Genomic DNA, 53,337 nt, shown 5'->3' with positions numbered 1-53,337 from the left:
ACGTATCTGAGTATTAAGCGCAATAAGCTTGCCATCCGCGTAAACAAAGTGCTTATGTTGTGTTTCGCCATCATTGGTTTGAATGCGCTCGTACGTTTTACCAAAATAGAAGGTTTCGCTGCCATCGCTGCTTTGCTTCAAATAACGGTTGTGGTTCGCGTCGTAAGAAAACGCCACCGTATTGCCGTTACGGGTAATCGACGCGGGTTTGTTGAACTCTGTCCAAGTCAAAGAGCGCTCGCTAACACTACTGCCCTCTTTGTAGGTGCGCAGCAGATTACCCACTTTATCGTATTGGTAATTAAGCCCATTAGCCTGAGTCACCGCGTGTGGGCCAGCGTTTATTTTGCTGTAGGTATACGCCCCCACTCCTGTCTTTGAGGTGATGTTACCCAACTTGTCATAGCGAAAAGCAAACGGGCGGCTAAGGTCGGGGTTATTCACACCATGTCGAGCGGTATCCGCTACCGCTATAGTGTTACTATACACCCTGTCTTGCGCGTCATAGGTCCAGTTGTCTGTAATACCTAAGTTAAGGTCATGACGATAGGTCACATTATTGTGTTCATCATAACGGTAATGCAACTCTCGGATATTGGTGCTGCCATTGCGGGTTACAATCTGCTCTGGGCGACCTGTTGCTATATTATGTTGGTAACTATTGACTAAGCCATTCCCCAACACTTCTGCTAACGTGTGATCGTAGGCGTCGGTATCCTGACGTTGCCAATAGTATAGGTAAGCGCCACTTAACGCCGACGCTTCTAGCTGCGACTGATCAAGTACCAACTGCAAATAGTCTGCTTGACCAAACTCATTTGGTTTACCACAGCCCCCCCAATAGCTCGCCATCCGGCTATGTTTACCGCCTAGTTTTTTTGCATCATCACAGTACAGACCACTAAGCACCGCAACTTGTTCTGCCATAGTGATGAGGCTATCTGCAAGATCGGTATAGTGCTTCTGTTTGCTCGCGGCTAGTTTGGCGGCTTCATCCAAATCGTGCTTAGTGTAAGCCAACTCTTGCTCAGTGGCGCTGTCGAGCGACGCGACATACACATCTTCACTACTTAATAAAGATTGCTGACCATTGCCTCTATCTTTGACAACAAAGTCATGGGTTTTGATCAGTGTCTGTGCGTCTAATTCAGCAGGATTAATTGGCGTCAGTGTCGCATTATGTAAACGTGTCCCCGACGTTGTCTGGTAATAAGCGGTGTCAAAGCGATAGGCCCTTCCTTCAATCACGGCCTCTACCGGGATAATAGGACTTGGACCTATTAGCACCCACCCCATTGGGCGCAGATAGCACTCACCAGTATCGGTGCACCACTGGGCGAATTTGTGAGCGCCAGCGAGGCTTGCGATAGACGCTTTATCAAGTTGGTGTTCATTCAAAATACCACTGCGCAGTGTTTGGGCCTTGTCCTCATAAAATGTTTTTTGTTGGCTATACTTTTCTGCGCGACCTAAATAGCTATTCGCCAACGCGATCGCTTCGTCGAGTAGTTGTTTAATCTCGCCACGAAACTTAGCGGCACTAAACTCACTATCTGCTGCGCTGCGTGGGCTGCGTACCGCAGACAGGTAACCATAAGGGTTGTACACATACTGTACAGCTAAGCGTTCACTTGTCGCCCCCGCACCACCGTTTGGGCGTTCCTCCTGAGTCACTCGTTCATAACCATCATAGGAGTACTGAGTTGCAAAGCGCTCATCACCGACAGTCACCACTACCTCCAGCGGCAGACCTTGGGAAGTATAGGTATAATCTGTACTCTGCCCACGGCCACTAAAACGAGTCAGCGATCCTAGAGCGCTATTGCCATCATACTGCCATATAGAGGTAACTGAACCTTCTTTCTGGCTGACTTTACGACCTAGGCTATCGTAGACGATCGTCGTTGCTATATTGTTGGCATCGCGTTTATACGTTAATTCACCAAGGGCGTTATAACGGTATACCCAAGTCCCCATATCCGGATCAATAAGCTTACTGCGATGGCCAAGACTATCGTAATTGATGGTTGTGATATTACCCGCTGAATCCGTGCTGGTGTGCAATTTACCATCTGGATAGTAGGTATAGGTTTGGCTGGCGCTTAATGATTCACTTTTCTGGGTGATATAACCCATCACATTGGCGATCGTGGTGTGTTTGTTTCCTTTTGCGTCTAGCGCATCTGTACTCAGGCCCCGGTATGACGTAATAAACACGGCTTGCTTGCCACTACTGGCAGGCTCTGACTTTTCAATTTCTCGATTAAGCAAATCATAGCGAAAGGTCACTGTCGGTGCGTTATGTTGGCGTACAAAGTGTGGTCGAGTCATTGCGACTTTGCGCCCATTGAGATCCCAAGTGGTACGAATGCTAACCCATTGTCCATTAAAACCCTGATGCAAACGACGAACTTCTCGTCCAGCATAATCATACAGAGTCACTTGCTTGCCGCCCGTCGCCGACTCTGCGATAGCACAACTCACAGTTTCTGCTGTGGTATAAGGACACTTGGCACCAAGTTGGTAGTCGGTTGAGTTGGTATTTCCTTCTCCTGGTAACGTTTCGCTTACGGTACGCCCAAACGCATCATATCGATAGGTGGTCATGCGGCCCTTTAATGCCGCGGTTGTACGAGTTAAGCGCCCATTAGCATCATATACTGTTTGGCTTACATGCCCTTTGGAGTTTGTTGTGGTCGCGGGATACAGATTATCGGTATAGGTAAAGGATGTGGTTCGAGAACCAAAACCTGTCCCGGATGCCGTAGAAGCCGTCAGATTTCCGTAGCGATCGTACTGGTAACTCTCCGTTTTTGAATTATCTTCCAACCTAGTACTGGTGGATCCGTACGTGTTTCCTTTCGTAGTACGAGATGCGAGCAAGCCGTTTTCATGATATTGCAGATTACTTTCAATGGTACGCGAAGACACACCGTCATGTAGCGTGCTTGTTTCCTTCACTACTGCCGCCAACTTCCAAAACTGGTTTGGGCTTTCGGTGACAATTTCAGCTCCCGATGTCTCATTGGCGACCAGCATGGCGCTTTGATTACCGTGAGGATGGGTAACGCTCACTTGTCCACATTGGTAGACATTAGCAGCATCAAATTGGGCTTTTGATACGCTGACTAAATCACCAGAAAATTCGCTCGCACCATCCGTATTGTCACTTAGGCTTACCGAACGGTATTTAAAATACTCATCATAACGTTTTGCTAAAATAGGCGTGGACGGGCTACCTATCAATACAAATACATCATTAGGTTTAAAGTAAGTCTCGCCGCTGTCTGCGCAATACCGTGTTAATCCCGCAGAATACTGGCTCAACGTAGATGGCACCACGCTGCCAGCTTGCTGATTTAAGGTATAGACAAAGCGAGTCTGGTTAGATCCTGTCGATAGATAGGCCAGGTTAGTCGTACGTGTATACGAACCGGCTCCACTATGGCCACTGGTAAAGGTAGTGACTTCGCTTGTGGGGTTACCAAAACGATCTAAAGTACGGGTTGTTAGCTCTTGCTTATCCAGCACTTCTTGGCCGGGGCTGTACCAATTCTTGGTGACCTTGTTAGCATAAGTTTGATAGTACTTCGCCTGATAGCCTAAGTACGATTCGAGTTGGTATTCATAGCGAACATCTGATATTCGCTGTTTAGTGCTCGGCGAGCTCAGCGCCACTTTAAAAACCTGTGTACGAACCGGGTTGCCAGCCAGCTTGGGGTCATCTTGCTTGTACTCGGTCACGGTTTCTGTGATAACCGACGCCATTTCTGTTTCGGTAATGGAGGCAAAGCCGAGGAAGCCGCCGCCTTGTAGATGCGATCTGGCCCCTTGGTAGTGGTAGATATAACGGGTGGTATCGTAGCCTTGCGGTTGCTTTTGCACCTGAGCGACTAAATATCGGGCGGGGGTCAACTGCTTATAGGGAAAAGCATCAAGCGTGTTATTAGCAATATCATCCTTTTGATGCACCAAACTGTCGCTTGCGGGTCGATAAGTCACTTGGTAGACCAAGCCAAACTCATTGAAACGAGTGATTTTATCCTGCACTTTTGATACCGAGTAACGAATACTCACCTTAGCATCATCGTTTTCACGAGTCAGAATGTCAGCCCATCCGTCGCCGTTAATATCGCGCACAGCATACACGTCATTGCCGACATCTAAAATTGGCGGTGCTAGCTCTTGAACCGACGTTATGTCGGTTGATGCATTAGGGTCTAGGCCCTCATCAAAACGCTGCAAGCTTTGTACAGTGGCAATGGCACCGTACAGGTTGCGGTAAAACTTGCCTTTATGGACCAGTTCTGGGTAGCCGTCCCCTGTGATATCCGCCAAACGAACATCGTCATCGCTGTTTATTTGCAATTCTAGTTTGATTGGAGGGGCAAAGCCCGTACCCGTAAACTGATGCAGATATAAATGACCCGATCCAGTTGCCGGCCCAGTAAACACGTCTAGATAACCGTCGCGGTTAATATCAGCAAGACTCTTAAGTACCCTTCCGCCAGGCGATGATAAACTCCCTGAGAGTCCATTAGAAAGTTCATAGCGATAGTCGCCATTAGGAATATCAAAACGGTGTTTGTCATCACGGCCATCACCGTTAAAGTCTGCGACCAAGAAACCGTTTATAAGCTCGCCACTTCCATCACCATTAAAGTCCCCTGCATTCACACCTTTAGAGGGATATTTACATGAATCTCCGCCACAGCTACTAAAACGGCAATAGGTCACTAAATTGCCTTCGCCATCACTGTAAGAGGACGCGGCGTTCACGCTACAATTGTTCAACCCCAATGAGGGCGATAGCACACTGCCCTTTAACGTTAACGCACTAATATTACCGTGCGTATTTCCAGCTAAATCTCGGATAACCATCTTGCCGGTACTGCGGTTTTGGCTGATAACGCCGTAAAGATTATCTTTCCCGTTTCCGTCTACATCATAAAAGCGAGGGGCGTTATAATCCGTTGTCTCAGCATGACTAAACCCAACTTTGTCATGATTTTGCCAGTCAAAAGTAATGGGAGTGGCACAGTGATTAGAAACACAATACTGGATTTTTTCTAGCAGTGAGCGGCCACTCATTGGGATGGCTTTATAGCTAAGTTGATAACTTCCCACTCTCGCATTAACGCTGTTATAGACCGTTAGCTCCGTCAAGCGTTGGTTTTTAATGATCGCCTTGCCGCCTAAATAAACACGTTGCGTATCTTGACGCGCCGCATAGGTGAAAGTCAGCTTCCCACCCACATAGTCAATCTCTTCGATAAGCGGTACAGTTGAGCCATTAGGCTGAGTGTAGCGATAATCCAGAACGTTATTACGGGTAACATCGCTCTGCTTATTCATTAACCATTGGTAAGTCACATCACTGCTTGGAAGTTTGGCTTTCGCACCGCTGTGTTTACCATATTCGAACACGCTGCCATCTTTTTTCCACACCATAAAGTAGTCGGGAGCGCCCTCAACCGAACCATATGAGACAACCTTAGCGTAGCCATTTTTTTTAACTCGATATTCTGTGTGATGTCCGCCATCATTTCCGGTCACCGCAATCAAGCGCTGGCCATCAAGGCAGTAGCGGTCGTCGTTGTTGAAGTTAACACCGCCCCACTGATCATCCGATAACAGGTTTTGACCACAACGAGAGATAGCCGACAGTCCCCTTATCTGCCAGCCCACCCCAAGCGTTCCGTTCCCTCTATCGCTGCGATAACTGAAGGCAAGTTCTGGCTGAACCCCTGCCCGTCCGGGTAATGCTTCTATCGGAAGTGTATACCCTGCCTGCCCCCCGCTGGTGCGATATTGACCGGCTAAACTAATGGTGGCGTTATCTAAGCTCTGCGCGCTAGCATGACTGACTAAAAGAGCTAGCACGACTCCGATAGCCACCTTAGCAAACTGACCTAAAACGCCCTGACGCAGCATATTATTCTTCGCATCCATTATTTAGTTGACTCGTTATTTGTTATTATTAGCGTATTCAACCGCTGACGTAGTGCTATTATTCTATGACTGTCGCTCATCGTTTCTGGCATTACTTTAATATTGTCGATATTCGTAGCACGTAATAATTCAGGGTGTTTTTTCAAACGGTCCATCACGAGTTGTTGTAATTGAATGACGGGGGGTGGATATTCAGCATGCTCACTGAGTGTTATATTCTTTACTTTCACTTCTTCGCTAAGCACTTCGGATGCATCAACACTGTCATTTATCAATCCAACCCCATTGATAACCACCACCAATAGGAATGCTGCCAGCAAACCTGACATTATGAAAAATTTGGTATGAGTAATCATAGTTAAATATACATTCGTGACCGGATGAAATAGCAACACTACTAAAAATTGCAGAGTCGCACATGGAAATATTTATTAAACTATTCAATTTGTCGCAAAATAGAACCTACGAAATCATAAATAGTAAAATATCCATTGCAATGGTGAATATATATGATATCGTCACGCTTCTTTTATACACCACACCTTACATAAGTAGGCACTCGGTATTATTACCTTAGCAGTGTGGGTGTTTTTATTGCCTCTGGATAATTGACAAATAACTAAATAGGTTAACCAATGAAATACACGTTACTATTATTACTGGCTAGCTTGGTATCACTCAACTTACATGCCACCACCAATGCAGGGTCCGGTCAAAAATGGTATGGTCCCTATACGGTCGATAAAGTTGCTAGGTATTGGGATGGTAATCACCGTATGTCAGTTCACGTTACCGAAACGCCAAATACAACATGTGATGTCACCAATACACAACAGTTAGCCACTTATTATTATGGTACCAGCATAACTTTCATGCAACAGTTCGTTTCTGTACTTATGGCAGCTCAAGCCCAAAATAAGAAAGTCATGCTACTACTCGACTATACTTGTCATACTACTTACGGCTTGAACTTACATGGTATTGAAATACTATCTAACTAAGCTATACCGCGCTACCTAAATAACATTGCTGGTGCAGCATTTTCTTATCTACCAAGTATATCAGTATAAAATGGTGGTTAATGACGTAGAAGAGTATACATTACCCATTATTATAGGGTTTCAACTGCTGTCATTGATATTTCTTCCCGTATCAGCACTATTATTTATATTATCTCACATGGGGTATAGGCTTCTTCGACATCATAGGGGTTACCACTTCAATGTTAATCTCCCTTTCCTTCAAATCCATATTGTAAAAACAAATTCCATACTGTTTACAGGTGAGTGTTATTCACTATTTGTAGTATTAAGCAGTTATTACTGATATTAAGACCAAGAGTTTAATAGGTTGGAAACGGACACCTTCTATCAAACTTCAATGACCACGCCCCTGACTGATATGCCTCACAAACGCATACCTATTGCCCACTGCCACTTTTGTTTCGACAGGCAAAACCTCCCTACATACCCCTTGCCATCCGTTGATTGCCATTTTTATTGGCAAAAATGGCAATCAAACAGCGCTAACCCTTTACTATCTGTAAGATCCCCCTAAAATGGGCAAAAAATTTAACACTGAGGTTTTCATTCATGTCCATTCAATGGTTTCCGGGCCACATGCACAAGGCACTTAAAGAAATTGAGGAAGTGATTCCGCAAGTCGATGTCATCATCGAAGTCCTTGATGCTCGAATCCCTTTTAGTAGTGAGAACCCAACGATCGCGAGCCTACGTGGCGATAAGCCCGTCGTTAAAGTGTTGAACAAACGTGACTTAGCCGATCCAGAAAAAACTGAGTTGTGGATTGCACACTTAGAAAAAGAGCAAGGTGTGAAAGCCATTGCGATTACCACCAGTAATCAGCACGAAGTGCAGCAGATTCTTGAGCTCTGTCGAAAGCTGGCTCCAAATCGCGAAGCGATTGGTAAAAACATTCGCACCATGATCATGGGTATCCCTAACGTGGGTAAATCCACCATCATCAATAGCCTGGCGGGTCGCACTATCGCCGTAACTGGTAACCAGCCTGCGGTTACTCGCCGCCAGCAACGAATCAACCTGCAAAATGGGGTCGTGCTGTCTGATACCCCAGGAGTACTGTGGCCAAAAGTGGAAAACCCGCACAGTGGATTCCGCCTTGCGGCTACCGGTGCAGTAAAAGATACCGCGATTGAATACGATGAAGTGGCCTTTTATACGGTTGAATACCTTGCGCAGTACTATGCAGAGCGACTTAAAGAGCGCTACCAGATTGATGAAGAGCTACCAGAATCTGACCTAGAACTCATGGAGTTGATTGGTAAGAAGCGTGGTGCGCTGCAATCCGGTGGTCGTGTCAATCTTCACAAAGCTTCTGAGATTTTGTTGCATGAGCTACGCAGTGGCACACTTGGACAAATTACGCTTGAGCTGCCTGAAATGATCACCAAAGAGTTGATTGAAGTCGAGATTGAAGAAGCTCGTAAGACAGAAGCGAAAATTAAGAAAAAAGAAGAACGCCGTAAGCGCTATTTGAAGAATAAGCGCTAGTTATTACCGCTATCCGCTCAAAAGTCACTCAATAAAACGCTCTCTTTCATGAGAGCGTTTTTGTATTCGCCAACCCTGTCTCTCGAGACAGACCCGCGCCTTTAGGTAACGCACTACCTCAAAATCATACCACTAGAATATCGGTGACATTGTCACCTTTGCATTTACTAACAATGTCCAGCCTAGCCCCATATAAAAGAGATTAATTGCTAGCACGGTTATACTTTGCCAGTTTTCATGCGCTGGTGGCTCTGCCCCGTTGTCTTTTTTTTGAACGACAAAGCGGCGTTGGACACTTAGCGCTAAAATAGAGACCAACAGCAAAGATAAAAAACTGCCCACAAAGCTGGCAATTAACAATAGGTTTGCAATGGATTGTTCGAACCACATAGCGGTATAGAGAAATATAAGGCTAGTACTTAGACATGGCCGAAGCGCCACAACCAGCATTACCCCATAGGATGACGAAATATTGGACGCTCTGCTAGTAAATAGCATGGACGGTTCAATCTGCTTTACTTGATCGCTTTGCCTCAACAAAAATACCACTCGTTTAAGTACGCCAAATAGCCCGATTGCGAGCATACCTGCACCAACCCACTGATTAAGATTGCCCACTAACGTTATGGTGTCTTTAAACCCTAAGACTAAAACCCACTGCAAGGCAGATGCCACCAGCCAAGTACTCATCCCCTGTACGACATTGATTACCAAAGCAAAACCAGCTATCCGGCGTAACGTCGGTTTAGAGGCGTGCATAGCAATAAGCAATACCGACTTACCATGACCAGGACCCAGTGAGTGGACAAAACCGTAGCCACAAACAGCAAGAACCACCAGCCATTGTGAGCCGCTCCACCCACTTACGCTGAACAATTGCCCCCCTTCTTCTGGCTGATTCACCTCAAGGGCGTCAGTGAGGTGCTCTAACAACGTCCGTTGCAGCGATAGAAAACTCCAACGAAGGTAAACCCAGTTCTCAGCAATCCAATACAGTCCACCTATCAGCAACACGCTTAAAAGCACTATCGTGCAACCAAGCTTAATTCGATGTCGATTATTTACCACAATATATACTCACGGTTTGGCTAAAATGCTGGCCCAGATCCGCGTCTTCTTCGCTGTCTCTTGCAAGCGACATGGCGTAATTTTGAATGTCTTGCGATGGCGAGGGTTGTGCTAAGCCAATGTGGCATTGCGAAGATACTGCCGAACTCAGCTTAACCGATTGCGCTGATTTCCACGCGATATCAATGAAATACGTATTGTCATAGGTCTGAATGGCCAAACTTTGGTTCGAGAGTTCAACTGATTTGGATAGCGGCAACAAAAATACTAGTACCATTCGCTTGCCACGTTTTGTTAAGGAGTACGATGTGGGTATTCGAAATTTAAGCGGTGTTCCGTTCAAGTACAAATAGGTAAAATAATGAGTATTGAGCAAATTCGACATTAAACGCCGCGCTTCTTGTGATGCACGCTCCTCACTCTCGAAGATAGAAAAGTCGCCATCCAACGCATAGGCACTGGTGAATGGATCAAACACCCACTCCATTTCAAGACTCTCCATCTTAGTTCCTTCACCATGAATGGTTAGGGTATGACTTATCCAAGAGTGAGGGTGAGCATAGCAAACGGATGACAGTAACAGCGCAGCCATCAGCAACGATACGAATGTCATGATTCTACTTTTTGTCATCATAATATCTTCGTATCTATGAAGCATGCTGATCCGCCTGCTCCTCATTACGACGCAACCAATGCTCTGAAGACACATCATCAAACGTAGCAATCAACATCGCGAACGAATCTTGCTCTTTATCTGCTATCGATTGTGCTAATGGCAAATCAACACGCATTGGATCAACTGGGCGGTTACGCACCAGCACCTCAAAATGAAGATGTGCGCCAGTAAGACGACCAGAAGCACCAGACAAAGCGACCTTTTGGCCTCGCTTAACAAATTCACCCGGTTTTACCAAAAATCGACTTAAATGCAGATAGCGCGTTTTATAGATACTATTGTGTTCTATCACTAAGTATTTTCCTGCGTAAGGATGCTCTTTTAACGCCAGCACTTTTCCATCTCCTATGGAATATATTGGCGTACCAACCGGAGTGGCAAAATCAGTACCGTTGTGAGGAGTTATCCTTCCCGTGACTGGGTGTTTTCTGTGGCGATTAAAAGGCGATGTAATTCTGCGATATTCTTTAGCAATGGGGTATCGGTTAAAAGCCTGCTCTAAACTGTTGCCATCACGATCATAAAATCGTCCATCTTCAGCTAAAAAAGCCGACACAACGCCCCTCGCTAAATAAAAGCGTACACCTTGTATCTCAGCGTTTCCGGTTGAATGCGAACCTAGGTACTGTTCATTCACCAATACTTCAAATCGGTCGCCATGTCGTAAATCCCGAGCAAAGTTAATTTTCTCTGCCATGACACGGTTGATAATGGCGATTTGGCGAGAGCTCAACCCTTGCTTATTGGCAGATACAGAGAAACTTCCAACAATTTCGCCTATGTACATACGCGGCTTCCACTGCCCCTGCTCTTCTATGAAGTCATAATGAAACAGTGTCTGGTTTGGTTCTTCATCATTGTTGATACGAGAATAGACTGATCGTTCAACAAGGCTATGGTGATAAGTCAGTGCGATGAGCTGACTTGTTGACCTATCGACAACAAACTCTAAGCGCTTCTTTGGCACAAGATTATCGAGCTTTAAATCTGAGATATCCGCCGACAACAGTTCAGGTATCGTTGCGAGCGGCAGGGACAGCGTTTCGAAAATCGTACTTAACGAGTCGCCGGATTGAATAAGGTAATGGATACGTTCAACATTGGCCATGTTGAGCTCTGATGCCGATTCAAGATCTGAATCAAGCAAAACCTTGGTATCAAACGGGGTGACTTTTACGGTGTAGTCGTCGTTCTGCGCGTAAGTAGCGAGTGAGAAGGCATCTGCAATAAAGGAGCGACCACTGGTGAGTATCATGCCAACAAGAATAACAATGAAACAAATTATGCTAATGGCCAAAGGAAAGGGTCTGTACAACATAGGTAATGAGCGAATCACGTAAATTTGTTACGTTATAACATAACAATGCAAGAAAGAACAATCAGAGTGCGTACTTTAACGACATACTCATTTCTAGTCGTTTCTAAGATGTTCTATGGTTCTATGGTTCTATGGTTCTATGGTTCTATGGTTCTATGGTTCTATGGTTCTATGGTTCTATGGTAAAGAACACATAAAGAAAGAAACAAATAATTTGATGGAGCCGTAGTCTTTTATTGACAGACAAAGGGTGAGTCAGATTTCAGGCACAAAAAACCGCACGGCATAATGAAGTGACTTCATTTAGGTAGTTAGACCTAGCACGTGCGGTTGTTTTTAAGGCGCTAAACGGAAACGTTAAAAAATTCAATTCGTCTCTGTTTGTTAATGCCCGTTTATCGAATGATGGTTATGGCACACCATGACCTTTAGACGCAACCCAAACTCGGTACCATTGTTCACGAGTAAGTTCGATGTCCATCGCTTCGACAGCCGCTTGAACACGGTCAATTTTCCCTGAACCGATAATTGGTAATGGATTTGAAGGTAAACGTCTAACCCAGGCAAAGATAACTTGGTCGATACTACTTGCGCCCACTTCTTGACGAATCGCTTCAAGTTCACCGCGTACACGTTGCGCTTGATCTGACTGCCCAGAGAATATTTCGCCACCTGCAAGCGTAGACCATGCCATTGGAGAAACACGTAGCTGTTGCAACTGATCCAGCGTGCCGTCGTGAGCAACGTCAAAATTCAACGGATTAATTTCCACTTGGTTTGTGACTAGTGGCTTACTTAGACGGGATTGAAGTAGATCAAATTGACGAGGAGAGAAGTTCGAGACACCAAAATGCTTCACCTTGCCGACTTTATGCAGCTCGGTAAACGCTTCTGCCACTTCATCAGCGTCCATCAACACATCCGGACGGTGTATCAATAACACGTCAATTTCATTAATCCCAAGTCGCTGCAATGAATTATCTACAGACTGGTAGATGTGTTTTGCACTGGTGTCATAATGATTAATCTTGCGATCAGCGAATTTTTCGCTGCATAGATTAATATCACATTTAGTAATGATTTGAATCTCATCCCTGATCTGGCTATCTAACGCTAACGCTTCACCAAACAACTGCTCACATTCATAGTTACCATAAATGTCTGCGTGATCAACGGTCGTCACGCCTAGTGCGATATGCTGTTTGAGAAAGGTCAATCGTTCCTGAGGGGTCATTCCCCAATCGGCTAGTCGCCAATACCCTTGAACCAACTGTGATAATTCTGGCCCACTTGGCGCGGTGGTGACTTTCGAAACTGCTTTTGAATCAGATGCTGAAACCACTGTTGAAACCATAGGTTTACTCCTTATATTAGCCTGCCGATATCCTAAGCTTGTTTCACCTCACCCTCAATGGCTAATTACCGCATTTGGTGGATAGCACCCTCATTTATCCCATAGCTCGCCCCAAAACCACATCTAAAAAGGTAAAAAATCATCAACATAACCAAAGCAACCTCATCCCCCACGCAAAAGACTTGCGCCTGACACACTCAGCCACCTTCAAAGCCTCAAGCTTATAACCCCAAAGAGTTATTTTTATCATTCACAGAAGTAATATAAAAAACTAAATTAAAAACCATGCAGTTATAACGAGAAACATCCAGTTAACATCAATCTTATTTTCTGCCAGTTACCCCCTACCAACTATTGATAAACATAATAGTTAGAAAATCATCGGTCCAATTTATGTGACCTAGATTAAACACCTGTTTGAAAGAAATATTTTACACTTAACTCAAATGGCACGTAGATGAATTCGCGAGCTGGAATTCAAGAAAAATATACAAAACTGAAATACTAGCAATATGTAAACCTGTCCCCCAACAGTGGTATTTAAAAATAGAATTTATTTTTAAATGGGGTAATAAACTCCCAAAATGGATAACAATAAAAAGGAAATAAATATGAAAGGTCTATTTAAACTTTCGACACTTGCAATCAGTGTATTTGCCGCTTCGCAAGCTGGTGCGATTGAGCTTTATAATAACGAAGGAACCGTTGTTAATATGACAGGTGCTATTGCTGCACAAGTCAGCAAGTACGATTACGATGAATCAACGATTATTGGTAACCCCGCAGGTCTCGACTACAACAGCGATGCCACCCATATTGAAGACCCGGGCTCTTATTTTGGTTTTGATGTAACGCACACTATCGGTAAATGGTCAGCACTGGCACGTTTAGAGTGGGATGTGAACTTTGGTACCAAAACGGACATCAATGCTGATTTCACGGAACAAGAAGCCCTTAGCGACCGAATCACTTACGCAGGCTTTCGTCATGAAGACTTTGGTAGTGTTACCATTGGTCGCCAAGAAAGCCCATACATGAAGACAGATAAAGGTTACTACGCCTACTGGGCAGGCGGTTTAAATATGATGCAATCCGATGAACTAGGCAGCCGCCGCTCACCAAACACGATTGTATGGCAACACGATTTTGACAACTTGTACGTGGGTCTTCAATACCAAGCGAAACGTTCTGTAGACAACATTAAGTTTGGTAATGGATTGAACTTTGGTTCTTTCTTGGTTGGTGGTGAGTTCGACGGTACTAAGTTGAAATACGGGCCTGCAATCCAAATTGATGATGGATTCGGTGCTGCAGTAACTTATACATTTGACACTGCAACTTACGTGGCCGTTTCTTACAACCAAGCGAATGGTATCAACGGTAAAATGTACGACTACCTATCAGAAGGTGATTATGGTGTAACGCAATCAGGAAATATCACTGCAACAGACGCAGACATTAAGCAATATGCTATCGCTATTGAACAGCACCTAATGGACGGTGCTTTATCGTTATCAGCTCGATTTGAGCAATTCGAAGCTAAAGATGGTCTTAACGCGTTTGACAGTAGCACACATAACTTCGGCCTAGGTGCCAACCTATATGTATCTGAGAGTGTACGTATTTATGGTGGATATGAAATGGCCAAGGAAACCGATAATAAAACAGATTCAACTACTTCAGAAGTCTCAATGTTTAATATTGGTACAGCGTGGGCGCCAGTACCATGGGGTGAAGTGTACCTAGAGAGCTACACTGATGATCTTAAGCTAAACAAAGCAGCTAACTATACGACCGGTGAAATTGGTGCAGAGTCAAAAGGCACACACTTCTTCCTAGGTGCAGCGGTATTCTTCTAAGCCTAATCTAGATAAAACGTATCGACCATTCCAGCCCTTAAGTTCCCTTAAGGGCTTTTTTTACATCTCTCCAACAACACTAAATCGTCATTTCTATTAAAGTTCCATCAACTATTTTGCTCACAAATCAAACAAGCTGCCCCATCAATTAAACTTATTAATACAACACCTCAATTACACCCTGATAATCGAATGCATAAAAACTTATAAAAAAATAAACTGTGATAACCCTCATGAATGCAATGGCATTTTATTAATAGACTGCTTGTGATTATTACTGGTTATTAAGACGATTGGTCATATTAACAAATATTATACATATCAATAATCGAAGTATTACCTAATTAATAAAGTAGTCGCTAGTGTTTTAAACAAACACTCGCTTTTAATTACCTAATTTAAGTACAAAAATATGAAGCATTTAAATTTTTCGCACGCCCTTTCCCTGCTAACTTTGGCAACTTTTTCTTCCACTGCAGTAGAGCTCTACAGTGATGACAACACAGAGCTGACGATGTACGGCGCTATTGCTGCCCACCTAAGTAGTTATCATTATGACCCAGAATCTCCTATGGGGAGTGGCAGCGCCATTGGTTACGAATCGGGTAACCTCTATATCGAGGATCCCGGCTCTTGGATTGGATTCGACGTCACCCATACGCTCGGAGATTATCGCGCCATTGCTAAACTTGAATACGATGTCAACTTTGGCACTCAATCCGATGAATCCGATGTCGCTTTAGCCCAGCGACAAACCTATGTAGGCTTTGGCCATACGACCTATGGCGACATTACGATTGGTCGCCAAGAAAGCCCCTATGTAAAATCCGACGTCGGTTACTACGCCTATTTTGCGGGCGGATTAAACATGATGCAGTCAGACCAGCTGGGCAGTCGTCGAACTAAAAACACCCTGATATGGAAAAAAGAAACCGATAACTTCTATATTGGGCTGCAATATCAAGCCAAGCGGTCCGAAGACCACATTGGATTTGGTAACCGTTTGAACTTTGGTGCATTTCTACCGGCAGTGAGTGACGAAATCACCATCGATAGTGGTTTTGGCGCGGCCACTAGTTACACTACATCCTTTGGTACTTATTTTGTCGCAGCCTATAACCAAGCCAATGATATCTCAGGAAAAGTGATTGATTTACTCGGCGATGCAGACCAAGAGATCACCCTAAGTAATGCCAATATCAAACAGTTGGCACTTGGCGTAGAGCACCACTTTTTAGACGGCGGTGCTTCCCTGTCTGCTAGATTTGAACGATTTGAAGCTCGCAACGGCACCGGTGGGACCGACTTAAATACCACCACCGACAACTTTGGTCTAGGCGCAAACCTATATGTTTCAGAATCTGTGCGCATTTATGGCGGGTACGAGTTTGGCATTGAGCGAGACAACAACACCAATGCCGTTGCTACCAAAACATCCATGTTTAACCTTGGCACCGCATGGGCGCCTGTTCCTTGGGGAGAGGTCTACCTAGAGTCATACTCTGATGCTGTCACGTTAAACAACTCAACCAATTGGGTAACAGGTGGGATTCATGACTACTATGGCAGGAACACTCACTTCTTCCTTGGCGCGGCAGTATTTTTCTAACTAAGGACAGCCTAAACAGCTAACTCCAAACAACTAATTCCAAATAAAGAAGCCCTACTAAACATGGAAACAAGAGGCCATTTCTCTTGTTTCCTCTTTCTCCGGCCCCTTCCCTCCTCACACTAATCTCATACCGACCTCTAGGAACCAAGAACGCGCCATTTCTCTTTTATTTTCCGCTCATACCCATACCCTTTCTAGTGTCTTTCGAGAAAGATCACAACAAAGTGCTATTATTTTACATAGAGTTGTATTGATTAATTACTAGACAGCAAGGAAGGTAAGGTATGTACGACCTAAAAAAAGAGTATGACCAGTTCGGCCCTTGGTTGGTCGAAATCAAATCTGAACAAGATATTCCTCCGCAATTTTCCGAGCAACAGCATTTCTTTGACGATGCCGTCTACAGTTTCAAAATACCTGTTCATCAAGAACGTAGGAACATGAAACCGGGTATGTTGCTCTACCCTGAAGTGGTCATTATTCAAAAAGACTTCATTTTGCATCTGAAGATAGATGGCGAGCGTATTCAGGCTGAAAAAATGTGGTATACCGATGTGCTCTTTCTCACTCATGGAGGAGATTTACTCGATAATTATATCGGACTACAGTCCATTCAAGGTGAAATGGTGATCAAGTACAATCTTGTCTCTCAAGACGTTGCTAGCCATGTCATCAAACTGCTACGCGAAATGGTATCACCACGTACGCGTTACCCAGTTTCCAATGAGTTAAATGACCACAGTTTGCAAGACAAAGTGACCTACAGCTTCTATTGCGGCACAGAAAAAGCACTAGACCCTTTGCACATTTTAGCCTATCAAAGCGAGTTCTCTCTCACTGAACGAAAACGAAGTAGCCTCATGGATTTATACCATAACTTCGTGCAGTACAAACTTCTCCGATCGATGATCATGACCGATGGCGTCGATTTGATCATCGCCAATCAGGGCAAACACATTATTGATATCAAGGATGCCAATTATAAATTTGGTCATACCTTTATACGTTTGGGGCTTATCGAAAGTATCTCATTGAAGCCGCACCCCAACTTTCCCGAATTAAATGTGTTGATCATTAAAGTGGCACTGTGTGAATTCACCTTAGCGGTCGATAAAGATTTTTCTATCGATAAAGTGCTGCAACTGCTGCATAACACCCATCAAGTAGAAGAAATGGTTTAATCGAAATTTCCTGACGCTCACGCTGTCTGCTGCGTAGTGTCAGGACCTTCGCCGCCATAGCTAGTAAATCGCAATCCACGCACTATTAGACGCATTGCTGTTGTAGCCAATTCGCCAACTTTTTGATTTCAGGTTGACGAGCTCGACTGGTTTTATAAACAAAGTAAAAATTGTCCCCTGTTTCTAAACCATGTGACGGTATCATGACTAAATCTTGCAGATCTCTCTCAGTCATCATATAGCCATTAGCAAACGTGATGCCTTGGTCATATTTAGCCGCTTCCACAGCCAACAACATATGACTAAAATGCTGCATATCGAGGTCTTTAGGCAGCGTGATACCCCCTGCTTCGCACCACTTTTGCCAATCTCTGCCCCTTTCCCGAAACACCGAGTCGGTTGACAGTATCGGGTAGTTCCAGATTGCTTCTGGTAACGGTTTATCGTGGATTTCTTTCCATATTTTTTGGCTACAAACCGGATAAAGAACTTCGTTATATAGCGGTTCAGCGACGTAATTTCGCGCGGGCTGTTCAACGGTAATGAAGCAATCTCCGGTTTTGTCGGAAAGATCAGGATCCTCCGCCACCATGTTTAACGTCAACTCAATATCTGGGTACAGTCGCTTGAATTCCGACAATCGTGGTATTAGCCATTTTACGGCGAGAGAGCTATATAGAGCCAAACGGATCGTCCCTTGCTCACCCTCTCTAATTCGTTGGCTTGCTTTGGCAATAGACGCGATAGCAGGACTCACTTCTTCTAAGTACTGCTCGCCACATTCCGATAAGGTCAATTTTCTCCCTTGTCGGATAAACAGTACCTCACCCAAATAATCCTCAAGTAGGCGAATCTGATGGCTCACTGCACTTTGCGTGACGCTCAACTCTACCGCGGCGGTCGAAAAGCTTAAATTTCGAGCCACTGACTCAAAACAGTGCACCGCTCTCAATGGAGGTAGCTTCATTATCTAAATACCTCATGCTAAGACAATATTTATCATTTAACTTCATCCTAAAAGATCCCTATCCTCTGGTAAAGCTACGAAGGAGAATTCTATGAAAACTATGTCAGTCACCACCGCAATGTTATTGCTTGTTTTTGGAAACCAAATTGCGATTTTGTCTGATGCGATGATTAAGAGTGTGGGCAATGATGTAGCGGTCTTCCAATTCGTTTTCTTTCGTCAGATTTCAGCGGTATTGCTTTTATTACCTCTCTTTTTGCTTAGTAAGCCGAAGAACCTAACTGCAGGGCTTAAATGGCACATTGTCCGCGCGCATGTCTGGCTGTTTGGCGCGGTATTCATGGTTTATGCCATTTCATCCATGCCTTTAGCCACCGCTAACGCGATTTTTTATGCCGCACCGTTAATGATGTTGCCGCTGGCTGCCCTGTTCTTTGGCGAAAAACTCTCTTCACAAACCATTGCTGCGGCAATAATGGGATTTGCTGGAGTCCTGGTAATTATTCGACCCGATCAAATCGATTTTGCCGCCCTTGCTGCTTTGGTGGTCGCATTAACTATTGCCGTGAACAATTTGCTTATCCGTAAATTACCGAAAGAACAATCTGTCGTGCACACCCTGCTCATTACTAACCTAGTTGGCATCCCAGTATCCCTGTGTTTGGTGTATTTGGAGGGCGAGGCATGGGACTGGAGCGCCTTTCCTACCGCAGCAGCTTCAAGTACTTTTATTTTGATATACGCCGCGACGTGCGTGTTGACGTATCGTGCCGTAGACAGCAATAAAATCGCCAGTGCCGAATACAGCGGACTGATTGGCGCTGTGGCTGTTGGTCTATTATGGTTTGGGGAGATGCCTGATATCTTCATGGCAATCGGAACCTTGATGATCGTAGTGCCTATTATATGGCTAACTAAACGAGAAAAAAGACGCAACCGATCGCATATTAAATCAACATTAATTGACAATTAGTGATCTAGGTGTGAACAGAATGTGAATGAGGTTTGTAATATTTTTTCATATTTCATATACTTAATTGTGAACCCTGATATGGAAAATCATTATGAAACACCTTGCAAGGAAATTGCTAATCTCTTCACTGTTCGTCGCTTCATCCCTCCAAACCGTCTCTGCTAGTGAATGTGAACCCGTCACCATCGCTGACATGAACTGGAACTCAGCTACTCTCATTGCCAATATCGATAAGTTTATCCTAGAAAACGGTTATGACTGCCCAACAGAACTTGTTCCTGGCGATACCATGCCAACTGGCGCATCCATGATTTCAAAAGGTCAGCCAGATATTGCCCCTGAGTTTTGGAGTAACTCCATGCGTGAAGCACTGGATGCGGGTGTAAAAGAAGGTCGTATTAAATACGCAGGTACAACACTGTCTGATGGCGGAGAAGAAGGCTATTGGGTACCCGCTTATATGGTAGAAAAAGATCCATCTCTTGCAACCATTGAAGGCGTAATCGCTAATGCCAAGCTCTTCAACCACCCTGAAGATCCAGCTAAGTCAGGCTTTTATTCCTGTCCAGCAGGCTGGAACTGCCAAATTTCAGCAGGCAATCTATTTACCGCACTTAATTTAGAAGACGCTGGATTCGAAGTCATTGATCCAGGTTCAGGCGCTGGCTTATCTGGTTCAATCGCTAAAGCTTACGAGCGTGGCGAAGCATGGTTTGGCTACTACTGGGCACCGACTGCTGTATTGGGTAAATACAAAATGGTTAAGGTCGATTTCGGCAGTGGCGTTGACGCTGAACACTTCAAAGAGTGTATTACCAGTGAAGACTGTTTAACCCCTACAGCGACAATGTACCCACCTTCTGTTGTAGAAACGGTTGTGACAACGTCATTTGCAGAAAACTCGCCAGCCGCGATGGAATACTTCGCTAAACGTGAGTTCAGCAATGAGCAAATGAATGGTCTACTGGCTTGGATGGAAGATGAGCAAGCTGACGGTGAATTTGCCGCTGAGCATTTCATGAAAGAATACAAAGATACATGGGCTGCTTGGCTACCTGCTGATGTTGCCGCTAAAGTGCAAGCTGCTATCGACGCATTGTAATTCGAGCGTAATTACTATTCATCGTAGCGAACGAGCATTGATCATTGACGAGTGTTACCTGTTTCGATCAATGCTCTCTTTATAAGAAAGATAAGTATGGTCGCCTTTGGATTAGCGTAATTCTTCACCTTTTAGGCAAAGATGCTAAACCAAGCGACCTTTTTTGCTATTGAGCCATGGTTTTCCTTTTAAGGGGTAACCAATGACAAGCCTTTGTGGTGATGCATTAAAATGGCAAAAAATAGTGGCATAAGTGGTCAAGGAGTGACAGATGTCCGATGCCAGCTGGTTGAGTGAAATTCCTCAACTTGATAGAAAACAACTACTCGATATACGAAAAACACTTGATGGTGCATATAGAGAGTTCTCCAGAGAATACGGAGACACGATTGAATCGTTATTCGATCCTCTTCTAAGCTTCCTAATTTGGTTTGAAAAACTGCTTCTCGGTAGTCCATGGTGGCTTATCATTGGCATTTTGGCAGGGCTGGCTTATGTCGCTAGTCGCTCGTGGAAGCTCACCCTTTCCGTTGCCGTCGCCTTCTTTTTGATTGGTTTCTTTGGTATGTGGGACAATACCATGCGAACCATGAGTATCATTCTCGTCTCAACCTTTGTCGCTATTGCCCTGGGTATTCCCACAGGGATACTAATGGCGCAATCGAAAAAAGCCCGAGCCGTCATCACCCCGATTCTCGATATCATGCAAACGATGCCCGCTTTCGTTTATCTTATACCCGTCGTTATGCTACTCGGCATCGGTAAAATTCCGGGCGTTATTGCTGTTGTTATCTATGCGATTCCACCGGTTATCCGTTTAACCGATCTTGGAATACGCTTAGTTGATAAAGATGTGTTAGAAGCCTCTACGGCCTATGGCGCAAGTCCGATGCAGCGTTTATTTGGTGTACAGGTGCCACTGGCGATGCCAAATATTATGGCAGGGATTAACCAAACGATTATGATGGCGCTAGCAATGGTGGTCATTGCGTCCATGATTGGTGTTAAGGGATTAGGTCAACCGGTACTTAAATCTATTACTAACCAATACTTTACTCTTGGTCTTCTAAACGGCCTCGCTATCGTAGCTCTGGCTATTATCTTTGACCGCGTCTCGCAAAGCTATGCTAAGCGTACGCAAGCACATTTAGGAGGACGAGACTAATGACTCAGCCTCAACCTATTATTCAGATCAAAAATCTGTACAAGATCTTCGGCCCGAAAGACAAATCCTACTTACAAGCGGTGAAAGACGGCGAAAGCAAAGATGATCTTCTTGCTAGAACCGGTCATACCCTTGGGCTGCAAAATATTAATCTTGATATTTATCCCGGTGAGATATTCGTTATTATGGGATTATCGGGTTCTGGTAAGTCGACGATGATTCGTCACTTTAACCGCCTCATAGATCCATCAGAAGGCGAAATCATCGTCGATGGTTCCGATGTAATGAAACTCTCTAACCAAGAGCTACGTGACTTCAGACGTCATAAGATGTCGATGGTATTCCAGCGTTTCGGGCTACTACCGCACAAAACCGTTATCGACAACGTCGCTTATGGATTGCAAATTCAAGGTTTAAGTAAAGAAGACCGTTACGCAAAAGCGGGAGAATGGATTAGAACCGTAGGGCTTGATGGGTATGAGCAACAATACCCTAGCCAACTCTCTGGTGGACAACAGCAACGTGTCGGGCTAGCTCGAGCACTATGTACTGACGCCGATATTTTGCTAATGGATGAAGCCTTTTCTGCACTCGACCCGTTAATTCGAAGTGAAATGCAAGATCAACTGATCGAACTGCAAGAGAAACTACATAAAACCATCATCTTTATTACCCATGATTTGGATGAAGCACTACGAATCGGTGATCGCATTGCAATTCTTCGTGATGGTGTTGTCGTCCAGCAAGATAAGCCGGTAGATATCTTGTTAAACCCAGCCGATGATTACGTCGAAGCATTCGTAAAAGACGTCAATCGAGCAAGAGCACTTACTGTTGAAACTGTTATGCAGCCGCCTATTGCTCGTATTACCGCAGAAACACTGGGGGAAGCGATTACACAAATGCGCCGATCGTCAGAAGACTATGGTTATGTCGTCAACGATGATGGTTACCAAGGTGTAATTACGCAAGAAACGTTAGACCAAGTCGAGCAAAAAGATTATCACAAAGAAATCCCGTCTCAGATGCTTGACGATGTCCCTGCCGTTCAAAGTGATGCGCTACTTGAAGCCGTTATACCTGAAACACTAGACAGTGATCATCCACTGCCTGTTGTCGACGACAACGGCGACTTACAAGGTCACCTTTCAAAATCAACACTTGCCGATGTGTTAAGTGATACTTCTCAATCAGACGATGAAGCGAAGCCGTCTGCGGTAAAGAATAACGCTGCATAATCGCAGCGCTGATACTGAGCATTGAAAACACCCTACATATAACACTTAATCACACCTCTTTGGTTGTGATTAAGTGTTATTCGTTTGCCACCGAAACCTTCACTAAACATACCCTCCCAAAACACGCCAACCCCATTTCATCAGTACAAAAAATAGTATTCTCAGCCACTATATAATGCATCAAGCACAATTTTGCTCACCAACATATCTAACACTCAAATACCACTGCTTACATTTTAAACAACAATACACACAATCGATACCGTACGGCTGCTTATTCCAATAATTCAGATAGTTGCCTCACACCCCCTAGTGACCCGAAATCCATGTGTCTATAGAATGCGCGCCCAAACCGTTTTACTTTACTCCCTACAGAGAACCTGAACATGAATCAAGTATTCAATTCTGCACATATTACAAAAACTGTCCTACTTACACTTTGGATTGTCGCGGGCACCGCTATTCTTCAAGAGCTTGGTATTCACGACAAATGGCCAGCTTTCCTTGCGCTTATTTTCTTCTTTGAAGCAAAATTCGATCTAAGCAAACTAAAGAACATTTTTGCAGCTGGCATCGCTGGTATTGCAATGGGTATGTTAATCCCTTCTGTTCTTGGCGCATTAGCACCGTACGTAGGTGGCCTAAACGCATTTTACATCTATGTAGGTGGCGTAGTACTGATTACCATCGGTTTAGGCCCTGTCGCACACTTTGCGTTTAGCTACATTACGTTCGCGTACGTTGTTATGTGTATCCTACATAAAGATCACGTTGTTGAGCACGGCTTCTCTTGGATGGCAACAGGCCTACTAGGTGGTGCAATGTACATTGCTGGTGTGACCGTTATCGCTAAGTTCCTAGCTCAGAAACAAGCTAAGGCAGAACTGCAAGCAGCTAACAGCTAACAGCTAACAGCTTGATAAGGCCTTGATATTCAACTATCAAGGCCTTTTTCTTTCATTTTATAGATATTTCTTGTACAACAGTCAGTGTCTTAGCCCCAACTCCGGATACTACTCAATGAAAAACCTGCCATGGAATGCTTGGTTACTCGCGACCGTTCAACCTTTTGTGCTATCCGTTGGAGCACTCAATGTGTTTCTTGGTGGTATTATTGGTGCAGCCCTGCACGATTCACCCGCTTATGCGACGCTACCTGTCACCACTTTGATCCTTGGCGTCTCACTGAATGTTTTCCCTGCTGCAAAAGTTCAACGTCTTATCGGTCGGAAGAATGCTTTTATTATTGCTGCAATCGTCAGTAGCCTAGCCGCGTTTTTTGCCAGTTGGAACATTGAACAAGGTCACTTTTGGGGCTTTACTCTCAGCACTTTTATCTTGGGTACCCAACTCTCCTATGTAGGCCAATACCGCTTTGCGGCGATAGAGAGCTGTAACAGCCCTTCTCAACATCCATCCGTTATTAGTTTAGTTTTGGTCGGCGGAATCGCCGCAGCATGGGTAGGTCCGGAGCTATTAAATTTAGGGCAAATGGTCGCCGTATTCGACTCGGAATTTGCCAATGCCTATGTTGCTCTAGGAATACTCGAAGCGGTAGGGGCGTGTATTTTAGCTATCGCTATGAAGCCGCTCGAGGTTAGAGAAACCGATAGCAATTCGGGGCCTATGCGTACCATCCCACAGCTTTTTCAACAGCCAATATTATGGCTATCGATCGGTTCTGGATTGACAGCCTATGCGGTGATGGCATTTTTAATGACAGCAACACCGCTGGCAATGTCGGAGCATGGGCACGATATCCAAAGTGCAAAGTGGGTTATTCAGAGCCACGTTATGGCCATGTACCTCCCTTCTCTAATCACCCCATTAATTATTAAGCGCATTGGTCTCTATAGGCTTATCACGGTAGGGTGTGTGATTTTCCTTGGCTGTATCGCTGTTGGCTTAGCTGGCCATTCTGTACATCATTACTGGTGGGCGCTTGTTGCTTTGGGAATTGGTTGGAACTTTTTATTTATAGGCGGAACCAGTTTACTACCTCAAACCTATCAATCTCATGAACGATTTAAAGTCCAAGCGGTGAATGACTTTTCCATTACTACGTTTCAGGCTGCCGGATCACTAGGCGCTGGCATTGTGTTGTTCTCACAAGGCTGGACGTGGATGCTAGTTGCTTCTCTATTTCCAATAGCTCTGCTTATGCTTCTTAATTTTGCCGTCAAGAAGGCCTAACAGTCCACCCGCCATGTCTTAATGCACACCTAGCCAATCATCACATTGACTAGGTGTGCATTAGATTCTTCTGAAAATCGTCAACACTACGCTTATTTTAACTGGCGTTCTAGAAATAGAATTATGCTATAGTCGCCGCCACTCGCGAAAGGAGCATCGTGAGCTATCTTTACAAGTAAACAAGGCTTGGAGCTTTGCTCACTTTATATAAAGCGATAAGGCAAACGATATGTATGACGATGTAGTGATCATTGTAGATCGATTAGGCAATCAAATTGGTGTAGAAGAAAAGTTAAACGCTCATCGATTAGGCCTAAGGCATTTGGCGTTTTCCGTATTGCTTTATCGTGAAACCAGCGATGGATTTGAGTATTTACTACAAAAGCGAGCTATCAGTAAATACCATAGCGGTGGCCTATGGACCAATACGTGCTGCTCTCATCCACGTCCTGACGAGAAAATCACACAGGCTTCTTCTCGCCGCCTTTATGAAGAGATGGGAATTGAAGATACATTGAATTTTGAAGAGATTGGGCACATTAGCTACTGCGCCAAATTTTCTAATGGTCTAACAGAAAACGAGCTCGACCATGTGGTGATTGCTAATATTGATGACATTAGTACCCAGTTAAATCCCGATGAAGCTAGCGACTGCAAGTGGTGGAAAGAAGCCGATCTCGACGCTAGGTTACTTACTCACCGCGATGAATTTACCGCGTGGTTTACGCTTGTTTATAACAAAGCGCAGCAGCATATCCATAAGTAATTAAGTAAGTCACTCCTTAATTACTAAACAATTGGCTAAGCACGATCGGACAACGGTTTGCTATTACCTTTAAAAAGACCATTTTATATTAGCAAACAGCAGTGTAGAGGGGGTTTCTCCAAACAAGCTCTCTGCACTGCCATCAAATCTCTGCACGACCGCGAGCAATTGCCAGTCATCGGCTAATGAATAGCGGTTAGACACACCAATAAAATACGACCCATCTTGGTAGTAACTTGCTGATGCCGTGAACTGACTTAACGGTGACAGATCAAAACTCACATCGGCATACCCTGTATAGCGAGTAAAACTAAGTGTTCTCGCCGTCAATGGTAAGGTTAAATAAGTCGCGGCATCAAACGCTTGTTGAGGCTCACTAATGTATAGAATTGAAGCCCGAGCAAGCCAATTACGTTGTCCGCCAAAGCTATAGTCCGTTTCTACACTGGAAACTATAGTTTGTTGATAAGTTTGCCCTTGATAGTGCTCTAACCACGGGTCGAACCAAGTCAATTCTCCCCGAATACCCGCCCCTTTAATATCCCCTGCAAAACCAGCTCCGAGTACATTGTCCACCCCCGAACGTCCTATCAAGGTTTGCATATCCCAACCTTGAAAGTTAAAGAGATAACGGGCGGAATAACGCAGTAAATTGCTGTCTTTGCTTGGGCTGTATACCACATCGACACTACTGGCAAAACCTAACTTCCGACTAATGGATATGGCATCGGTTCCCGGCCTTTCCTCATAATCAAAGTCATAAATTGAATATGCGTTGTAAAGATCATTAGGGTTCCATATCGTATTCATCGCCCAATTAACACGATAACGTCCAATACGAGAGCGCCACTCCTCTCCCTGCCAATCCAAATACAAGCGGTCAAATTGGCTATTTACGATAACCTTGTCGTTATCCACAATATTACGTGATAGATCAAAATACCCGGCATCCCACTCCGTCACTTGCGAGTAATAGGGTAACGACACACTGTCTCCCATCAGTACTCTATTACGCATCCCCGCGTTAAAACGAAATGACGGAGTAAAACGGTATTCATAGTTAAAGCGTTGATGAATCAGGTGATCCAATGCGTTATCACTATGATCAGCTACCAACCCCGTTGCCATATATTTAACGTACCCCCCTAGATCCCAATGACTCTCTGGCACGAGCCCTGGGATCTCCGCTTTGACCTTTATCATGTAGCAGGCTGCACCCACAATAAAAATGGTCGTTACTAATTTCTTTAGCATCATTGAATCATTACGCCTGCTTGTGCCGTGAGGTATGGGTAGATCGTTAAACTGACGATTAACAACATGCTATTATTGACCACTTTGCAACGTGTCTGACACGAGTTGCCCGTCTTCAAACACAATCACTCGTTTTGCTCTCTTAATGACTCGAGGATCATGAGTAGAAAAGATGAATGTGGTCCCCTCTCCTTCATTTAGCTTTTGCATAATGTCTAACAGTTCACTCGTGCTTTTTGCATCTAGATTTGCTGTTGGCTCATCCGCCATTACAAATCGGGGCTTAGACGCAAGCGCACGCGCAACGGCCACTCGTTGCTGCTGCCCACCCGACATTTTTGCTGGACGTTTATGCTTTTGATTCGATAGTCCAACCTGATCCAGTAATTCATTAGCACGTCGACGACATTTACCCTCTTCTACGCCTTGTAATTGCATAACAAACTCTACATTCTCCATCGCCGTCAATACCGGTAGCAAGCTGTAGTCTTGAAAAATAAAACCAATATGGTCTCGTCGAAATGCAATACGTTGTTTCTCAGATAACCCAACAATATCTTGCCCATCAATGATAATCTGACCTGACGTTGGCTCATCAATACCGCCTATCATGTTAAGTATGGTGGTTTTTCCTGAGCCTGAAGGCCCCATAATCGCGACAAACTCACCCGGTTCGATCGTCAGAGACAGCGCTTGCACGGCATGAACTGGAAATTCACTATCTGCATTATAAATCTTGGTCAAAGCGCTCATTGATATTGTCATAACTTAAACACCCACTACTCGATAAATCATGGCATTCCACACCATAAATTGAAAAGTCATACGCAAAAATCCGATTTGTTCGCTAAGGAATCCCATTACTAATTTCTCTCTGCCATAGCTTCTACGGGTCGTTGCTTCAAAATTTGCCTTGCTGGATACAGCGCTGCGATGCTAGACGCAAACAGAACCGTAATAAACACCATTAAGTACTGGTCAACACTGACCTGAGGATATAAAACCGTATCTACGCCATATACTCCAAGACCGTCTGAATGTGAACCAAGGGAAATTCCGGTGACGTTCAATACCCCAATAACGAGTGCACTGCTAAACACACCTAGTACCGCACCCACACAGCCCAAAAACAATGTCTCTGAAATTATTAGCATAAAAATCTTGAACTTAGGCATACCGACGGCCATCAATACACCAAACTCTTGAGTGCGTTCAAACACTGACATCAGCATAATATTGATAATGCCAAACCCCATTGCGACAACAAACACAATCAACATCACTTGATTGCTCACGTCCATGGTGCTCATCATTGATGCAAGTAATGGCTGTATGTCGAACCACGCTCTGGCTTCATTATCTGGCGACAGTAAAGCGTTGATTTTAGTCACCAATGTTGCGATGGATAGGCGACTGTCTGCGCCCAGTTCAGCAGCGGCTAAAATAGAGAACTCATGCACTTCGTAAAGGTGCGTTATCTGTTGGATGTCGGACTTCTGAACGAGAACATTGCCCTCATCATAATTCGTAGATGGTGTTTTGAAGATACCTTTAACCCGAAAGGCGGCGCCCGTGACTTCCCCAAATTGGTCGGTTAATGTCAAAACGACTTTCGAGCCTACTCTTAGCTTTAATCGTTCGGCGTTCTTCTGTGATACTAAGATCGGGTGCCGCCCTGTTCCATCAAACCACAAGCCGTCAATAATATGTTGGGATAGTGGGGTAAAACTCGCTTCTACCTCGGGATCGACACCGACAATTCGAACACCCCGTGTACTGCGGGCAGACGCTATCATCCCATCAATTAAAAAGCGGGAGCTCCATTTCAATACGTCGGGTTGATTATCTAAACGTTCCGCGATCGCTTGAGCATCAACCACGTAGGCATTAATATCCGAATTTTCTTTAAACTGCTTATTTTGAATCTGTAAGTGACTGGTTTGCCAAGAAATAGCGTTGTGTACCATGTTATCGACAAGCCCATTCATAAAGCCCATCATAGTAATAACACCAGTCAAACCAAACACCATTGCCCCGAGCATGATGCTGGTTCGTAGTTTATTTCTCCAAAGGTTTCGCCACGCCAATTTAATGATCATGACCACCTCCTTTTAACGCACTAACCAGGTTAAGGCGTAGCACTTTCCAAGTTGGACCGATCAAGCAAATGAGTAACATTAGTGTGACCGCAAGCGCCTGATTGATAAACAGACCTAAGTTAAGATAAACAGGAAGAATAGGTTCAAATCCAGCTTCTAGCATGACCTTAGCCGCTTCGCCAGTGATATAGATAGGATTAAAGTAGAAGTACCCAAGAATCGGCATGGCGACGGCAAAGCCAAGCGCAATCCCTAAAATACAAATAAAGCTTGATTCAATAAATAACAAAGAGACCAACTTTCCTCGACTCATGCCAGCCGCCAACATAACCGCAAACTCTCGTTGGCGCTCCAATGTCATCATCATGACCGTCGCAAACAAACCAAAGCCGACAATGCCATAAAGCAAGTAGATGAGAAAAATACCGCCTGCTCGATCCATTTCTATTTGCTGCGCCATGTCTGGTGAAAGTTCTTTCCAATCTCTTACTCGAATAGTATCACCGCAATGATTTGTTAATGACGCTTCTACCGAGTCAACGTCGCTAAGAGCTTGTGTATGTAAAACCCAAGATGTCAGCTGATTTCCGGTACTGTATAATCGCTGCGCCTCGCTTATTGGCATATAAACGAGTTGATTATCCAAGCTCATTACTGGAAATTTCAGAAAACCATTTACAGTGTAAAGCCCCGAAGCTGTCTGCCCTTGGTAGCCTTGTCCGTACAATATTATTTCGTCACCAACCTCTAATCGTAGATACTTGGCTAATCCTTCACCAATGAGGACACTGCGACCCTTTTCGGACTCACTATCAAAGTTAAAACGTCCATGGGAAACCTTTTCACTAATGCCGGAGTAACGATCTTCAAGTTCGGGGTTAACGCCCAGCACCATCACGCCTTTAGAGCGATCGCCCGCCGCTGCTAATGCGACACTTTCTAGCCTCGGTAAGATATACTCGATTGACGCCTCTGACTTAAGGAATTCAAAATCATTCAAATTACCCGACAATAGATCATCAATACTCCCATTGTCGGCGTAATCAGGATCTTGTAACTGAATCAACCCAGTATAAAAACGTGCCGCGTTATCAATATTGGCGTTATAACTCCCTTCCTGAAAACTTCGTGTCAGCAACGACAAGCAAAGCGCTAGCCCCAGCGCAGAAGCCGTTAATATCGTCCTTCTTTTTTGTCGCCACAAATTACGCCATGCAAGCTTAACCAGCATTGAGTCCCCTTTGTTACTGTTTATTATCACTCGTTGTCTGAGTGCTTAACGATTATCTCAAGGTTTTCATTTGGCTTTGTGAGAAGAAACTATCTTCAATCGCAAAGTCAAATTGCGCTGCATGGGTAATCATTTCGGTCTTATGACCCGGTTTATCCGCAGGTACCATTTCCATGCGCGTCGCGACCATTCGATTACCTAAACTCTTAACGTCAAAACTCTGCATCGTGCTGACTTTTTCATCAAACTCATCGTAAAACTCAGCTTTACGCTGTAAATAGGACGATTGCGAAATCCAAAGCCTGACTTTACTCCAGACAACAGGGGCATCTGGCCTAGCGACCGCATCAATCACCCAAGTGTCCACACCGTCGAAACTTTCTTCACCTACCAACTGATGGGTATAGTCCACAACAATGGACGACTGGTTGATGAGATCATCGTTGGTAAAATCTGACCCCATCCAAGACTGCCCTAACATTGAAGGGGCAATCTTGATCACTCGTTCGATATTGGGAATCCAGTTCCACATTTCTCTATCTCGCTTGAGCGATGCCGACCCCTTGTCTTTGGCCGGAGCTGTCACCAGAACAAGCGATAAGGTTTGGTTTTTAGTCCAACTTTTCATGCTCATACTACGAGTCCACTCTGGCCGAATGATCCTCATCGTCAACTCTGAATAACTGGAGTCTCCACGCATCGATTTATCTGATTGCTCGACGATCTCTGTCGGAGTCTGAGCGAATAACCATCCGCTAGGTAACCAACAAGATAACAATAGGATGTGAGTTATCCATTTCATACGCGTTGACCTTTCTTATAATGGATTCGATACAATGAACTATAACAATTTCAAATAGTAAGATATGTGATCTCTCTCGTTACCCCCTCCTCTTTTCCATTGATTTTGTCTATTTATGTTTCTGCCATCGTCAATGCCCAAAACCGGTGCATAGATAAAACACGTTTGATTAAGATGGTGCAAATAGCAATGACTTCGCTATGTTTATCCCACAAATTCAACGAGTTATAAATTGGCTTAGTTTTTGTATGGTTTGTCCTACACTACTAATACTTGTCACGTTCACAATGGCACCACTCAAGGAGAGTCGCTATGCAAGATGTTCTCGCAATCGTACTAGCAGGAGGGGTTGGATCTCGCCTAAGCCCTTTAACCGATGACCGAGCAAAGCCAGCCGTGCCATTTGGTGGAAAATATCGAATTATTGATTTCACACTTACCAATTGTCTTCACTCTGGACTGCGGCAAATATTGGTGCTAACACAATATAAATCTCACTCTTTACACAAGCACATACGAGATGGCTGGTCGATATTGAATCCTGAATTAAAAGAATTCATTACGGTTGTTCCTCCACAAATGCGCAAAGGTGGTAAGTGGTACGAAGGCACCGCTGATGCGATTTATCACAATATGTGGCTACTCTCTCGCAGTGAGGCTGAACATGTGATCGTCCTTTCTGGTGATCACATATACAAAATGGACTACGCCGCTATGATCGACGCCCATAAACAATCAGGCGCAGAACTTACCATCGCTTGTATGGACGTCCCGAGGGAGGAAGCCTCGGCTTTTGGTGTCATCGAGACAAAAAGTAACCAGCAAGTGATTAGCTTTAAAGAAAAACCCAGTGACCCGGCATCGATGCTAACGAATCCATCAAAATCACTCGTTTCAATGGGCATATACGTATTTAACATGAACGCCCTAAAAGAAGCACTGCATCAAGATGCCGAAATTGAGTCTTCAAGCCACGATTTTGGTCATGATTTAATTCCCAAATTGATCGATAGTTTAGGAGTCTACGCGTATTATTTTGGTGAAGAGACTGGCAGAGTTGCAAAAGATTGTTACTGGCGAGATGTAGGGACCATTGACTCATTTTATGAAGCGAATATGGACTTGCTTGAACCAGTCCCCCCTATGAATCTCTACCAAAATAATTGGAGAATTCGAACTTATGAACCTCAGCTCCCACCAGCTAGAACCGTCTCCTCCGCTACTGGAAACGAAGGAATTTTTATCAATTCCATTATTTCGAATGGCGTGGTGAATTCAGGGGGCTCAGTACATCGTTCGATATTGTCATCCAACGTAAGAATTAACGATGGTGCCACCGTTGCTGATAGCATTCTATTTGATGGGGTTACGGTTGGGGAGCAATGTCAAATTAGTAACTGTATTATCGACAAGCACGTCCTTATTCCCCACGGTACAATCATTGGTCAAAACGCTGCCGAAGATGCGGCGCGATTCACTATTTCTGATAAAGGGGTCGTCGTCGTTTCAGAAGGTTACGTGTTTACTTAAGGTTACGAGTTTATTCAAGGTACGTCGCTACTTAATATAATCCCGCCTTACCATACAGGTCAGGCGGGATTTTTATTGTTTTAAGTAAGCTTATTAGCCGTGGCATAGCATACTGAATAACGCGACTCTTAGCGTAGCGTTGAGATTACAACGTACACACCTCTTCCCAGCTACCATCACTACCAGGAACAGAGTTCGTCCACCATTTAGCCTTATACACCACGCCGTTGTGACTCATTTGGTCACCGCCACTGGCATGACTCGGGTTCCCTTGCCAATCCGTTTGTGGGAAGTTAGGGTACGCATTCACACCTGTTGAGCTGCACGTCCCAGGGGTTCCGCCGTCACCACCGCCATTATTGCCGCCACCTGTTGTTAAGTCACCAAGAGGGAGATCAGGCTGCTCAAATGCAAACGCATAATCCACACCATTCACATTAACCGTATAATTGGCTGGGCCAGAGATAGGTAAGTAGTAAACCATATCTAGCTCATACGTTGCGCCTGCGGGTAAGTTTTTCCAACTTGGTAGCGTAAAGGCCACGCGGTGCATCGGCCCATCAAGCCCGCCGATATTATTTGCTCGAGTATGACCAGAGGCAATGACTTGAAGGCCGCCGCCAGACTGATCTTTTGCGTTATCCGGTGCAGATACAGGAATATCGAATTGGAATTCAGTGCCACCCGGTATATCGCTGCCAGTGTTATTGGTAAAGGTTACTTTAGGGTTGATTGGATAGTTTTGGTCACCGACTTTGAAACCACCAATGGAAACGGAAATATCTACCGCTTCCGTTGGTATCACGCCAGTGGCAACGCTATTTCCATAAGGTGTCGCACTCAGGAATTTATCGTACATTGCCTTGGTCATGCTATTACCCATATGGTATTCACCATTACCCGACGCACAGGCTTGTTCAGTAAGATCGATCGCGCCACGATTTCCGTTTGCGTCAAAGATGTAGCAGTTATAGTCGCCCGCCAACTCCCAGAACATGATGCCACCAATTTCTTTATCAATGACGTAGTTCGCTTTGGCATTGATTGAATCAATATCCTCTGTCGACAGGAACACTTTTTTATCCGCGTTCCATAACCATGGCGCGACAGCGACACTGTCATAGTGACGAGTATAATTCCCGAACAAAACATCATCAGGATCATTAACCGGATCTAGACCGTAAGCGGTTGCATAAGAACCCATAATGCCTTTTTCTAAGTTCTTTGCATGCCACATAGGGTTAGAACCTGCCCCCATTTCGACACCATTGGCATCCTTATCGTGCCACATGTTGTCTATGCCTAATGCACCATAGCCACAATTGTTCTTCTCACCTTCACCTGTACCAGCTGCACATTCTGCTTGATTAGGTAACGGTGCGCGCCCCCAAAGTCCATCCGTGCCGCCAGTAACATTTTGCCAGCCACGTGTGTAATAAGGTACGCCAATATTAATTCGACCCGCTGGCATGGAACCGCGGAAATAGTGGTAAGCCCAATCGGTATTTAAATACCCTATACCACCATAGGCGGCCGTTCCATATACATTCCACTGAGCCAACTCTGAGTCTTTGCCCGTATCATACAAAGCAGCATTATGACCCACATGATCATTCCAAGCGCCGTGTAAATCGTAAGACATGATGTTGACGTAATCCAAATACTTGGTTACTGCCATGGTTTCCATTCCTCTCAACAAATAGCCGGAGGATGGCGCTGCAATGGTCAACATATAGTGAATGCCGTCTTGCGCACTGGCTGCATCCAATTTTTCACGGAGTACTTTCATCAACACATGATAAGAGTTCATTAAATAGGCACGTCGAGATTCCGAGAAAGCCACATCGTCTGGATTCCCTGCTCCTGCCATTGATGTAGGGTACTCATAATCAATGTCTAGCCCGTCGAACTGGTAGGTTCGCATCATTTCTACCGCAGAAGTGGCAAAGGTCTCGATACCTTGTTGGTTAATCGATCCATCCGCATTGGTTGTCATCGTATAGAAGCCGCCATCGGCCACTCGACTACCGTCAGCCGCAAAGTGACCACCAGTCTCAGCCCAACCACCAATCGAGATCAGGGTTTTTACACCATGCTGCTTTTTAGCCGTGGCTAGTGCACCAAAGTGACCTTTAAAACCTAGAGTCGGATCGACCTCGACACCAGGCCATTCCTTGTTTACCGCTGCATTGTTAGGATCGTTAACGTCACCAACATTAACCTTACCATCAGACCCAATACTGACAAATGCATAATTAATATGGGTCAATTGTTCCCAAGGAATGTCATTCACTAAGTAAGAAGATTGAGGATCATCGCCTGAACGCCAGCTGGTAAAGTAACCAATGACACGTCTAGGGTGATCCGCCCCCATTATTTCACGCCCTTCAGTATCATACGCAGTACAATATGGCACATCGATACCCGCTGTTTTATAGAGCCCATCCGGACGACATTCCGAGTTTGCTACCGGTACCGCATTCGCTTGCATGTGGAAGGAAGTCGAGCAGATAGCCGCTAAAATACTGACTTTGCCCCACTTTCTCGTGCGTTTAATACTATTAGTGAATTCCATTACCATTCTCTCCTTGGATAGTGTGTAGTTCTGGTTCTGCCATCGTTATCGATCCCTAAAGCGCAGCGCACTTCTTAACAAGGCATTTACATTAACCAGATCCACTTTAGCTTTGAAGAAAATAAAGTGTGTACTTTTTGCTCCTATTGAGTATTTTGTAGGCGAAAAAACCAAATTGACTCGCAATTAAATGCGTAATCTATGTAAACCGACACCACTTATTTTGCAGCGATAATACACTTATCAATTACGATAAATCACCAAAATATGTTTAATTAATGGGACGATTCTCTCCTTTAGTCATGCTATCAAAACAATCTATTTTCAATGCTCGCACTATTTTCCTAACGCATCAGGCACCCAACTCAATATAAATTAAGCCAATCAATAGATCAGAATGAATACACCAAGACAATAACAATGTTATGAGTTTGGTTTTTACATTCCTCAACCCCGAAAAAAGGAGCCAACTGGCTCCTCTGATTAAATCTATGACAACAAACTCAGTCTTATCGATATTCAGGCAGTTCCGTTTTTAAGCCCTTTATCAAACTAAAACACATCAGCAGTAATACAAATACGAACGGAAGCGCTGTCGCCACAACGCCGGATTGCAACGCTTGTAATGCTTCTTTACCACCAATCCACAACATGACACCCGCTATTGCGCCTTCAATACAAGCCCAAAAAATCCGTTGCGGTACTGGAGCATCAATCTTACCACCAGCCGTTATACTGTCGATGACCAAGGAACCCGAATCTGATGAGGTAATAAAGAACACCAAAATCAGTACAATTGAAATCACTGAAAGTACTTCACCATATGGCAGAGCGTCGTACACGTGAAACAAAGTCAGTGAAATATCCGTGAGTCCTGTCGCGCCGAGTTCACCAATATTGTTCATGACTTGATCAATCGCGATACCACCAAATACCGACATCCAAATCACAGTGACCACGGTTGGGATACAAATAACCGCCAACAGAAACTCTCTAACCGTACGACCTTTAGAGACACGAGCGATAAACATCCCAACAAATGGCGACCATGAAATCCACCAAGCCCAATAAAAAACAGTCCAGCCATGCATCCAAACAGTATCATCACGACCATGAGGAATGCTTAGCTCGACAATATTCCCTAAATACCCCAACGTGGTTGTCCAAAGAGAAGACACAGCCACGTCAAAGCTAACAGCGGTCACAAACACCAACAACAAGAATGCTAAGATCATATTGACGTTACTGAGTACCTTTACCCCGCCATCAATACCACGAATAACAGAAACAACAGCGATCATTGTGACAAACACAATGACACCAAGCTGCATCCCTATTCCGCCATTTAGGCCAAATACGTAGTTAATGCCACTTGTTGCTTGCTGAGCGCCTAAACCAAGAGAAGTTGCCAGACCAAATAATGTGGCAAGCACCGCCATAATATCAATGACATGCCCTAACCAACCCCACGCTCGATCACCAAAAACGGGATAGAACGCTGAGCGGATTGAAAGCGGCAGTCCTTTGTTATAAGTAAAGAAGGCTAGAGATAGCGCAACAATGGCGTAGATACTCCAGCCATGAAAGCCCCAGTGAAATAATGTCGCGCCCATAGCAAGTGACTTTGCCGCTTCCGTATTAGGTTCAACATTAAGTGGGGTGCCCCACCAATCGGTGAAATAAGCTGTCGGTTCTGCTACGCCCCAAAAGAGCAAGCCGATACCCATACCAGCCGCGAATAACATCGCTAGCCAAGAAATTGTGGAATGTTCTGATTTAGCCTGTTTACCACCAATTCGAATTTTGCCTAACGGCGAAATAAGTAAAGCTAAAGCAAAAAATATAAAGAAGTTGGTCACCCACATAAAGAAGACGTCAAAGTCTTGGATGATGCCGTTTTTAACACTGTTTAATGCGCTAAGCGCTGTGGAAGGTTCAACGATAAGAAGTGAAAGTAGACAGAGAATAACCAGTGCGGCGCTTGTCCCGAATACTGGGTTATGAATATCAAACCCCCATTTTTGTACATTGTCCTGACCGACCTGATAGTCCGTCGTCTCAATACTATATTTCTTTAATGCTTTTTCCATAAATACAACTAATACGCTTCCTACTTGTTTTACTCACATGAGAAAACAAAAAAACCGCCCTCCATTTATTTAGAGCTCTAATTAATAATTCGGCGCAGATGCTAACACATGTTTAAAAATGGTTCAAATCCAACCTATTCTAGAGTAAATGACCACATATACACTCATATACAGACATAATAAATCGTTACGTACTCTAAGCAATTTTATTTATGCCATTTTTCATCGGGATATGGCTCACCATTAAAGGCACAAAACTCACAAGGGGGTTTAGGCATTATGCTGAAGATCCATGCTCATCCGCTATAGTATTCACCAACAAAGACCCAACCCCACCCCTTCCATATCTCTTGGCTATGCATTGTGAGGTGACAAGCCAACCTGCGTAGTATCAGGTCACAAAAATACCTCTTTTTCGATATTAAACTGATCGAACAAAAAACAGTTGCCCTATACTTGTTCAATAGTACAATTTTGAATAACAAGATTTTCAATAACAATAAGTTACCTAGGGATTATGCCATGAAGAAACCTTCTATTATTGCCATCACTATTCTGTCTACTTTTCTGTTTGGCTGCGGAGCCAATACGACACAAGGTGCCGCAGAAGGAGCAGCCGCTGGCGCTGTATCAGCTGGGATGCTAGGCGCTCTCACCGACCTTATTGTTGATGGAGAAGTTAATACGTATCGTCTTAGCCGAAATGTCACTGCGGGCGCTTTAGCAGGAGGCACAGCAGGGGCTATCGATGGCTACTCAAAGGACCAAAAAGAAGAAGCAAAACAAGCGGCGCAACAAGCTACAAAGCCTAAGCCGACACTAGATTTCGGTCCGGATATAGACGCCTCAGTTAACGCACTGATCGCTTGTCAATATGACGCAGCATTTCGCTCAGCACTGGCAGCAGAGCAAGCGTCTCAGCAATCTTATCAAGAGGCAGGCGTCGCAATGCAAGCACTCATTGACTATGACAGAGATAACTCACAAGGGGTAGATAATGCCGTCAATCGCTTCATCAAGTTAAGCCAGTCGGTCAACTCTAGTCAAGATGCGAAAACGCAGCTGCAATCTCTACATAAAGAGCTACAACAAGAGCGCCAGATTGCTGGAAAGCCACCGACATGTAGCTAAGTATTCTTACCTATTTTTGGGGTTTCCCTTGAACCCCAAAAATACACCCCCACCATAGTATTAATTCATCTTATATTCTCAACCTATCATTTCTCTATGCATTAGCTGCGCTACGCATCAGCTTTCTCTAGGCATCAGACGTCGGTGTCTCGCATAGTACTTTGAGTCAAAAGAGGCAGTTTTCATGAAGTTTAGTTACGTTAATACCACGGTCATTCATTTTGGTGTTGGTCAAATCAGTACGCTTGCTAGCAATGTACCAGTCGATGCCAATGTGCTCGTTGTCTATGGGGGGGGATCCATCAAAAAGAATGGGGTTTATGATCAGGTGGTGGCTGCACTTAGCGATCATCAGTGGATCGAATTTTCAGGTATTGAAGCTAATCCGACCAAAGAAACCTTAGACAAAGCGATTGCGATAGCTAAATCTGAATCGATTGACTTCATCCTCGCGGTTGGTGGTGGCTCTGTCATTGATGGTGCGAAGTACATTGCTGCAGCGGCACTGCATGATGGCGATAGCTGGGATTTAGTCACCCGTAAATACACCGTAGAGAGTGCGATCCCACTTGGCGCAATTTTAACGCTACCAGCAACAGGATCGGAATCCAATATGGGCGCGGTAGTAACGAAGAAATCCACCAATGAAAAGTTGGGATTCATGTCTCCAGCAGTGCGACCTGCATTTGCTGTTCTAGATCCGAGCGCAATGATAACTTTACCAGAAAAGCAACTTGTGAATGGTCTTGTTGACGCATGGGTTCACGTTTGCGAGCAGTACATCACCTACCCGACTGGCAACATGGTTCAAGATGGCTACGCTGAAGCCTTGTTAAAAAATCTCTTAACACTAGGGCATCAATTTGGACAACAAGACGACGCTTGGCGTGAAAACCTAATGTGGACAGCCAATCAATCACTCAACGGCCTTATTGGCGCAGGTATGCCTCAAGACTGGGCGACTCATATGATTGGACATGAATTAACAGCCTTGTGGCATGTTGACCATGCTCGTTCCCTTGCGATTGTTCAGCCCTCTTTGCTTCGTGCTCAAATTGAAGCGAAACGAGCGAAGCTAGAACAAATGGGACGAAATGTCTTTGGGTTAGCTGATAGCCCATCATTGGCAGAAGAGACCATCACGGCCATTGAGAGCTTCTACCAAGGATTAAACATCGATCTCGTCCTGTCGGAAGTACCGGGAGACAAACGCGACGCGATCGAGCAGATTATTGCTAAGCTGAAACAAAATGGTTACCTCGAAATGGGTGAAAATAACGGTATCACTCTTGATGTCACGCGTACCATCTTAGCAAACGCATTATAGTCTAAAGCGATGCCTATATTTGAGTGTTGATGTTTCAGCTTTAGGTACTAAAAAGGCGTTAAACAAAAGCTTGATAAGAGCCTAGTTTAGCGCCTTTTAATGACTATATCCGTCAGTTAAGCCGTGATGAAATAAAGCTATGACCTCTTCACCACACTAACGTGATTTTACACTTTCACGCTCTACCAATGTTGGCTCAAGTTGAATGAGATCAGGCTGCTCAACGCGCTTCTCTATTTTATCGAGTAGCGTTTCAACCGCCGCTTTCCCCAAACGATATTTAGGTTGGTGGATCGTTGTTAACGACGGTGTCATAAATTTAGCAATGTGAATGTCATCGTAACCGATAATGGACAGTTCTTCAGGAATTTGGATATTCCGTCGGTCTGCGACATTAATAACACCCATGGCCATCATATCATTACAAACAAATAATGCCGTAGGTAAACGACCGCGCTCTACGAGTGTATTAAGCGCCTGCGCACCGCCTTCACACTCAAAGTCTGCTTCCACAACCCAGTCAGGGTTAAGCTCTAGGTGAGCTTCCTCAAGGGCTTTTTTGTAACCATCGAAACGCATTTGTGCTTGCTGTCTATTTAACGGCCCTGTGATACAACCTATCTCTTGATGACCAGATTCAATTAGGTGCTTGGTGGCAAGGTAACCACCAAAAAATGAATTATCTTGAATTTTATCACTTTCAAAATGAATGGGGCCCCAATCCATCACTACCACAGGAATCGTCGGATATTGCTGAAAAATATCGATTTTCTCCCCTTCTACGGTGGAACACATCAATATTAGGCCATCGACGCGTTTTTGCATCAGCGTATCAATGGATGCTCGCATTCGCTCGCTATCACCTTCAGTGTTGCAGAGGATCAAATTATAATTTTCTTGATAGCAACTGCGCTCGACTCCTTTAACGACTTCACCAAAAAAAGGGTTTGTCGACGTGGTAACCAACATGCCAATCGTTCTTGTTCGATTCATTTTCAGACTTCGAGCAAGCGCAGATGGCGCATAATTTAGTTCTTTTGCCACCTTGTTAACGCGTTCTGATATCTCTTCGCTAACAAATCGCGTTTTATTGATGACATGACTGACCGTTGAGGTTGAAACACCAGCATGCCTTGCAATATCCTTCATCGAAGCCATTTAGCCTACATCTCCGTTCTAGCTTTGCTGCGAAATAAACTCGTTCACTTCATCTAAGGTTGGAATCGACGTTTGCGCACCGAATCGTGTCACAGAAATCGCGGCTGCCGCATGGGCAAAAATAATTGCCTCTTCGATGGCCTCTCCGCGTAATAAGGCCGTGACAAGCGCACCGTTAAAGGTGTCACCCGCAGCGGTGGTATCCGTTGCTTCGACCCTAAAACCAGGGATACGGATGCCGCGTCCATTTTGGCTCAACCAAACCCCTTGTGAACCCAGCGTAATCATAACAATTTCAATGCCTTTGTGGTGCAATAAACTTGCTGCTCGTTGAGCTGATTCATCATCGGTAACCGTCACGCCCGTTAACACTTCGGCTTCGGTTTCGTTGGGTGTTATCACATCAATACACGATAGTATGCTATCGGGCAACTCACGTGCTGGTGCAGGATTTAGGATTACATTGGTTTTCGATTGCTTCGCGAATGTGACAGCGTACTCAATACCTTCTAACGGGGTTTCCAGTTGCGTCAGTAAGTAACTGGCACCATCGATCAACGTACGATGTTTTTCCACCTGTGTCTTAAGCAGTTTGGCGTTTGCTTCTGCAGAAATACAAATGCTGTTCTCACCGCTATCAGACACTTGAATCATCGCAATACCAGTTGGCGTTTCAGATTCCACCGATACCCCTTCAACGTTAATACCATCAACTTGAAAAGCATCGCGAATATTAACACCAAACGCGTCATCACCAACACACGCAATAAACCCAATATCCGCTCCTAGCCTTGCAGCAGCGACAGCTTGATTCGCCCCTTTTCCGCCAGGAATAACCTGGTATCGGTGACCGTGTAACGTTTCACCAGGTCTTGGGAAAGAAGGCACCTGTAAAACGTGGTCCGCATTGACACTACCCAAAACAATGAGCTCATTCATATAGTGTTCCTTGTAACTAGGAATAAGAAAACTTTGGATTAACCAATTAGTCCAAAATACTCTCTATCAAAAATGCATTGCGTTATTGCTGCCCGCCTGACTAACGAAGAGAACAAATACCGCTTCTAATAAAGAACTGACTTCAATAGACGCCCTCATTGCAGGCGTCTATTGACCAATCAGTGCACGTTACTCGTTAATGATCTTAAGAGGAACCGGAATATACGCTTCTACCGTTTCACCTTTTAAGACTTTAACCGCAGTTTCCACACCCAGCGCACCAATCATATCTGGTTGCTGTGCAACGGTTGCCGCTAACTTGCCACGTTTTACCGCCGCAATTCCATCGTCAGTACCATCAAACCCAACGATCATAACGTCTTTTCCAGCAGCTTGTACTGCACGTAATGCACCCAGTGCCATTTCATCGTTTTGAGCAAATACCGCTTGAACATCTGGGTTTGCCGCGAGCAAGTTCTCCATAACGTTTAGACCTTTAGTACGGTCAAAGTCGGCTGGTTGGCTTGCCAATAGCTCCATATCAGAACCTTTGACTGCGTTCATGAAACCTTCTCCACGCTCACGCGCTGCAGACGTACCGGCAATACCTTCAAGCTGAATGACTTTTGCTTTTTCGCCCACTTTTTCCATAATGAAATGACCCGCCATTTCACCACCAACAACGTTATCAGATGCTATATGGCTTGCCACATCACCACGGCTTGCGCCACGATCGAGTGTCAGTACTGGGATATTTGAACGGTTAGCCATACGGATGGCATTCGATACCGCATCAGAATCTGTTGGATTGATTAGGATCGCTTTCACACCACGAACCGTTAAGTCTTCCACATTGGAAAGCTCTTTGCTTGGATCATTTTGTGAATCTAAAACGATAAGGTTATAGCCAAGTTCTTTGGCTTTTGCTTCCGCACCGTCTTTCATTGTTACGAAGAAAGGGTTATTCAGTGTCGAAACAACGATCGCCATTGTATCTTGTGCTGTTGCGGTCGCAGACATAGAAGCTGATAGTACAGCTGCTGAGATAAGCGTTGCCAATTTTTTCATGGTCTATTCCTTTATATATTGTATGTAGGGGGTGTTACTAATAAATGTAAAATGGTTCTAATAGTTCTGGGTACCTCATGACAAAGTACCATGTACCGTTGTGCTTGCCTTTTATAAGGAGCGAAACCAGCTTTCATCTCGCTCCTATATAATCGGTGTTCTACTTGTTTTTGTTATCAACCAAGACAGCCAGCAGAATAACAACCGCTTTTGCAATCATTTGGTAGTAAGACGAAACATCAAGTAAGTTCAGTGCGTTATTCAGGAAGCCAATAATCAACGCACCAATTAGTGTGCCCATAATTCGACCGCGCCCACCCATCAAGCTAGTTCCGCCTAATACTACCGCTGCGATGGCATCAAGTTCATAGCCCATTCCAGCAGTAGGCTGTGCTGACGAGAGACGTGAGGTGACAATAATGCCAGCTAATGCCGCCAACAATCCACAAATCGCATACACGCCGATTTTTACTTTATCGACATTAATACCAGACAAACGAGTTGCGGATTCATTGCCACCAAGTGCGTAAACATAACGGCCGAAGCGCGTGTGGTTTAACAAATACCAAACCGAAGCAAACACCAGCACCATTAACCAGACTGGTACTGGAATGCCCAAAGCATAACCCGTTCCAAACCAAGCAAAGGCATCTGCTGTCTCCGTAAAGCCTGTAGAAATTGGACGTCCGTCGGTGTACACCATAGTAACGCCACGTAATAACGTCATGGTTACCAAGGTTGCAATGAACGCTTGCACTTTACCTTTCGCTATAATAATCCCGCTGATCGCACCCAAAGCAGCGCCAGCAACGAGAGCGGTTGGCACAGCGATCATCACCGGGACTTCCAACCCAATTAAGCTTGCGGCAAACGCACCACACAGCGCCAATACTGATCCGACACTTAAGTCGATACCCGCCGTCAAAATCACCAACGTCATACCAACCGCAATAATGGCATTAACCGATGTTTGACGAAGAATGTTAAGAATATTGTCGACCGTGAAAAAATTGGGGTTTAGAAAAGACACCACGACAATAAGAAAAATCAACGCAATCAGTGATTTTTGCTCAATTAGCCATTCCTTATTGAACAGCGTCGTTTTCTTTTCTGTTGCTACACTCATTGTTTTGTTGCTCATGCTGCTTCCTCGTTAACCTTTTTACCCACCGCGCACGCCAATAGTTTTTCTTGGTCGGCTTCATCTGCCATAAATTCGCCACTTACGCGGCCTTCATGCATGACCATTATTCGATCGCTCATCCCAAGAACTTCTGGCATTTCTGACGACACTAAAATGATGCTCATGCCATCTGCCTTAAACTTATTGATCAGCTGATAAATCTCTTTTTTCGCACCAACATCAACACCTCGAGTCGGCTCATCAAGGATTAGCACTTTAGGCTTAGTCATTAACCCTTTGGCAATCGCCACTTTTTGCTGATTACCTCCAGATAAGTTACCAATGATCTGATTTCTAGAAGGCGTTTTGATATTGAATAACTTAATGAAATCTTCCACAGCGATAACCTCATCACCATGTTGAAGCTGTAAGCCGTTCGACAATGTCTCTAATGTACAGAGCGACATATTCTCTTTAACCGATAAACCCAGCACTAAGCCGTCGCCTTTTCTGTCTTCGGAAATATAAGCGATACCGTTGGCTAAGCCTTCCTGAGGGCTATTGGGATTAATCGTTTTTCCATAAAGCGACACCTCACCGGATTCTCTTTTCAATGCACCATAGACGATTTTCATTAATTCCGTTCGCCCAGCGCCCATTAAACCTGACACGCCTAAAATTTCGCCTTGATCAACATGGAAGCTCACATCACTGACGCCAAGTCCAGAAACACCTTTGACTTCTAGGCTACGTTTACCGTGCACAGCATGAATACGTGGATATTGCTCATCCAGCTTACGGCCTACCATCATTTCAATTAAGGCATCTTCATTCGTCTCTGCAACCACCGTTTGACCGATGAATTTGCCATCCCTTAACACGGTAATGTCATCACAAATTTCAAAAATTTCTTTCAATCGGTGAGAAATATAAACAATGCCGCACCCTTGCTGACGCAATTCATTAATCACATTAAACAGTGACGCCGTTTCGGTATCCGTTAATGCATCCGTCGGCTCATCCATGATGATAACCTTCGACTTAAATGACAGTGCTTTTGCAATTTCGACCATCTGCTGCTCACCAAGGCTGAGCGCACCAAGCAATGTTTTTGAGCTATGTTTTACATTTAGACGTGATAGCAATGCGTCAGCGTCCGAATACATTTCATTCCATAGAATGCGACCAAACGCGTTGGTTTTTTCACGTCCAAGGTAAATGTTCTCAGCAATCGTGAGTTCCGGAATTAAATTTAACTCCTGATGAATAATGCTGATGCCGGCTTGTTGAGAATCTCTCGGACCTGCAAATGAAACTTCTTGGTCTTGATAACGTAATTCACCAGCATCTTTGGCATAAATTCCTGTCAGTACCTTCATCAGCGTCGATTTACCGGCACCATTCTCGCCAAGAAGTGCCATGACTTTACCTGGATACACGTTTAGGCTCGCCTTATCTAAGGCTTTAACACCCGGAAAGGCTTTTTCTATCTCACTAAGTTGTAGTATGGGTTGCAACATAGGGCTGTCCTGCTCGCACATAATTTTTTGGTCTAAAACACAACACCAGATTGAAATATCACGTTCGCGTAAGGTGTACATTCACCGGTTCGCACAATCGCCTTTGAATCTTGCGTTCTTACTTTGAATTCTTCATGAGAGACATACGTGACTGAAATCGTTTTTTGGGTTGCTTTTGCTTCACTGTCTATCAGATCCATCAATGCATCGTGAGCTTCTGGAGAGACACGTTTAAACTCTTCCGCCAGCAGCACACCTTCGATTTGAGCTTCAGCTAAGTAAACTTTGACCGTTTGCAGAAATGATGGCACTCCTAGTGTTAGTGCGAGATCAATTCGCTGTGTTTCTTCAGGGATAGGCAAACCCGCATCGCAAATAGTAACTTCATCGGTATGCCCGAGAGTGGCAACTAAATATGAAAGCTCAGAATTGATTAGTGCACTTTTTTTCATTTTTGTACCTGCTCGGTTCTTTAGATCGTTGATGAACGACTACAGTAGAATCATCACCATCGATACGTTTCGATGGCTGTAATCCTAGCGCGATTATCCAAAATTTCGAGTGAGCACTGGAGTAAATGTGATCACGATCACCACATCGAAACGTATCGATGCGTTAAACGTGAATGGTTTCAAATTGTGAATATTAGGTGACTAGAGAGGTAACCAGAAACGGAATTGCGCCGTTAAGCGCTGTATTGCATAAGGGTGGAAATGTAATCACCAGACGCAAAATGACAGCCAATCGCTTTCAACGATCGTAGCTGTTCTTCACTTTCGACGCCTTCCGCTATTGTGTCGATATTGAGCAAATTTGCGAGACCAACAATGGCCTTGGCCACTTGTTCAACTGATTCATCTTCGGCAATTTCTGTTGTGAGGAGTGCACTAATTTTAATTTTTTGAATCGGCAAATCACGAAGTTCTGAGATTGAGATATGACCCATACCAAAGTCCGCTACCGTGATTTGGCAACCATATTCTACAAGCTGATACAATTCGTCGACACTGCGCTTCTTGGATAAGGACTCTTCAAACACTTCCAAAATTAAACAATCAGCGGGTAACTGATAACGCTTAAGTATTTGAACAATTTCTTCAACAAATGATCCATGCCCAAAGTTTCGCGATGAAATTTTAACCGCCACCTTTCGTAACGCTCCAACAGACGCATATTTGCACGCTTGTTCAATGGTAAACAAATTGAGCTTTCGAATAAGTTGGCTCTCTTCCGCAATGGGAATAAATTCAAAACGATTGACTTCACCAAACACTTTGTCGTGCCACGCCAACCGGCTCTTAAAACTGACAACCTCATGGTTAGAAAGATCAATGACCGGCATAAAGCTCACTTCTAAACGATGCTGCTCTATCGCGTCAGACAGCCTTTGCGCCAACGCCTTCTTTCTTCCCCACTGCTCTCCCATTTCTTCGGTGTAACATAGCCAATTAGCCTGACACTGCTTAGCTCGATACATTGCAAGATCAGCCTGCTTAAGCAGCAAGCTTGATTCTATGGTTCTTGACGACTTGGTCGTAATACCTATGGCTGCGGAGCCACGTTCATACTTATTACCAATTTCAATATAAGCAATAGAGTCAATAAGTCGCTGTGCATGCCTAGCGGCATCATCACAGTTGCACTCGGGAAGCAGCACAACAAACTCGTCACCTCCGAGTCTAGCCACGATACCCTGCTCGCCAATTACTGACTTGAAGCGCCTAGCAACCACCTGTAAGAACGAATCACCATAATCATGGCCTTTACTGTCGTTAATTGATTTAAATTCATTAAGATCAATTAGCAATAGCGAGTAAGCTTCTGATGAGTAAAGATTCGAACTTAGGAAACGCTGTAAGTGTTCAAAGAAAGAGGTACGATTAGGTAAACGTGTCAGAGTGTCAAAGTAAGCCAGATCGCTTAATTTATCTGTGGTATCTTTTTCTAAGGTTATATCACGCTTAACCGCAATATAATACGTTTTACCTTCGTATGTAAAAGGGCTAATTTGGGCTTTTTCTATAAATAGATCGCCGTTCTTTTTGCGATTGATAAGCTCACCGTACCACGAATTTCCGCAGCCCAGTGCAGACCACATTTCGCGATAAGTCTCGGGGTTTGTTTTTCCCGATTTTAACAAACTTGGATTTCGGTTCGCGACTTCCTCAGCAGAATATCCGGTTAGCTGATAAAACTGGTCATTGGCATACTTGATGCTTGCGCTAGCATCAGTAATCACAATTGCCGCGGCGCAACTTTGCATTGCGTTCGCTATCAAGCCGAACGACAATTCAAGCGCTGAATTTGACGATATATGATCCACTAATGATAAGCCCAATAATAACAATCGCCCTATCATAAATATTTATGGAATTGACATCAAATAAAACGTCAAGAATTCGTTGATAAAACAACAATTTTTTGACGCTTTGTTTATCCTTATCAATTAACCGCAACACAATGACGCAATTAATCCAGTTATCATTAACGATCACTAATAAAATGCTATAAGTGACATTTGCGTTAGTCGTTATTAATCGCTTTGATCACTTTACATGGGTTCCCTACCGCTAGCACATTGCTTGGGATATCTTTCGTCACAACGCTGCCGGCACCAATAACCGTGTTATCTCCAATATTAACGCCTGGGCAAATGATTGCCCCACCACCAATCCATACATTATTACCAATTTTAATTGGCAATCCAAACTCAACCCCCTCATCCACACGTGCCTTTGCCTCCAGCGGATGCCCCGCTGTATATATTTGCACGTTTGGGGCCAAAAGAACGTTGTCGCCTATCTCAACGAGATTAACATCAAGGATTACGCAATTAAAATTTGCGTAAAAATTTTTCCCCACTTGAATATTACTGCCATAATCACACCTGAAGGGAGGCTCGAGATACAACCCTCCCCCATTTTGCTCTATCAATGTTTCTTTTGCTTCATTCCATTGTGGTGAATCAGGAATGCTGTCATTCAATTGTTTAAGAATCTCTCTGCATCTTATCCTTGCTTGATACAGCTCAGGATCCCAGGCGAGGTAAGGCTCTCCCGCAAGCATTTTTTGTTTTTCTGTTTTCATTATTTACCCAACACGTTAGACATCCACTTATGCAGAAATCCATTGCTAACAATAATCGTAGGGAGGTTCTCCCTTCGGGCAGTTTGCCCAACATAATAGCGCTCGACTTGGTTTTGTCCCCAATATTTTATGTGCTATTGACTAACAAAGGAATATTGATTTGTTATGGGATATGTCAATGACTCAAAGACGCTCTATTTACTTAGAGCTGGCCTAAGCTATATTGAGAGGCATATTATTGATTAAGTGCGTTCACAAGTGCATCAACCGCAGATCGTACGCTAGCGGTATTCTGTCCGGTTATCAGCCAGCCATCGACCACCACATGCGGTTGACCATTATCGGCTTGAGTAAATATCGATCCACATCGTACCAATTCATCTTCGACTGAAAACGGAATAGCATTCCCTCGATTACCTGCTAGCTCCTCACTATTACTACAGCCTGTCACTTTTTTACCCGTTAACATCGGTGAGTCATCTTCTCGAGTTACATGAATTAGCGCACCTGACGCATGACCAAATGCACAAATATATTTGTCACTGCTATGAAAATTATCAAGCAGGGTGACCGAATCCGGATCACAGGTAAGATCCCACAACGCTCCATAGCCACCACACACGATGACGGCATCATAGTCCATTGGATTAACATGACTTATTCGCTTTGATGACGCCAACAACCCTAGTAAAGCGTCACGAGAAGCCGCTAGCTGACGATCAGCACCATCAATGTTATACAAAGGATCGATAGGTGGCATTCCTCCTTTAATGGAACAAGTCGTCACGTGAATGCCTTGGGCTTCAAGTACAGCGTGACAAATGGCAAACTGCACTAAATCGACACCTGTCGCTTCCTTAGTAAACCCTAAACGCGCATGAGAAGTGACCATCAACAGTACTTTATAAGACGACATTCTTTTCATTCCTTAATCCACATGACTTAATCCTAGTGAATCGGCACCGTTTTTCAAAAAAAAGAGAAGCCTAATGGCTTCTCAATATAATGAAAATATTATTCTTATCGCTACGCAAGCCAGCCCATAAAATAAGGAATGATTAGGGCGTTAGCTAAATCAATAAAGAATGCGCATACCAAAGGTACAACGATAAAGGCTTGATGAGAGTTCCCATATTTCTGTGCTACTGCTGACATATTCGCCATTGCTGTAGGGGTTGAACCAAGCGATATCCCGCCAAAACCCGAACAGATAACTGCAGCGTCGTAATTTTTACCCATTGCAGGAAAAATAATGAGTAGGTTAACTAAAATAGCAACAACAAATTGCGCACCTAATATCGCAAAAATAGGCCCAGCAAGATCAACCAGCGTCCAAAGCTGCATACTCATAAGCGACATCGCCAAAAACGCACCTAGAGAAATATCGGCTATCAGTGCAATGGAAGGTTTGTTGGCTGGCCATCTCGTCCCCGTAATTCGTGGGTAATTATGCGGAACCAGATTCGATAAAATAATACCAGCGAATAAACAAGTCACAAACAGTGGTAGCTGCAGCCCTAAATGTTCGACACCTTCATTTAGAAAAACACCAACAATAATACAAGTATGAATTGCAAGCATGGCATCAAGAAAGTCATAAGAGGTGATTTTTGTCTCTGAGGCAGAGTCTGCGACACCAACATCCATCGCTTCTTCTTGAGAAGGTTTAAGATCATAGCGCTTGATGAGGAACTTGGCGATTGGCCCGCCCATGATACTAGCTAAAATCAGACCAAATGTTGCACTGGCAATACCAATTTCCATTGCTGTATCGAGACCAAACTGTTCTTGTATTTTTGGCGCCCACGCTATCGCAGTTCCGTGACCACCAATCAAGGATACCGTCCCGCTTAGCAGTCCCGCAATAGGCTCAAGCCCAAAGGCTGTTGCAACAGTAATACCGGTTATATTCTGAATCAACATATAGCCAATGGTAATAATCAACAAGATAATGAGGGGCTTCCCGCCTTTCATTAAATCACCAAGGCTCGCATTAATACCAATAGTGGTAAAAAAGTAAACGAGTAACACATCACGCGCCATTAAATCAAAGCTAACCTCAATGGACGTTACCATATGTAAAAGTGCAAAAAGTACCGAGAAAACAATACCGCCAGAAACTGGCTCTGGAATGCTAAATTCCTTTAAAAATCCGACGACTTGATTGAGCCGTCGACCAACAAAAAGGACAATAATCCCCATTGTGACTGCCATAAATGAGTCAATGTGAACCGCACCATTTTCAATAATCATCTATCTTACTTCCTGTTAGAAACATGTTACCGAATAGCATGCCTGTATTTTTTGTTCTATCCAACTCTTTTTATTCAATTTTTCCTCAGAATCTTCAGCGCAGAATACAAAAACGCCATGACACTTTTTAGAGTGTACATGGCGACTATACTGATACTTTCGAATGATAGTTGAACCTAAGTCACTTATATTCCAAGCGACCTGTAAGTTGAACGATTTAGGCTTTCAAACCACATAGCGCCAATAAGATGGCCTCCAAATCAGTCCACGGGAGTAATTGACTGTCAATCACTTCAATTCTTGACTCATAACCTTGTAATGAAATTTCGTTTACCGATACCACCTGATTCGACACATTAAAGGCATAGCAGCCCTTATTGGTATTCACTACGGCTTTCACGCGCTCAGCCGTTAAATCGCTGAGCATAGAAAACAATTGGTCAAAATCAAATAAGTGTTCCGCCCCGACTATCCAACCACAACTAAAATACCCTTGGCCTTTGTTTTCTCGGCGAATATATGACTGTTCTGGAGGCAACTCAAACACTGGCTCCATATCACTATGGTCATGCAATTGCTGCTCTCGCTCACTCTGAGTTGTCAAAGGTAAGGCTTCTCTTCGCTCAATATCAAGCAGCTCAATAGGTAAGTTACCTTGTTTAATTAATTGATGATAAATCACTGCAGGCTCTTGCACGCTCACCCAGTCATTAAAAGCATCAATATCTTCTGAGTGACATTCATCAACTTTATTACCAATCACCACATCCGCGGCAGCGAGTTGATCATTAAAATTATTATTAGAGAGGTACTTTGTATCAGATAAATTTCTTGGATCCACTAAGGTAATGGTCGCGCGTAAATCTACGTAATTTTGATACTGTTCCGATGTTAACGTTTTTATCACTTGCTTGGGGTGACCAAGCCCTGTCGGTTCAATAATTAGACGATCTGGTTTTTGACGCAGCAACGCGTTAATTCCTACCGACATTGGAACACCAGCAGTACAGCACATGCAGCCACCCGGTACCTCTTTAATCATTGCCCCGCCATCGGCAAGCATCGCCCCATCAATACCCACTTCACCAAACTCATTCACCAGTACTGCCCAATGCTCATTGGCTGGTTTATTTTGAAGTAAATTGAGAATCGTGGTTGTTTTTCCTACACCGAGAAAGCCGGTGATAATATTGGTAGGAACTTGACGTGACATACAAAATCCAATGAATTGAAATAATGCATTTAGTATAAACTGTTTTCTGCGCTATCACAGAGTGCGCTATTTGAAAATCCACTTCAAATGGTCAACAAAACACCAATTATATGAATACATTAAAAAAGCGCGGATGATAAACGACAAAAGGCGCACTTTGCGTGCGCCTCGACCCTCGTTACTCAATCGTGAGTTTGCGAATCTCTAAGCCATACGAGATGCTGAGATCATTTACGAGGCAGTAGTATGTGTAACATTTCACATCCAAATTGTACGTAGGGGCTTCAAATCCTCCGTGCTTGTCGAATACATACCCTACGCTTTAACTATGGACCATAATCCTCTAATTACAAGTTTGCCACACGTTTATTTATGTCTAACTGGTCACAATTTCTAAGCGCACTAATATTGCAATACTACTTTGCAAACTTGTCACTGTTTGTCTATTTCAGAACTCGTATAATTTCGGTTCTAAATCCCCCGTCAAATAGAAAAGGCCCACACTTTTATGACCAAGAGAGAAAAATTTAAGCAGTCACTGCTCGTCAGAGTACCTAGAGAAACCATTAATCAGTTTCTGTCTAGGGATAAGACGCCGGTTTCTGTGCTTTTTCTTTCCTGTATTGTGGGTATATTAGCTGGATTTGTTGGCACATTGTTTGAGCTTGGTGTTCATTTCGTCACTGACACCCGTACTGAATGGTTAAAGGACGAAATCGGCTCAGTACTCCCTCTGTGGGCTTCTGCATTTATCATCAGCGCATTATTGGCATTCATCGGCTATTTCCTTGTCCACAAATTCGCACCAGAAGCCGCTGGTTCTGGTATTCCAGAAATCGAAGGCGCAATGGATAACATGCGACCAGTACGTTGGTGGAGAGTGCTGCCCGTTAAATTTTTTGGCGGCCTAGGTGCTCTTGGCTCAGGCATGGTTTTAGGACGGGAAGGACCGACAGTACAGATGGGCGGCAATATTGGTCGT

41 protein-coding genes (1 of these 41 running past the window's edge) are annotated in these 53,337 nt (G+C 44.2%); 16 read left to right on the top strand and 25 right to left on the bottom strand.

The annotated features are described in order from the left end of the window. Both L4D74_RS11575 and L4D74_RS11570 read right to left on the bottom strand, forming a co-directional pair. A partial coding sequence (locus L4D74_RS11575; RefSeq protein WP_428752257.1) for a SpvB/TcaC N-terminal domain-containing protein occupies positions 1-5,952 on the bottom strand: 5,952 nt, incomplete at its 3' end. Then, entirely contained in the window at positions 5,952-6,308 is a 357-nt protein-coding gene (locus L4D74_RS11570; RefSeq protein WP_428752256.1) for a hypothetical protein, read from the bottom strand. The genes L4D74_RS11575 and L4D74_RS11570, both read right to left, overlap by 1 nt. A gap of 279 nt (positions 6,309-6,587) precedes the next feature. Here L4D74_RS11570 and L4D74_RS11565 point away from each other — a divergent pair, with 279 nt between their 5' ends. Continuing rightward, on the top strand, positions 6,588-6,953 hold the full coding sequence (locus tag L4D74_RS11565) for a hypothetical protein (protein ID WP_428752255.1): 366 nt from the start codon (positions 6,588-6,590) through the stop codon (positions 6,951-6,953). Positions 6,954-7,544: 591 nt separating this feature from the next. Then, positions 7,545-8,483 (top strand): ribosome biogenesis GTPase YlqF, encoded by a 939-nt coding sequence (gene ylqF / locus L4D74_RS11560; protein WP_428752254.1) that lies wholly within the window; start codon positions 7,545-7,547, stop codon positions 8,481-8,483. A 132-nt stretch (positions 8,484-8,615) separates the two neighbouring features. Here the strand turns inward: ylqF and L4D74_RS11555 are convergent, their stop codons facing one another. From L4D74_RS11555 to L4D74_RS11540, 4 genes are all read right to left on the bottom strand, one after another. Beyond that, complete coding sequence (locus L4D74_RS11555; RefSeq protein WP_428752253.1) at positions 8,616-9,551, bottom strand: hypothetical protein; 936 nt, start codon at positions 9,549-9,551, stop codon at positions 8,616-8,618. Continuing rightward, positions 9,541-10,185, bottom strand: a complete 645-nt coding sequence (locus L4D74_RS11550; protein ID WP_428752252.1) for a DUF1007 family protein — start codon at positions 10,183-10,185, stop codon at positions 9,541-9,543. The genes L4D74_RS11555 and L4D74_RS11550 overlap by 11 nt, the downstream gene beginning before the upstream one ends. Before the next feature lie 13 nt (positions 10,186-10,198). Beyond that, the gene (locus L4D74_RS11545; protein ID WP_428752269.1) at positions 10,199-11,482 is read right to left on the bottom strand and encodes a peptidoglycan DD-metalloendopeptidase family protein; all 1,284 of its coding nucleotides are present in this window, start codon (positions 11,480-11,482) and stop codon (positions 10,199-10,201) included. A gap of 472 nt (positions 11,483-11,954) precedes the next feature. Then, positions 11,955-12,899 (bottom strand): aldo/keto reductase, encoded by a 945-nt coding sequence (locus L4D74_RS11540; RefSeq protein WP_428752251.1) that lies wholly within the window; start codon positions 12,897-12,899, stop codon positions 11,955-11,957. A gap of 611 nt (positions 12,900-13,510) precedes the next feature. On the opposite strand from L4D74_RS11540, the gene L4D74_RS11535 reads away from it, so the two are divergent. The 3 genes from L4D74_RS11535 to L4D74_RS11525 all read left to right on the top strand — a co-directional run bounded on the left by L4D74_RS11535 (position 13,511) and on the right by L4D74_RS11525 (position 17,551). Continuing rightward, positions 13,511-14,758 carry a porin gene (locus L4D74_RS11535; protein WP_428752250.1) on the top strand — a complete coding sequence of 416 codons (1,248 nt, stop codon included), beginning with the start codon at positions 13,511-13,513 and terminating at the stop codon, positions 14,756-14,758. 412 nt (positions 14,759-15,170) lie between these two features. Beyond that, complete coding sequence (locus L4D74_RS11530) at positions 15,171-16,367, top strand: porin (protein ID WP_428752249.1); 1,197 nt, start codon at positions 15,171-15,173, stop codon at positions 16,365-16,367. A gap of 287 nt (positions 16,368-16,654) precedes the next feature. Further along, positions 16,655-17,551 carry a hypothetical protein gene (locus tag L4D74_RS11525; protein ID WP_428752248.1) on the top strand — a complete coding sequence of 299 codons (897 nt, stop codon included), beginning with the start codon at positions 16,655-16,657 and terminating at the stop codon, positions 17,549-17,551. Positions 17,552-17,636: 85 nt separating this feature from the next. On the opposite strand, the gene L4D74_RS11520 is transcribed toward L4D74_RS11525, so the two are convergent. Further along, positions 17,637-18,518, bottom strand: a complete 882-nt coding sequence (locus tag L4D74_RS11520) for a LysR substrate-binding domain-containing protein (RefSeq protein ID WP_428752247.1) — start codon at positions 18,516-18,518, stop codon at positions 17,637-17,639. Positions 18,519-18,609: 91 nt separating this feature from the next. On the opposite strand from L4D74_RS11520, the gene L4D74_RS11515 reads away from it, so the two are divergent. From L4D74_RS11515 to idi, 7 genes are all read left to right on the top strand, one after another. Next, positions 18,610-19,491 (top strand): DMT family transporter, encoded by an 882-nt coding sequence (locus L4D74_RS11515; protein WP_428752246.1) that lies wholly within the window; start codon positions 18,610-18,612, stop codon positions 19,489-19,491. Between the two features lie 91 nt (positions 19,492-19,582). Next, positions 19,583-20,593 (top strand): ABC transporter substrate-binding protein, encoded by a 1,011-nt coding sequence (locus L4D74_RS11510; RefSeq protein ID WP_428752245.1) that lies wholly within the window; start codon positions 19,583-19,585, stop codon positions 20,591-20,593. 271 nt (positions 20,594-20,864) lie between these two features. Beyond that, positions 20,865-21,758, top strand: a complete 894-nt coding sequence (locus L4D74_RS11505; protein ID WP_428752244.1) for an ABC transporter permease — start codon at positions 20,865-20,867, stop codon at positions 21,756-21,758. Further along, positions 21,758-22,996 (top strand): quaternary amine ABC transporter ATP-binding protein, encoded by a 1,239-nt coding sequence (locus L4D74_RS11500; protein WP_428752243.1) that lies wholly within the window; start codon positions 21,758-21,760, stop codon positions 22,994-22,996. Before L4D74_RS11505 ends, L4D74_RS11500 begins: the two co-directional genes overlap by 1 nt. Before the next feature lie 386 nt (positions 22,997-23,382). Beyond that, positions 23,383-23,901, top strand: coding sequence for a hypothetical protein (locus tag L4D74_RS11495; protein WP_428752242.1), 519 nt, complete (start codon positions 23,383-23,385; stop codon positions 23,899-23,901). A 115-nt stretch (positions 23,902-24,016) separates the two neighbouring features. Further along, the gene (locus L4D74_RS11490; protein ID WP_428752241.1) at positions 24,017-25,189 is read left to right on the top strand and encodes an MFS transporter; all 1,173 of its coding nucleotides are present in this window, start codon (positions 24,017-24,019) and stop codon (positions 25,187-25,189) included. Between the two features lie 229 nt (positions 25,190-25,418). Continuing rightward, on the top strand, positions 25,419-25,955 hold the full coding sequence (idi, locus tag L4D74_RS11485) for an isopentenyl-diphosphate Delta-isomerase (protein ID WP_428752240.1): 537 nt from the start codon (positions 25,419-25,421) through the stop codon (positions 25,953-25,955). 69 nt (positions 25,956-26,024) lie between these two features. Here idi and L4D74_RS11480 read toward each other — a convergent pair whose 3' ends face one another. The 5 genes from L4D74_RS11480 to L4D74_RS11460 form a co-directional block, all read right to left on the bottom strand. Further along, on the bottom strand, positions 26,025-27,209 hold the full coding sequence (locus L4D74_RS11480) for a hypothetical protein (protein WP_428752268.1): 1,185 nt from the start codon (positions 27,207-27,209) through the stop codon (positions 26,025-26,027). 72 nt (positions 27,210-27,281) lie between these two features. Next, complete coding sequence (locus L4D74_RS11475; RefSeq protein WP_265676992.1) at positions 27,282-27,974, bottom strand: ABC transporter ATP-binding protein; 693 nt, start codon at positions 27,972-27,974, stop codon at positions 27,282-27,284. A 98-nt stretch (positions 27,975-28,072) separates the two neighbouring features. After that, positions 28,073-29,308, bottom strand: coding sequence for an ABC transporter permease (locus tag L4D74_RS11470; protein ID WP_428752239.1), 1,236 nt, complete (start codon positions 29,306-29,308; stop codon positions 28,073-28,075). Further along, complete coding sequence (locus tag L4D74_RS11465; protein ID WP_428752238.1) at positions 29,298-30,539, bottom strand: ABC transporter permease; 1,242 nt, start codon at positions 30,537-30,539, stop codon at positions 29,298-29,300. Before L4D74_RS11465 ends, L4D74_RS11470 begins: the two co-directional genes overlap by 11 nt. Before the next feature lie 52 nt (positions 30,540-30,591). After that, positions 30,592-31,341, bottom strand: a complete 750-nt coding sequence (locus L4D74_RS11460; protein WP_428752237.1) for an outer membrane lipoprotein-sorting protein — start codon at positions 31,339-31,341, stop codon at positions 30,592-30,594. Between the two features lie 273 nt (positions 31,342-31,614). On the opposite strand from L4D74_RS11460, the gene glgC reads away from it, so the two are divergent. Further along, on the top strand, positions 31,615-32,871 hold the full coding sequence (glgC, locus tag L4D74_RS11455; RefSeq protein ID WP_428752236.1) for a glucose-1-phosphate adenylyltransferase: 1,257 nt from the start codon (positions 31,615-31,617) through the stop codon (positions 32,869-32,871). Between the two features lie 145 nt (positions 32,872-33,016). Here glgC and L4D74_RS11450 read toward each other — a convergent pair whose 3' ends face one another. Further along, positions 33,017-35,446 (bottom strand): chitinase C-terminal domain-containing protein, encoded by a 2,430-nt coding sequence (locus L4D74_RS11450; protein ID WP_428752235.1) that lies wholly within the window; start codon positions 35,444-35,446, stop codon positions 33,017-33,019. Positions 35,447-35,955: 509 nt separating this feature from the next. Next, positions 35,956-37,536 carry a BCCT family transporter gene (locus L4D74_RS11445; RefSeq protein WP_428752234.1) on the bottom strand — a complete coding sequence of 527 codons (1,581 nt, stop codon included), beginning with the start codon at positions 37,534-37,536 and terminating at the stop codon, positions 35,956-35,958. A gap of 522 nt (positions 37,537-38,058) precedes the next feature. Here L4D74_RS11445 and L4D74_RS11440 point away from each other — a divergent pair. Both L4D74_RS11440 and L4D74_RS11435 read left to right on the top strand, forming a co-directional pair. Beyond that, positions 38,059-38,667 carry a YMGG-like glycine zipper-containing protein gene (locus L4D74_RS11440; RefSeq protein ID WP_428752233.1) on the top strand — a complete coding sequence of 203 codons (609 nt, stop codon included), beginning with the start codon at positions 38,059-38,061 and terminating at the stop codon, positions 38,665-38,667. Between the two features lie 184 nt (positions 38,668-38,851). Further along, entirely contained in the window at positions 38,852-39,994 is a 1,143-nt protein-coding gene (locus L4D74_RS11435; protein ID WP_428752232.1) for an iron-containing alcohol dehydrogenase, read from the top strand. A 156-nt stretch (positions 39,995-40,150) separates the two neighbouring features. Here the strand turns inward: L4D74_RS11435 and L4D74_RS11430 are convergent, their stop codons facing one another. The 11 genes from L4D74_RS11430 to L4D74_RS11380 all read right to left on the bottom strand — a co-directional run bounded on the left by L4D74_RS11430 (position 40,151) and on the right by L4D74_RS11380 (position 52,355). Beyond that, a complete protein-coding gene (locus L4D74_RS11430) occupies positions 40,151-41,152 on the bottom strand; it encodes a substrate-binding domain-containing protein (RefSeq protein WP_428752231.1) in 1,002 nt (333 codons plus the stop codon). A gap of 18 nt (positions 41,153-41,170) precedes the next feature. Further along, positions 41,171-42,091, bottom strand: a complete 921-nt coding sequence (gene rbsK, locus L4D74_RS11425; RefSeq protein ID WP_428752230.1) for a ribokinase — start codon at positions 42,089-42,091, stop codon at positions 41,171-41,173. Between the two features lie 189 nt (positions 42,092-42,280). Next, on the bottom strand, positions 42,281-43,159 hold the full coding sequence (gene rbsB, locus L4D74_RS11420) for a ribose ABC transporter substrate-binding protein RbsB (RefSeq protein ID WP_428752229.1): 879 nt from the start codon (positions 43,157-43,159) through the stop codon (positions 42,281-42,283). 160 nt (positions 43,160-43,319) lie between these two features. Next, entirely contained in the window at positions 43,320-44,300 is a 981-nt protein-coding gene (gene rbsC, locus L4D74_RS11415) for a ribose ABC transporter permease (protein WP_428752228.1), read from the bottom strand. Beyond that, on the bottom strand, positions 44,297-45,802 hold the full coding sequence (gene rbsA / locus L4D74_RS11410; RefSeq protein ID WP_428752227.1) for a ribose ABC transporter ATP-binding protein RbsA: 1,506 nt from the start codon (positions 45,800-45,802) through the stop codon (positions 44,297-44,299). Before rbsA ends, rbsC begins: the two co-directional genes overlap by 4 nt. A 32-nt stretch (positions 45,803-45,834) precedes the next feature. After that, positions 45,835-46,254 (bottom strand): D-ribose pyranase, encoded by a 420-nt coding sequence (rbsD, locus tag L4D74_RS11405; protein ID WP_428752226.1) that lies wholly within the window; start codon positions 46,252-46,254, stop codon positions 45,835-45,837. Between the two features lie 233 nt (positions 46,255-46,487). Then, positions 46,488-48,065, bottom strand: coding sequence for a putative bifunctional diguanylate cyclase/phosphodiesterase (locus L4D74_RS11400; protein ID WP_428752225.1), 1,578 nt, complete (start codon positions 48,063-48,065; stop codon positions 46,488-46,490). 260 nt (positions 48,066-48,325) lie between these two features. Beyond that, positions 48,326-48,889 carry a sugar O-acetyltransferase gene (locus tag L4D74_RS11395; protein WP_428752224.1) on the bottom strand — a complete coding sequence of 188 codons (564 nt, stop codon included), beginning with the start codon at positions 48,887-48,889 and terminating at the stop codon, positions 48,326-48,328. 235 nt (positions 48,890-49,124) lie between these two features. Then, positions 49,125-49,805: a type 1 glutamine amidotransferase domain-containing protein gene (locus L4D74_RS11390; RefSeq protein ID WP_428752223.1), complete on the bottom strand. Its 681-nt coding sequence runs from the start codon at positions 49,803-49,805 to the stop codon at positions 49,125-49,127. A gap of 110 nt (positions 49,806-49,915) precedes the next feature. Beyond that, on the bottom strand, positions 49,916-51,142 hold the full coding sequence (gene gltS, locus L4D74_RS11385) for a sodium/glutamate symporter (protein WP_428752222.1): 1,227 nt from the start codon (positions 51,140-51,142) through the stop codon (positions 49,916-49,918). 217 nt (positions 51,143-51,359) lie between these two features. Then, positions 51,360-52,355 carry a CobW family GTP-binding protein gene (locus L4D74_RS11380; RefSeq protein ID WP_428752221.1) on the bottom strand — a complete coding sequence of 332 codons (996 nt, stop codon included), beginning with the start codon at positions 52,353-52,355 and terminating at the stop codon, positions 51,360-51,362. A gap of 508 nt (positions 52,356-52,863) precedes the next feature. Here L4D74_RS11380 and clcA point away from each other — a divergent pair. Beyond that, positions 52,864-53,337: the beginning of a H(+)/Cl(-) exchange transporter ClcA gene (gene clcA / locus L4D74_RS11375; RefSeq protein WP_428752220.1), read on the top strand. It continues 927 nt past the right edge of the window; the window shows 474 of its 1,401 coding nt (coding positions 1-474); the start codon lies at positions 52,864-52,866; its stop codon lies beyond the right edge, outside the window.

It is taken from the genome of Vibrio cionasavignyae (genome assembly GCF_050337155.1).
Classification (GTDB): Bacteria; Pseudomonadota; Gammaproteobacteria; order Enterobacterales; family Vibrionaceae; genus Vibrio; species Vibrio nomapromontoriensis.
Note: the sequence above shows the minus strand (reverse complement) of the source record. Positions and strands in the feature narration are given on the sequence as shown.

Bases quoted from the DNA above. Each gene is read 5' to 3' on its own strand.
- L4D74_RS11570 (WP_428752256.1), bottom strand. From the start codon at position 6,308: ATGATTACTCATACCAAATTTTTCATAATGTCAGGTTTGCTGGCAGCA.
- L4D74_RS11565 (WP_428752255.1), top strand. From the start codon at position 6,588: ATGAAATACACGTTACTATTATTACTGGCTAGCTTGGTATCACTCAAC.
- ylqF (WP_428752254.1), top strand. From the start codon at position 7,545: ATGTCCATTCAATGGTTTCCGGGCCACATGCACAAGGCACTTAAAGAA.
- L4D74_RS11550 (WP_428752252.1), bottom strand. From the start codon at position 10,185: ATGATGACAAAAAGTAGAATCATGACATTCGTATCGTTGCTGATGGCT.
- L4D74_RS11545 (WP_428752269.1), bottom strand. From the start codon at position 11,482: ATGATACTCACCAGTGGTCGCTCCTTTATTGCAGATGCCTTCTCACTC.
- L4D74_RS11540 (WP_428752251.1), bottom strand. From the start codon at position 12,899: ATGGTTTCAACAGTGGTTTCAGCATCTGATTCAAAAGCAGTTTCGAAA.
- L4D74_RS11535 (WP_428752250.1), top strand. From the start codon at position 13,511: ATGAAAGGTCTATTTAAACTTTCGACACTTGCAATCAGTGTATTTGCC.
- L4D74_RS11530 (WP_428752249.1), top strand. From the start codon at position 15,171: ATGAAGCATTTAAATTTTTCGCACGCCCTTTCCCTGCTAACTTTGGCA.
- L4D74_RS11525 (WP_428752248.1), top strand. From the start codon at position 16,655: ATGTACGACCTAAAAAAAGAGTATGACCAGTTCGGCCCTTGGTTGGTC.
- L4D74_RS11520 (WP_428752247.1), bottom strand. From the start codon at position 18,518: ATGAAGCTACCTCCATTGAGAGCGGTGCACTGTTTTGAGTCAGTGGCT.
- L4D74_RS11515 (WP_428752246.1), top strand. From the start codon at position 18,610: ATGAAAACTATGTCAGTCACCACCGCAATGTTATTGCTTGTTTTTGGA.
- L4D74_RS11510 (WP_428752245.1), top strand. From the start codon at position 19,583: ATGAAACACCTTGCAAGGAAATTGCTAATCTCTTCACTGTTCGTCGCT.
- L4D74_RS11505 (WP_428752244.1), top strand. From the start codon at position 20,865: ATGTCCGATGCCAGCTGGTTGAGTGAAATTCCTCAACTTGATAGAAAA.
- L4D74_RS11500 (WP_428752243.1), top strand. From the start codon at position 21,758: ATGACTCAGCCTCAACCTATTATTCAGATCAAAAATCTGTACAAGATC.
- L4D74_RS11495 (WP_428752242.1), top strand. From the start codon at position 23,383: ATGAATCAAGTATTCAATTCTGCACATATTACAAAAACTGTCCTACTT.
- L4D74_RS11490 (WP_428752241.1), top strand. From the start codon at position 24,017: ATGAAAAACCTGCCATGGAATGCTTGGTTACTCGCGACCGTTCAACCT.
- idi (WP_428752240.1), top strand. From the start codon at position 25,419: ATGTATGACGATGTAGTGATCATTGTAGATCGATTAGGCAATCAAATT.
- L4D74_RS11480 (WP_428752268.1), bottom strand. From the start codon at position 27,209: ATGCTAAAGAAATTAGTAACGACCATTTTTATTGTGGGTGCAGCCTGC.
- L4D74_RS11475 (WP_265676992.1), bottom strand. From the start codon at position 27,974: ATGACAATATCAATGAGCGCTTTGACCAAGATTTATAATGCAGATAGT.
- L4D74_RS11470 (WP_428752239.1), bottom strand. From the start codon at position 29,308: ATGATCATTAAATTGGCGTGGCGAAACCTTTGGAGAAATAAACTACGA.
- L4D74_RS11465 (WP_428752238.1), bottom strand. From the start codon at position 30,539: ATGCTGGTTAAGCTTGCATGGCGTAATTTGTGGCGACAAAAAAGAAGG.
- L4D74_RS11460 (WP_428752237.1), bottom strand. From the start codon at position 31,341: ATGAAATGGATAACTCACATCCTATTGTTATCTTGTTGGTTACCTAGC.
- L4D74_RS11450 (WP_428752235.1), bottom strand. From the start codon at position 35,446: ATGGAATTCACTAATAGTATTAAACGCACGAGAAAGTGGGGCAAAGTC.
- L4D74_RS11445 (WP_428752234.1), bottom strand. From the start codon at position 37,536: ATGGAAAAAGCATTAAAGAAATATAGTATTGAGACGACGGACTATCAG.
- L4D74_RS11440 (WP_428752233.1), top strand. From the start codon at position 38,059: ATGAAGAAACCTTCTATTATTGCCATCACTATTCTGTCTACTTTTCTG.
- L4D74_RS11435 (WP_428752232.1), top strand. From the start codon at position 38,852: ATGAAGTTTAGTTACGTTAATACCACGGTCATTCATTTTGGTGTTGGT.
- L4D74_RS11430 (WP_428752231.1), bottom strand. From the start codon at position 41,152: ATGGCTTCGATGAAGGATATTGCAAGGCATGCTGGTGTTTCAACCTCA.
- rbsK (WP_428752230.1), bottom strand. From the start codon at position 42,091: ATGAATGAGCTCATTGTTTTGGGTAGTGTCAATGCGGACCACGTTTTA.
- rbsB (WP_428752229.1), bottom strand. From the start codon at position 43,159: ATGAAAAAATTGGCAACGCTTATCTCAGCAGCTGTACTATCAGCTTCT.
- rbsC (WP_428752228.1), bottom strand. From the start codon at position 44,300: ATGAGCAACAAAACAATGAGTGTAGCAACAGAAAAGAAAACGACGCTG.
- rbsA (WP_428752227.1), bottom strand. From the start codon at position 45,802: ATGTTGCAACCCATACTACAACTTAGTGAGATAGAAAAAGCCTTTCCG.
- rbsD (WP_428752226.1), bottom strand. From the start codon at position 46,254: ATGAAAAAAAGTGCACTAATCAATTCTGAGCTTTCATATTTAGTTGCC.
- L4D74_RS11400 (WP_428752225.1), bottom strand. From the start codon at position 48,065: ATGCAAAGTTGCGCCGCGGCAATTGTGATTACTGATGCTAGCGCAAGC.
- L4D74_RS11395 (WP_428752224.1), bottom strand. From the start codon at position 48,889: ATGAAAACAGAAAAACAAAAAATGCTTGCGGGAGAGCCTTACCTCGCC.
- L4D74_RS11390 (WP_428752223.1), bottom strand. From the start codon at position 49,805: ATGTCGTCTTATAAAGTACTGTTGATGGTCACTTCTCATGCGCGTTTA.
- gltS (WP_428752222.1), bottom strand. From the start codon at position 51,142: ATGATTATTGAAAATGGTGCGGTTCACATTGACTCATTTATGGCAGTC.
- L4D74_RS11380 (WP_428752221.1), bottom strand. From the start codon at position 52,355: ATGTCACGTCAAGTTCCTACCAATATTATCACCGGCTTTCTCGGTGTA.